Origin of the sequence: Trichormus variabilis 0441 (genome assembly GCF_009856605.1) — a bacterium.
Classification (GTDB): Bacteria; Cyanobacteriota; Cyanobacteriia; order Cyanobacteriales; family Nostocaceae; genus Trichormus; species Trichormus variabilis.
This window is the reverse complement of sequence record NZ_CP047243.1, coordinates 57672-115342: the sequence shown is the minus strand read 5'-3', so window position 1 is coordinate 115342 and position 57671 is coordinate 57672. Positions and strand designations below refer to the sequence as shown.

Here is a 57671-nt window from a genome sequence, read left to right as displayed (position 1 = left end):
CTAGTACTGGACAAGATGGCAGTGTTAAGATTTGGGGTGTATCCCCACAATAAATCTACGAGCTTAGTAACCTTGTTCACCACCCACCGGATACCGCCACATCATCTCCTGCAATCCCATAGCTTCCCCATCCGGCGTGTATTGAGCCTTTTGTTGAGGTGAAGGCCAATTAAGAGATACAGCCGTTCACAAGCTAAAATTTGCTAGAATTTACATTTGAAAGTGTAAAAAAAGGGGTTATGACCACAGCAGTCAGAAAATTTACCCTTAATGAGTACCTGTCCTATGATGATGGCACAGATACCAAGTACGAACTTGTGGATGGAGAATTGGTTGAAATGCCACCAGAAAGCGATAGGAATAATTTAATTTCTCTTTATCTCCTGTCGCAGTTTCTCAAGTTTATCCCCATTCAACTCATCCGCCATAAAGATACAGAACTGGTAGTCATTGGCAATCGAACTCGTGTGCGACTCCCTGATTTGATGATATTGACACAAGAATTATTTGAGGCGATCGCGGGAAGACGAGCAACTATCACTCCAGATATGCCTTCCCCCGCAATGGTAGTTGAGGTTGTCTCACCAGGAAAGGTAAATGAAGATAGAGATTACCGTTATAAGCGTTCTGAATACGCTGCCAGGGGGATTCCTGAGTATTGGATTGTTGATGCCGAAAAAGCCCGAATTACTTTATTGACTTTGGTTGATGGACTATATGAAGAGTCAGTGTTTCAGGGAACAGACATGATTAGGTCAGCAACTTTTCCAATGCTGGATTTAACGGCATCACAGATTTTAACTGCTGGACTGGTTCTTTAATTACCTCTGCTGTCATGACTGGCGAAAGTAGCAGATCAGCTTAAGTGTTTCTGAGAGATTGGTTGCGACAATGCTCCGTCCGACCGGAGATCATCGCAGTTGTTGGAATTAGAAAGTTTACAGTAGAAGGTTAGGAGATTTTTCTAGTTTTCTACTGGTGGATTTAGAGCGCTTGAATTTGCGATTGAGGGTTGATGCTGTGCCTATCGTACCAAGAGCTAAAAGACCAAGTAGGGAAGAGGGTTCGGGAATAGGTTCTTCATGTTGTTGTAAGAAGTTAACTGGAAATTCATTATCTCCAGGATTACCTATTCCTTCGATATTAGCAATTAGATATGAAGCACCTGGAATATCAAAGGGTAAATCAATAGTAACTGTTTCTCCTGGTTGTAAACTCCATCCTAAGTCATTATTATTAAACACATTGATTTCGCTGAGTATACTCTGTGAAAATAATTCAGGCTCAATCAAATTAGGGCTTAAGCCAAGAGTAATTTTATCTATAAATAAATTAACATTTCCATCGTTGCTAAAAGTATAAGTTGTTATATCATCAAGAATATCTCTATTAAGGCTCCTTGTATTACTTACTTTATTTTCTACTACAAATCCTGCTAGACCTAATTCAGATTGCAACGGGTTATTTTTTCCTCCCGCCCCAGTTAAAAAAACTTTTTCAGTCAACCATTTAATTGCGTTTTTCTTTTTAGAGTTAACCAAAATATCGACAAAAATAGGTTCTGAAGGATCGAAGCAAAGGAATTTGCCATTCTTTATGAAAAAAATATCTTGATCAAATGAGCTTAACCCCTCATTAACTATTGCTATAGGGTCTAGTCCCTTAATGTTGATATTTCCTCCGAGTATTTTTTCAAAAAGACCTGGTATCCTAAAACCGATATTAACATCACAAGCTTGTTGATTAGATAGGTTTTTAATCACATTACCAGAAGTTCTGACATCTATAGCTAATGCGCTTTGAGTCTGGCATCCTATCCAACTAAAAATGGCTATACCAAGTGTAGCTGCAAGACAATTGTTAATATTTTTCAGATTTTTCATTTTTATCTAATTAAATGAGTTCTGCGTAGTGGGTCAGGCGATACAGTATGCGATCGCTTTCAAGTTTGCATTCATGTAGATATGATCCATTCAGTGACAATGCACTCAAAATGGATTTTTCAAGTAGATAAACTAAGCTATCAGCCTTTTAATTAGTTACTTAAAAAGTGACAGCAAGTTTTATTTAACTGATGCTATAGCCAAAGCTTTAACTGGTGACGTATTACCAACAAGATAATCAAACAGCACCTTTATTGAGTTGCTAAGGAATGATTGATTATATCTTTCTCTGGAGAAAACTATTGCTAATATCGTTTCTCTTATTTCAAAAATAGGGAACCTTTAAAAGATGTTCTTAAGCATCCGCTTGCTGTTTTTCACAGTACAACATCTCATGAAGTTTACGGTTAATTGTCTATATAAAATTAGTAATTTTTACCTAAATTTTAATTATCACAGTAAATAATATGATAATGCACAAAAATGTTTGATTTAAAAGAATTTTTTGTAAATCTTTAAGTAAAGAAATATTAAAAATACTATCGCTAGAAAACAATTTAGATGCGTTTTCGGTAGCACAACTATATTAACAATCTGCGGCAATCATTTACGGTGAGCAGAACGCCATCGCATCCGTTATTGGTTTATTGTTTTACCCTTTGTCCCACTTAATCAACTTACCATTCACAACAAGATAAGCCCACTTCGGACACTTTCGCACCAATCCCTTAATTACAATCTGCAAGGCCGGATCATCAGCCCAACATTCCATCAGCAGATCATCCCCAGGATTTTCGCGCCATTGTTCCGCTATCTTCAATCACCGGACACCGCCGCATCATCTCCGCCAACGCCACCGCCTCACCATCCGGCGTGTACACAGTGTCCCCCGACATCGCAATCACAATCCTGTTTTTCCTTGCCCACTCGAACCAAGCAACTACACCAGACTTAGCCTGCTGTACTTCCGGCTTCCTCCCTTCTTTGCAAGCAGCCACAAACACAGCCTCCGGTGACTTAATCCCTTTCCAAGTCCGCACGGCCTCCTTGAGATAAGCAATCGCCCCCGGCACGTTCTCCCAATACCGCTTGACTGTACGCTGAATATCTCCCCGTTTAACCGAAACTGCGGAGTACAAGGTATTTCCCTCAACTGCTGCAATACGAACTGAACCTCCTGTTAACTTGGCTGTAGTGATTTTTCCATCGGATCAAGCAGCGATCGCATATAGTTCTTTTTGGCTCACTATACGCTAGGGTCGGGTCTTCTGCTAAGAGCGATAACCTTAATTGATCATTCATTTATAAGCTTGTTGGTTTGTGTAGACAGAAAGCCTTAAAGTCTGTTGCCAACTTAAGTACGCCTTATGTGAATTAAAAATGCCCTACCGATAGCAAGGGTTTCAGGCTGTGGTTTAGCCAAGATGTTTAGCTATGTTGACGTATTTACGCCTTTCCAGACTCCAACTCACATAAGACGTTAAGTATAAATTGCTATCCTCCAGTAAGATTTTACTCCCACTGACAAGCCTGTATGCCCATCCCTGACTACCAAGCGATAATGCTACCGTTACTCAAATTTACCACCGACCAGAAGGAACACTCACTACAGGAAACAATTGATGCTTTAGCAGATAACTTCCAATTAACTGAAGATGAACGAAAAGAACTCTTGCCTAGTGGCCGTCAACCAACTTTTAATAATCGTGTAGGGTGGGCACGTACTTATTTAAAAAAAGCTGGATTAGTGGAGTCAACTAAACGAGGTTATTTCCGCATAACTGATAAAGGAATTGATACTATTAAAACTAATCCTGTTGAGATTAATGCTAAATTTTTAAGACAATTTCCAGAATTTCTAGAATTTCAAAACTATACTCAACAATCAGAGGAAAGCGCATCTAATGGTAGTGGGAATGAAATAAATACAACTCGCACACCAGAAGAAGATGTAGAGCTTGCCATTCAAAAGCTGACAAAAGAATTAGCATCAGATTTACTACAGATAATTAAAAATTCTTCTCCTGCTTTCTTTGAAAAACTGGTAGTCGATTTATTAGTTAAAATGGGCTATGGCGGTACTCGCAAGGATGCAGGCAAAACAGTAGGGCGTAGTGGCGATGGTGGAATTGACGGCATCATCAATGAAGACCGTCTTGGCTTAGATGTGATTTACATACAAGCTAAACGCTGGGAAAATTCTGTAGGCCGTCCTGAAATTCAAAAGTTTGCTGGTGCTTTGCAAGGGTTTCGAGCTAAAAAGGGTATGTTTATAACAACATCAACATTTACAAATGAAGCTAAAGACTATGTTTCAAGAATTGACAGCAAGATTGTTCTGATTGATGGTGAAATGCTTACTCAGTTAATGATTGAAAATAATGTTGGTGTTACGCCATTTACTGTATATGAAGCCAAGAAAGTTGATTCAGATTATTTTACAGATAGTTAAAGTAGTTTTTGAAGCAAATGGATGATTTGGCTTTTCTTATTCTTGCATCATTTTGTATTTTGTTATAAATTTATTTAATGATATCTTCAAATTTTCTGCTAATCTGCTTTGTTCAGTTAAATCTTGAACTCTAGCAATTACCTCATCTGCGCTTAAGTCAGACAATAACCATTGAGGAAAAATCATATCATTTTGTGCAATAGTAAGAAAGTTTTCTAACAAACAAATTAGTTTTTGGTCTTCCTTAAGAATTTCTTTTATCCATTGATTTACTTCTTCTACATTAGCTAAATCACGCCAAAAAGCTAGGATATGAAGCAATTTAGGTGCTTTAAGTAAACTTTCTTGTTGTGCAGCATTTCGTACTTTATCCAAAGCAAGCTTCTCGATTTCTTCTAATTGTTGTGTATTTACAACTCTTTGAGCTTCAGGCTTGTCTCTTCTATATTCATATTTTCCATGCTGCGACCCCAGAGATACAACTTGGTGTACTATTGTTGCAATTGCATGACCGTTGAATATGACTTTTTTTAATATTTGTCCTCTTTCTGATTTTTCAATTCTTTGCAAAAGTTGATTTATTAATAATTCTATTTCATATTCATTACCTATGGAAACAAAAGAATTGTTCTCATATTCAATATCCCACAGTTGATCTCCAACTTCAAAAAAAGCCTGTAAAATAGGTTCTACATCATTTAAAGGAATATCTTTATCTACATAATCTCTTAAACGGTCTAGAAAAACATTAATTCTACTTATACCATCAGGACGCATCTGGGCAGATAATTCTACCAGTTTAGCTCCAAATGCCTGACAATTATTTGCTAAAGCTAATATAGCTTGCATTTCAGAAATAGATATATTACCTTCAGGAATTGCTAAACGAAAGTAAACAGGGAAAACATCTGCACTGCATATATGAAGATATCTTCGTTTATTTTGAAAATAATTATCTCCTAAAGTTATATTTATATTACCTGATTTTGGAAAAATTTTTGTTAATATAAATTTGACTGCATTTCTATCTCTTTCATTAATTTGATTAATCCAAGTGTTATGAAATTCCTTTATTTTTTCTTCGTCTATAATCCTTGGTACAGTTAAAAATCTAACCCCAAAAGTGAATAATTCTGGATTATTACGAATAATATTATATACAGTTGGGTAAAACAGCCTAATAGTTTCAATAGCAACGAAATCAACGAAATTAACTTCTCCTTTAACTCCTGGATATGTCACCATCAAGGTATTTGCTAAACGTAATATACTACGAGGTGTAGTAATAAAATGCTCTATTCCTTGCCAATAAATTTCTAACCAATATTTTTGGTCAAATAGTTCTTCTGGAGTACCAGAAATTATTTTGTTTAGTTGGCTATCAAATAATCTGGAAAGCTGTATTCTATCAGGAAGGGGCAGTTCAAAAGAAACCTGAACAATTTTCTCAAGATAAACTTCTCCATTTATTTTCTGTATTTCTTCAAGAGCTTTGATAACAACTTCTTTATCAAAAAGTAAAAGATAAACAACATTAGGAAAATTAGCAACTGCTTTAATTACCCGAAACAGTTGTCTAATCTCTTCAGCAGTCAATCTATCTATATCATCAATAACAACTAAAATACGTTTTTGCTGCTTTTTTAGTGTTTCTTCTATTTCCTGTTTTAATTTATGTATATCCTTTGGACTAATGACTGTTTTTACTGTTGCAGCAAAACCTTTTGTCCATAAACCTGGAACTGTAGAAACTCTCTCTGCAAAACTTTCTATCTGGTTTTTAAATTTTCTCCCAAGGGATTGCCATTTCTCGTATAATACGCCTGATAATTGCTCAAAAAAGCTTTTAGTAAGGTCTTCCTGCCCAGAAAACCACCAAGGATTATACTGCACAATTATTGGTTGTTCCTGCTCAGGCTTTTGCTTGAGGTAGTGTATTATAAAATTTAATAAAGTTGACTTACCTAAACCCCAAGGGGCATAAACTGCTATCACTAATCCATCTGGCGGAGACATTTTGCAGATGCTTTCTGCAAGATTCTTGGCGAATGGAGCATAACCTAATTTGTCATCTTTTGGGTCACTTAGAGGTTTATCTGCCGATAAAATATTTAGAGTATCAGGCTCCAAACTGAAGCTATCTTGCCCTTCAAACATACAGTTATGCTCACATGAAAATTTTCACTGGTTACAGTCTTAAATTTTTATCATGCTATACAGTAATGTTGAAACAAAATTAAGTTTTGCTAAATAATCGTGCAGATGCAAATTGAAACGCTGAGACATCAAAGCTGATATAGAAAATAGTGACGGATCTTTACAGCATTAAAGTAGGAGCATCTGCTAAAGTACACTCTTTATTTTTGATAGCGATCGCTACTCCTCCCACTTTAGCACCACACCATCGACTGCCACCAACCCCCACTGCGGACACTTCACCACCAGTTTCTTGATCACAATCCGCAAAGCTGGATCATCAGCCCAATACTCGCTCAAAAACTCATCCCCAGGATTTTCGCGCAACTGTTCTGCCATCTTCAATCACCGGATACCGCCGCATCATCTCCGCCAAAGCCACTGTCTCACCATCCGCCGTATACACAACTTCCCCCGACATCGCAATTACAATCCTCTGCTTCCTTGCCCACTCGAACCACGCGATCGCCTCCGATTTAACCTGCTGTGCTTCTGGTTTCCGTCCCTCCTTACAAGCTGCAACAAACACAGCCTCCGGTGACTTGATACCTTTCCAAGTCTGCACTGCCTCCTTCAAGTATGCGATCGCCCCTGGCACATTGTCCCAGTACCGCTTGACTGTACGCTGAATCTCCCCATTAAGCCGAAACTGTGGGGTACAAGGTATTTCTCGTAACTGCTGCAATACCTCCTGAACCTCCTGTTGAGTAGGCTGTACTGATTTTTCTTGTGGCTCGGCGTAATCATCATCACTATCATGAAAATTTGACCCAAACGGGGCGGCAGAAAAATGGCCTTCATGAGTATCTGTCTCGCTAGTCGAGTCAACCTGTACTGATTCATCAACGTAGTGAGAGATTTGGGGTAACTCTGGTTCTTGGGTTTGCCCTGCTTCTTCCTGCTCACATTCCAAATTCTCGGCTTCCTCATACTCACTTTTTTCAAGCTCAACAGCACTGTGTTGTTGTGAAGTGAAGTCTTTGAGAGGGAAGTCTTTGTTATGATCTGCCGGCTGTGAGCAGATCGATGTGAGCAATTTGGACACATCGATCTGCTGATTTTGACAAATCCGATTCCACAAGGCTTGTACGTTCTCGACGTTAACGGTGAACCAGTTCGCTTGATACCAAGTTTTCTCACTGTGCCGGCACACATCAATCAACTTGAAATTATCCCGCAAGTTGGCGATCGCTCGTCTAATTGCAGAAGGCTTGAGAAACGGTAGAGTTTCGCCCCAATCCTTGAGCGTCTTCCAAAACCAACGTCTACCGTCACGCTTGATGTGTTTGGAGATTTGGCAAAAATAATGAATCTGCTGAAGTATCATTGCTTCGGTTAAACCAATCTCTGCGGCTAATAGTGGCGGAACCAACAGAGGGGATTCTGGAGTGATTAATTTACTGGTCATATTTTTAACTCAATATCTAAAATGGCATATTTTCTTGGTCTTCTTCGGGCGCTTGTGACCAAAATTCCCTGAGTGCTTGGAGTTTCGCTGCCTGCAACTGCTGTTTTTCTTGGGGCGATACTTCACCAACTAACTGCGCTACTTCATCGCGTTGCCTTTGCTTCATTTGCTCAGTTGTGACAGCAGGTAAAGCCAAGGTTTCATTTTTTGTAGATGGTCGGAAGTTGCGGCGACGGAATAAAAACCGGAAATGACGTTTATCTTGCGGGGGCAACTGGTTCCAGGTTTCGGCATCCCAGCCGGGGGGCATGAAGTCGGCTGACGGGGGCAGCAGGGTTTGGACTTGGGCTTGCAGTTGTGCGATCGCCTCCAATGCAGTTTCTAATTTGCTCTCCAATTCCCGAACTTTGGAATCAAGCACTGTTGATTGTCCTTTCAGCACCCATTCTTCAACCCATTGCTCGACCTGATAGCCGAACTCATCCGAAAGCCAAATGCCAAATCTGACTGCCAGCTTCGGATGTATCCAAGTGCCACCCCCATTCTCAGGTGAACCCCGAAACGATTGATATAACTCAATTACCGGAATCCCGGTGATTGAACTCAGGTGATTTAATGTTTCTGTTGTACGTTCCAATTCCAGCCAATGAGCAACATCACGCCGCTTGCCTGTGGCCAATTTGTAAGCACTACTCAAAGCAGTAGCATTGATATAACCATCGCGTTGTCGTTGCTCTACAGGTGAGCCGTGTAAGGAGCGTGAAATAATTGTGATTGCTGTATCCATAACCAATTCCTCTAATTTTTGACGCATGAAAATATCAGCAGCCATTGATTTATGCCGCATTCGGTTGTTTCGGTTATTCCGTAGTCGTGAGTTCTACAACAGGCGCAACTCGTCTTTGAAATATCGGTCTGTCTTCTTGCCTCTATCGCGCCAATGCTCCCAAGCCACCCAGACCTCATCCCCCATGTCTTCGATGACTTCACCCTTGGCGTTATATAAAGCGCAGTAAATGTCAGCATGGGCAACAATAGAACCCAGCCCAATCACTTCGTCATCAAAAGAACCAGACTCGGTAAGGGCTTCGTGAGAAACCAATGATTCCGTAATCTTGGAGGATTCGGTTTTCTCCAAAGCGGTGATTAACTCCGTCTCTTCTGTTGTCAACTCTGCCCAGTAGTCGGCTTTGATAACTTCGTATTCCTGCGCCACTTCTAAATAGTCCCACCAGCTACACCCAGGCTTGGCAAGCACCGCCCGAATATCACTCACCGCTTGGGGTAACAGTTGTAATTGTTCCGCACGATAGGCGATCGCCTGTGGATTCGGTTCACTACCCAAAATTAACGCCGCAGCTTGTAGGGCTTGGGTATGATTCATGGCACTGGCGAGATTGCCCAAAGCAATACCCATCAGGCGTAAGCACTCTTGGGCATTTTCCTTGGGTGGTTCCTTCGCCAGCGATCGCAGGTCAATGGTTTTGTTTAAAGCTTGCTTAACCCCTTTGTTTAAAGCCTTCGCCGCCTGCTTGGTCAGAGTATTTCCCCACTGCTGGGTGGGATTTTCTTGTACAGCATTCTCCAATTCCTGAATACGCTGTTTGAGTTGTTGGTTATCGTATTCCAACTGTCTCAATGCTTCCATCTCGTCCAATCGTTGCTGTAGCTGGATGTTCTGTTGCTTCTGCTGCTGAAACAGGTTTTGTAAAGCGGTCAGTTGTTCTTGTACTTGCTCTTCTGCCTTGGTTGTAGCTTCGGAGAGTAACCCAATCCTTAACTCCTGTTCTAGCCGTTGTAATTCCTGTTGATGCTGCTGTTTTAGTTGTGCGATTGCCTCAGAGTATTCCGGGGGAAGTGTTCTCTCACTGGGGAAAGAAACGCTGGGTGCATCCAAATCGGCGTTATTTACCAGTTCCTTACTACCGTCAGCAAAAGTTACAATCTGCTGCCAGTGGTTGGGCGGGCCTGCTTCGATTGTTCCTGATTCTCCATGTCTGTGGTGAGTTGGTGATGTAACGGTGACTCTTGCAGATTCAGGAACCATTGGTTCTTGAATTTTAGGAACCATTGGTTCCTGAGATGATGCTTTTTTACGTGGCAGTTGAGGAACTACTTTTCTCGCCGCAGCCGCAAAGTCTGATTCACTGGGGTTCGGGTTTTCTTGCAGAGCGATCGCTACGGCTTCTTTGAGCTTGTCTGGTTCCTTGACTAACCGTAGTAAAGGACGAGCCTGACGTTCATTTTTGATGTGTTCGCCTAATTCGCCAACTGCATCAATTACTTTTTTGGCTCCCAACAGTTGGGTGATTCTTCTGTAGCCACCCCAGGCTGATAACTCAGCTTGGCAGTATTCCTCAAAACTTTTATAGCCAGCTTCACGATGAAGCTGTTGATCTCGCATCTGCAATATTTCCTCAACAGCTTGCCACTCAAAGCGGTCTATGGTGGTGAAGGTTTCTTTGATGCTGCTGTTGAGAAGGCTGTAGTCAGGGGTTGATATTTGTTCGTGGTCTAGTGTCAGCATATTTCTTGCCCACTATTTGGTAAATGCACAAAAACAGTCGCGCACACATAGCCAAAGTGAACATTGATGCTGATCTAGCGGATTACACCAAAAATGTGTCAGCATTATATGTAGCTCACTTTGTTGTCTAGCGATTTGAGCAGGCGATCGCATTGCTTTGGACGGCGGCGATCGCTTTATGCTGCTATGTCCTTCGCTTCTTCTTGGATATTTTGAGAAACTTGGCCTTTTTTTGCTGTAATTTGCTGAGTTTGCTTTGGTTTGTTTTCTTTAGCTATCTCCCCATCTTGATCTGGAATGTAAACAAGTAAATCTCCAGGCTGACAATCCAGGAACTGACAAATTGCATTTAGTCGGTCAGGTGACATCCGAGGCATAACATCAGTTTTTCGTAACCTGTAAACGGAAGTTTCAGTAATACCGATACCTTCCGCTAAGTCTTTGTTTCTCACCCTGTTTTGGGCCATAACTTCATGAAGCTTCCAGCGAATCACTCTTTTATCCATCGTCATTACTCCACAATCCTAATATTCGTAGTGGTAAAACGATTAATCTTCTTTTGGCTCCTACAAAAGTTATTGTACATGAAAATACTATTAAATTACATCCTGCTACTAATAATATACGTGAGATGTTGACAAAAATATGCGCCTCACGTATATTAGTAAATGGAAAGGGTAATACAAAACCAAGTATCCTACACCCTCATGCCAATAGAGTTTGCCAGCACAACCCATCGAACCTTGAAAATTCAAAGATACGCACAATAGACAGAAGTAATTCATCCTTAACTTCTGCAACCATGTTTTCTTGTCTTGGTAGTGCTTGAATACTATTGGTTTTGAGTTTCTTTTTTAATGGCTACGCCAAATTTCCATGAGTGCGTTGTGGCTCCCCCACAACTTTGCCCGTAAAAACCAAAGACGACCGCCCACCCTGAGAAAGTTTGCGATCGCCTTATCCTATTCGGAGATCAATATTATGACTTACATTGCAAATAGACAGCAACCCCTCAGCGTACAAACCCTAGCCCAAGCTGAACTACAGCAATACATCACAGAACAAGCCGAAGCTGTAGCACCAGAAGAACTCACAACAGTCGAGATTAACTCGCATCACTTTGAAGTCTACGCAGGCAAACAACTCATTGCATATATCACCTACGACAACACCGACTTTGTAACCCAACGCTGGGTAGTCATGGTGAACGGTGAAGAAAAGTTTCGCCACTTTGCTATTTCCAAATGCCACCGCTTCATCGACTGGCATCACAAAGACGGTACGCTCAATCCAACAGTCTCAGGCGAAATCCCAGAAGTCCCGACCATTTCCGAAATCTGTTTCTACGATCACGAAGCCCTCGTTGATGGTGAATTAGTAGCCAGTATCAGCTTTGACTCAGAGAATCACGAAGACTTATACTGGCGAGTCCTGGTCAACAACATTGAGATTTTCCGCGACACTACCTCTGCAAAATGCCACAGCTACGTCAAGCAGCAGTATCAGCAAGGCACATTACCCGTGCAACAGCTATTTGTAGAACCCTGTACTACTGGCAATGAAATCATGGCGCAGATTGCCGATGAATGCGAGAAGCACGGGCTGGAACTGTTGGACGACGGGGTTTATCGCGGTGATGTACGATTGGGAGAAGTCGGTTGCACAGATGGCAATTGGTGGGTCATCCGCGCTTCTTCAGTTGGGCAACAGAAGGCTACGTGTGAGTCGGCGATCGCTGGAGTACGGGTACTGTTGCAAGTCGAAGTGGTGGACTGGGACGAACTGTTAGATAAACCATTCGACCAACTCAGTGCTGACGAATGGCTGCTGGTGATGGAGTCTGAGCCAGTCAGCGAATTAGTAGCGGCTTAAGGGAGTTAGTGGGCAGTATTGCCCACTAACTTAAATGAAGCTGAACGGGTTCAATATAACCCTTCGTTTTGGAATCGTCTTTAGCCAATTTCTCTCAAAAGTCTACCAATCGCTTCACCCATCAATTCATCATGCAACCCACCATATCCATCCCAAAACATTGGGACTATCCGCGCTTTGTCTTTGGTCAACGCACCCAGCAAGGAGTCATTCTTGGACTCGAATATTATCCTCCTGACACTCAGTTGGCTTATCAATACGGTCATGGCTGGCGTTATGGGCTTATGCCACATAAGCAGTCTGAAGACATATTCCACTACCAGGAATCGCAACTTAAGCAACTTTCAAAGCAAGAATTACTTGCACAGATTACAGCAGAACTCGAACAACACCAACAACAAATCATGATTCTGCAACAGCAATTAGCAGCTATTAGAGGAGGGAACAATGGCTAGACCAAAGAAGGGCGGTAATGATTTAACTGCTGCCAATCTGTTGTATTCCTTGCGCTGTCGTGGCGGTTCTGCACCCTTGCATACCATCTATTTCTCTAACGTTGCTATCCAATCGTTATTAGAGCAAAAGCTAGCGAAAGTTAAAAATACTGGCTGCGGTTTTGTGTTGGAACTTAACGAAGAAAAATAATCAGCACAAGGAGAAAGTTTTATGCCTGAAGTTAACTTACTCGATTTAGTTAGTGTCACTCAATATCTATTATCCCAAATAGCCAAACATCCAGATTTACTCAAGCTGGAATATTACCCAGATTTAACAGTTGGTGACGCTGAAACTGCACTGTCTTATATCAGGGATGAGCTAGAAAACGAGCAACAGTTATCTACTATTGCCAAGGTTCCTGATTAGAAGAAACTTGCCCGAATTAATCACTGAAAATTCGGGCAATTGCTAGTATTCATGAACTTAACATCTTACTACAGCAATCTGATTATTGCACACTAGAGGTTAAAGATGAAAACTGAAATTAAACTAGGTCTATGTAATCCACCAGAACCTTTTTACTTGTACGTCAAAAATGGGGAAATAAGTGGTGAATCTTACTTGTGGTATCACTACAACATAGAACAAGATAAAACCATTCCTGTACATCAAAAGGGTTTAACGGGTTACTTGTCATAACTGCGAGTAACAGCAAAAGAGTATAGAGGAAAAGATAACGTTAAGCTTGATATTGTCATTGCTGCTGATGAAGTTTACATCATCCGCACTGGCATAGAAACTAACTTTGCGAAGACATTTTTACTCTCAGCATCTCAAGTTTACGACTTCTCAAAACCTCTAATTATTGCTGCTACAGCCGGAGACGAAAACGTCGTGTTTTGCCGATTATATGATGCGGCTACCAAGATTAGAATCCGCCGAGAATGGAACCCTATGGCTGACTGGGCTTCACTCATTACCGAAATTCAATCAAGATTAGGGGGCATATCTTCATCTGTTGGACTAGCACCAGAACAGCCCCCGCATCCCCAGGATTTACGGGTGAAGTATATTCGCACTTTGTTAGATTATCCACTTGATTTAGTCAAAGAGTATTTGCAATTTCAAGATGCAACTAGCCCCAGTCAATTACCTGTTACTAAGGTGGATGCTCTCGTCAAAAATATGTGTCTTGCCTGGGCTGCTAATTATGTGGAGAATCCTCATGAAGCTAAAAGTTTATATCAACAGAAGGTGGTTGATTTGGTTGCTAATGGGGATGATGAATTGACAGCGATTAACCAATGGATGCAGCAGGTGCAAGGGGCTAACGCTGGGATGGCTTAGGGACATTTATAGGAGTCATAAATCAGAGTGTTTATGGCTCCTATTCCTACTTATTAAGTACACACGATTTAACCATGAAAGTCATCGTTACTGTCGTCGAGAAAATTACAAGTGAAGCTCACATTGATATCCCAGACGAGTTGACCCAAGAAGGAATCAAGCAAGAAATAGTTGACAGATACAACTCTGGCCAAATGCAAACTGATTTCAATATTGCTCAAGTCGATTTTATATCCATCAGCGCACAGATTTTAATAACTGAATCCAAAGAATCTGAGGCAACTGTATGACTAAAAATTTCACTCACTCAGAAAAATACAACTGTCATCAAATCGCCAGTGTTCTTTCGCTGAATTTGTCTACTGTACGGTTATGGATCAACCGGGGCTGGCTCAAGGCAAACAAGCGTTTCCCAAAGCATTACGAAATAAGGGTAGTCCATCTAAAAGAGTTTTTAGAGAACCCGCCGCAGCAAATCAGAAAACGCATTGCCAGTCTGGATACAGCAGCTATTGATTATCTTTTGAAGGGGAAAGTGTAATGGAAGCTATCACTGAACTAGAAAAATGCTGGTATCTCTCACCGTCTTGGGGTCAAGAGATTCCCTCGGTTGAAATCAACTTATTTGAAAAAGTCTACTTCAAAACTGATAGAACATTCGGCTACTGCTGTGGAGTGCAGTGGTATGGCGATTGCTGGAATTACATTATTGAGATCAAAAATGACTTCATCTACGCCACAAAAGATCAAATTATTGCCACCGGTAATATACAACCCAGCACTGTGAAAAAACCTTCTTTCGTGTTGGGAGAGCGGGTACTGTTGCAATTTGGCGATCGCGGTACAAAGCAAAGGCTAATTCTGGGGATTGAGTTAATCGAAAAGTCCTGGTTTTATCTGGTGGAGTTGGCATCACCTAGTTTTTCTGCATCATCCACCATGACCAATCGCTTTTCTTTGGTGCGAGAAGAAGACTTGGTGCGGGTGAGGGTCTGATGTTTTCAATGTTCGATAGTCAATAATTAGACGGCTCATCATTCTCGTGCTGCACCATAATTTAACGTTGCTGATTGAGGAGCAAGACCCACAGATTTTTGAACAGTTGATGGCTACGGCTTCCGATTGATTGCTGTGGATGGGGAAATTGCTTGGATTTGGCAAGAAAATAATCATTGAGCCACTCCACGAAATAAAAGTGCATGAAGTTGATCTCTAGTTAACGATTAACTGTACTTAACTAAACATTGCTGGACATTTCATGCTAGTATAAATGTATTAATACAAAAGTAGTAATGACTTACTATGTCCCAGCCAGAAAGCCACAATCAGTGTTTAGAGTAACACTTAAAACACTGCGGCGAGGGGAAGAATCAGGAAAGATTAAGACAATCAGAACCCCAAACGGACAGAGGAGATATGACATTGATTCCGTCCTACCAACTCAAAGAACAGACAAAGCAATCATCCTCTAGGGCAGGGTTTCTCGCCACACTCAACAGTCTGACCTGGAAAGACAAATACAGTTTCTTGTCGCTCGTTACCCCAGTAGTGAAGTCATCCAAGAAGTCGGAAGCGGACTCAACTTCCGAAGAAAAAAGTTACTTGCCATACTGGAACGAGTTCTCGCAGGCGATGTCAGAATGGTTGTGGTCTGCCATAAAGACAGATTATGCAGATTTGGATTTAAACTCATCCAATGGTTGTGCGAAAAATGCAATTGTGAACTCGTGGTTCTCAACCAAGCTCAGTTATCTCCAGAGCGAGAAATGGTTGAGGATATTCTGGCAATCATCCATGTCTTCAGTTGCCGACTGTACGGACTCAGAAAATACAAACAGGAAATCCGTAAAGGTTTGCACGCAATACCGGATGATATTAACACTAGAACAAGAGCAATTGTTAATGAAGTGGGTAAGGCTGAATCGTAAAACCTACAACATGGCAATAGCCTACCTCAATCAAAAGCAGGGATTTGACAGAACAGGGATTGGAGGCACAGGAAAACAAGCATTCAAGACCTTTTTTAAAGCCCACATCCGACCAGACTGGTTAAAAAATGAGCTACCCGCAGCGATTTTGGATCAAGCTGTTATGGAGGCATACTCAGCGTGGAGTACGACACAGCGCCATCCCAAAACTATTAGTAAGGGTAAAGACAAAAAGCCACATCCACAAGCTGGGTTGAAGATTGCCAAGTTTCGCTCTATTCGTGACTCATCGCAGACATTACAGTTTAAGATTGCATCTGATTTAAACAAAGGTCGATTGCTACCGCAGTACTGGGGTGAGCTACCAGCGTTTGAGTGTGTTGATAATGGTGTCAGGTTTTGCCCAATCTCTAATCCTTATACTCCAGAAGTCACATATAAACATAGTCGATTCTACATTTCATTACCAGAGGATGTAGAAGTCGTTGACAATAACAAAGATGCGTTCATTGCTTTTGACCCTGGTGTGCGGACATTCCTCACAGGTTTTGATGGTCAGAAGATGATTGAGTTTGGCAATGGTGACATTCATCGAATTGTCAGATTATGTCAATGGTTAGATAAACTCCGTTCATTCAGGGATTTATCTAAAGGTTTCAAGAACCGTCATCTGCGCTATCGGCTATCCCAAAAGATGAAGCGGGTAACAAGACGGATTCGCAATCTTGTGGATGAAATGCACCGCCAAGTTGCATCTTGGGTGGCCAAGAACTACAGGGTGATTGCCTTACCAACTTACGAAACATCTCAAATGGTTTGTCGCGCCGTGCGTAAAATCAAAAGCAAAACGGCGCGGTCAATGTTGAGCTTTGCTCCATATCGCTTCAGTCAAGTGTTAGAGCATCAATGTGCCAGAAATGGCTCGGTTTTGATCCGGCACACTGAAGAATTCACCAGTAAGACTTGTTCTCGTTGTGGGCATATCCACTATTCATTAGGCGGACAAAAAATCTTTAAATGTTCCAATTGCGGCAATCATCTACCGCGAGATTGGAATGGAGCCTTGGGGAATTTCCTCAAGGCGTTGTGGGATACCACCTTGCTGAACTCAGCAAGCTTTGATTGCGTTCAGATGACAGTCTTTGTCTAGCAATGTCCAATCTTGAAGTATCAGTTCAGCAATCAGTTTACATCTATGCCCGCCACGAGCCAGTTGTTTTTGAAGGACTGAAGGCGGCAGTTGAAGAGTTCTTTGCTCACCCGAACCCAACTGCGGCACTACGGCAGGCTGGCGCTTTCGCTCGTCAAAAGCGAATGAAACTGGTCAAATAGTGAAAAGCAACCGCACAAGAATCGGCGATCGCCCCAGAAGGAAAACTAGGTTTTTACATATTTCACCCAGTGCCAGCAAAATCCCGCATCAATCTTACCTTTCGTCCACACGTTGGATGTAAAAGGTAAGACCCAAAAATCCTAAAACAAGGTTTACTGCATCAGCCTAATGATAGTTTTTTATCAAGTTGTATGAGAGACTATTTATAAAGTAAATCTTTAGGATACAAGACGACGTAGCATAATCCTAGTCATAACAGCATATATGGCTGCTTCGCTCATCTCTGAAAGACGCTCATAATCCTTACTGAGACGATGGTACTGGTTGAACCAACCAAATGTTCTTTCGACTACCCAACGTTTAGGTAAAACCTGAAATTCTTTTTCGGTACGTCTTATGACTTCAACATGAGCTTGGATCATCAGCCAAACCGAAAGAGCTTTCTTTATCACCGTCATAACCGGAATCAACCCATAAAACTTCCACTTTTTCCAGTAATTCCGGGCGTTCCTCTAATAGTTCCATGAGTGCATAGGCAGCCAGTAATCGTTCCGGGGCATTCGCTTCACTCACAACGACTTTTAACAAAAGTCCCAAGCTATCAACCAAAGTCTGCCGCTTTCTTCCTTTTACCTTTTTACATCCATCAAAACCATACACATCCCCTTTTTTTGATCAGTCTTGACCGACTGACTATCTGCGGCTATCGCGCTAGGTTGTGTTGATTTACCTAATTTTGTGCGAACTTGACCACGCAATGTATGGTTTAATTTTTCCCAAACCCCCTGACGCTGCCATTTGCGGTAGTAGTGGTATACAGTCGAGCTTGGTGGAAAGTCCCCTGGAAGCATATTCCATTGACACCCAGTTTTCAAGTGATAGTAGATGGCATTGCATATTTCACGCATATCTGTTGTACGTGGATGCCCTCCTTCTTTAGCTGCTGGAATCAAGGGAGCCAGGATTTCCCACTCCATATCAGTTAAGTCTGTAGGGTAAGACTTTCGCGCCATAACTAACTATGTAAATACACTGTGTATGAAGTATTTTATCCTCGCCATAAATCTTTTCTTCTCGCTTTTAGATTTACTTTATAAATAACCTCTGAGGGTTAATTGCTTGGTTACGTAGACACTGTAATTTCTCAAACCTTTATCTCATAATGCTTTCTGGCTTTAACACCCTAATTGATGAGAATACTTGCCGATGGTTAGATTGTTTAAATCTGCACTACAGGTTATATTAACTCGAACTATTAGTACATGAGTACTGTTAAAGACTAGAGATTGTGAATGATGCTGACAACGGAAAAGATGAGCTAATGCAGGATTTAGTTTCTGTAATTACCTCATTTGTGCAACGCATTTATGGATTGCGAAGAGCAAAGCGTAAAATGGAGAAAATCATAGCAGAACTGCATCGCAATGGAGCAGAAGAATGAGATTAGTAGAGCGTCATATTGTCAAAACAAATCATCAATTTTACAAAGAAATAGATGATTTAGCATGGCGTTCTAAGAATCTGTATAACTACGTCAACTATTTAGTTCGGCAATCATTCATTTTTGACGGTAAGTATCTCAATAATGCAGCCATATTCCATCTAGTAAAACACCATGAATCATACACGGCTTTGCCAAGAAAGGTAAGCAATCAAGTATTGATGGTGTTGCACCGGAATTGGAAATCATTTTTTGAGACACACAAAGCTTACAAGCAAAACCCGTCAAAGTTCAAAGGTTGTCCGAAATTGCCCAAGTACAAAAATAAAGAAAAGGGGCGAAATATCGTAATTTACGAACTTGGTGCAATTTCAAAACCGTTACTAAAACAAGGAGTAATCAAATTATCTCAAACTGAAATCCAATTTCTTACAAAAGCCAGCAACATTCAGCAAGTGCGCCTAATTCCCCAGTGCGGACAGTATGTAGTTGAAGTGGTGTATTTGCAAGACGCAACGCCACAACAATTAAATCCTGATTGGGTAGCTGGTATTGATATCGGATTAGATAATTTAGCGGCGTTAACTTCAAACAAGCCCGGATTCAAACCAGTTCTTGTTAACGGACGACCACTAAAAGCTATCAACCAACAATACAACAAAGCTAAAGCTCGTCTGCAATCTCAACTCAAGGGTAACGCTAAAACATCACGCCGGATTCAAGCATTAACTTGCAAGCGTAACAACCGGATTGATAATTATCTGCACAATGCCAGCCGATGGATTATTAATCACTTAGCTAGTGCGGGTATTGGTACATTGGTGATTGGTAAAAATGACCAATGGAAACAAGAAATTAATCTGGGTACAACAACTAATCAGAACTTCGTGAGTATTCCTCATGCGCGGTTTATTGAGCAGTTAAAATACAAAGCTGAATTAGTTGCTATGACCGTTTTGATTAACGAAGAAAGCTATACATCGGCTTCATCATTCTTGGACTTAGATCCAATCCCAGTTTATCAAGAAGGCGTGAAACATAGTTTTAGTGGCAAGAGAATCAAAAGGGCTTGGTACCAATGTGCTAATGGAAGATTTATCCATGCAGATATTAACGCTAGTCTGAATATAACAAGAAAGGTAGTCCCTGCGGCTTTTAGCTTAGGGATAGCGGGTATTGCAGTTTGCCCTTCTCGGATTACTCCGGGTAAAGTAGCGATTTAGGATATTTGTCCATAAATCTACTAACTGTCAGTCACTAATAATATAGATATACAAACTCAAGTTGCTGACACAACATCAGTATCCAAACTCCCCATTAATGATAATTGCAGGGGTATGGACGGGCAAGACAACCTCACTGATTCATGGTGGGGGCAGGTCAAATCTTACGCAACGCTTGCGATGTCACGGGTAACGCATGGGGTTGATGCAGTCAAACAGTTCCTCTCCACCCTCAATAGTGACGAGCGCTGGGGCGTAATGATGGCGATTGATGAGCAAGAGCCGCAGGTGTTTGAACAGTTGGTGGAGGCGGTTCCCGATTGGGTGACGTGGATGGGGTGAGGTTTGGGTTTGGGGCGATGTATGCGGCAACGTCAAGCTACAGAATCGCTTTTAGCTATTAATTAATTGTTAAAATATATTGAAAGCAGCCCTCAACATAAAATCACTAAAAAGACTCTAATTTTTTCTAGAACAAGGAGCAACAATTACTCTTCATGTTCAACCTGCGTGATTACCAACAAGATTTAGTTTCAAAAACTTTTGCTGCGTGGTCTAGTGGAATTAGAAAGGTATTATTACAACTTAGTACAGGTGGTGGCAAGACAGTCATTTTTGCGGAGATCGCATCTAAGATGACAGCCCAAGGTGAAGGTGTATTAGTAGTGGCTCACAGAGAGGAGTTAATTCTCCAAGCAGCAGAAAAACTGACAGCCGTGACTAAATTGCAGCCAGGAATCATCAAAGCTGGTTACAAATCTACTGACTCGCCCCTTCAGATAGCAAGTATCCAAACTCTGGCTCGTCGTCAAACTTATCCATCTGCACAACTAGTCATTATTGATGAAGCTCATCATTCTTCAGCTAACAGTTACCGTAAATTACTAGACGCTTACCCCCATGCACTAGTTTTAGGGTTGACAGCCACACCAAGAAGAGAAGACGGATATGGATTGCGAGATATTTTTGACCAGTTGATTTGCTCAATTTCCACTAAGGAATTAATTGCCTTGGGATATTTAACAGATTACAAATTGATTGCTGGTTTTAAATATTCTCGACACAAAGTTCCTCAAAAACGTGACTTTACTAGAAAAGAATTGGAGGAAGTTGCTTCTGACTACAAACCATCTGAAGTATTAAAGCAGTGGCAGAATTTTTGTGCTGGTAAAAAGACAGTAATTTTTGCTGTTAACGTTATCCACTCCAAACAAATTGCCGCAGCATTTTGCGCTGATGGCATCACCTGCGAACATCTTGATGGCGAAACGCCAAATGATGAGCGTCAAGCTATTTTAGACCGATTTCGTAGTGGACAAACACAGGTAATTAGCAATTGTGCAATTTTAACTGAGGGCTTTGATTGCCCAGACTCTAGTGCTGCCGTCATTGCTCGACCGACTAGCAGTGTTACCTTGTGGTTACAAATGATTGGTAGAGTATTACGTCCTGCACCGGGAAAAGATTATGCCACTATCTTGGACATGACTGATAACTGGTTTCGGCTAGGTCGTCCCTGCGACAATCGAAAATGGAGCCTTGAGCCAGTTTCTTGCGACCCAGATACTCAAGGAAGCAGGTGTTGCCCTCACTGCCACCATGTGTTCAAACCAATGCCTAGTCTGATTCGCACCAAAGATTGCTTTAGTTACGAAAAAGCCGAATTTGTCATTCAATATGAGGTAGATTGCCCCAATTGTGGCAAATCTTTTAGATGGGTATTAGAAGAATCTTCTACTACAGAAAATTCTGGCGTGCCGATGATTATTTCTGAATCTGATATCCAGTTTAAAGAAGTACCACCCGAAGTTCGTCCATCTTTACTTACACCAATTATTGAAGCTAAAAAGCGCAAGTTTAGAAACCAAGAAAAGAAATTAGTGTTTTATGGTTTTACAGTTAGAGATTGGTTTTTAAACTGCCCAGAACTAACTCTTAGTGAGCTAAATTATGCTGTTGAGCTACTTGATTGCCCAGAGCAAACATTTGAATTAAGTATAGAATCTTTAGTTTACCGTGTTCGCTACGCCAAAGAATGGACAGACATCACCAAAATTATGTCTGAGCGTCCAGAGAGCATAAAAAAATTTATTTGGAGTAGATTATCCAATTACGAAAAAAATAAGTTTAAAAAGATGAAGGCAGATTATGAAAATCTGATTAATGAACTTCAGGACTGGTTAACCGAAGAAAATCTAACATTAGTCGCGGATTATTTGTCAGATTGCCAAGACATCAGCATGATTTCTTCTTTGTGTGAAATTTATCATAAATTAGTTATTAAAGCAGCCATTGACCGTGTATCTCAAGATAAACGCGACCAAATCAGTCAGTGGGTTGCACAATTAGAGAGGCGAACAGAATTTAAAGACTTATATTTCCACTGATATCAAAGGACATTTTGTTGTTTAACAAAATGTAGGGGTTCATCTAATTAATTCAACACAGACACTTCTGACAATTTGTAGAAACTCTCGTAAAACAGGTGTCATATCCTCTTGTCGCCACACTACAGCCGTTTCTACTAATGGTGTTTTTTCATCTAAAGTGCGATAAACTACACCAGCCCTTTGAAGATTTTGCAAAGAAGATGGTACGATCGCAATCCCCATTCCCCCTGACACTAGCCCGATAATTGTCTGCATTTGGATTGCTTCTATCGTCACTTTTGGGCTGAAATTTCCCTGCTGGCAGAGACTCAGGATTTGATCGTAAAGTCCAGGGCCCAAATAGCGGGGGAACATAATAAAATTTTCGTCTTTTAGCTCGCGCACGGAAATATTTTCTTGTCTAGCTAAGAAATGAGTTACGAGCATTGCTACAATTAGTCCTTCTTGATGAATACATTCTTGATTGAAAGTGTTGTCTTCTAAAGGTGGATGGGCAAAACCTACATGGATGCGGCGATCAAATAGCGCTTGTTCTTGCTGAGTTGTCGTTAATTCCTGCAACACTAACTCCACCTCTAGAAACTGCTCTCGAAATTGCCGCAAAATCACAGGCAGCAAATCGTAAGTTACCAAACTGGTGAAACCTACTCGTAGTTGTCCCTTCTCACCCCTACCTGTCCGTTGAGTCAGATCAATTGCCTTGGACAGTTGAGCGAACAATTGATAAGCTTCTTGCAAAAATACTTGTCCGGCTTCCGTTAGCTGCACCTGTCGTTTAGTTTTGCGTTGAAAAAGTTCTACCCCTAGCTCTGCTTCTAGCTGCTGAATTTGCTGGCTTAAGGGTGGTTGAGCGATGTGAAGTCGCTCTGCGGCTTTACTAAAGTGTAGTTCCTCAGCTACAGCAATGAAGTAGCGCAGGTGTCGTAGTTCCATAGTTTTGATATTTTATAAGTCTCAAATATTCATAAATATATATTGGACATATCAAAATTTGCTACATATCATACTCATACACGCAAGTGTCCTTTGAATCATAATATGAGAAAAATTTTGAACCATAAATCGAGAAAGAGTTAACGCAATTTTGGGCTTTCTCACCAATCACAACATCAAACTTTGAATCAAATTATGAGATAGAGTTAAAATTCTGAAGCATAATTAAAGAGTGAGTTGAAAAAACACAAAGAGACAAAACTTGGACAAAAAATCTCAGAAAAAATTGCTCTAACTTAAACTTTCAATTCAAAATATGGTTCAAAATTCCAAGATATACTTCACTTAAAACTATGACTCTGTAGTTTTTTCTGGCGGACTGAAAGCCTGAAACAGCCTCCTGGCAAGGAGAAAAACCTCATGACAGACGACGAATTTGATTATTGGTGTAAGCAACAGCAACTAACGGCATCCTGCAAAGACTTAATCGCCGCAATTCGCGCTGCGCCACCTTCTCGCAGAGTACAAGGACGCGCCAAGAACGTTAGTGGAGTTTACCCTAGCCGTAAAATGGGTCAAACCATTCAATTTGAGAGCCACACAGTAGAACTGTGGGCGATTTATCAAATGGAACATGACCCCCAGGTGTTAGAGTACTATGATCAACCACCGCCATTTAAAATTCAGTACCAAAACCAAAACGGGCGAAAAATAGGTCATTATCATACCCCAGACTTCTTCGTACTGCGTTCAAGTGGTGCAGCCTGGGAAGAATGGAAAACCGAAACCGAATTAAAACGACTAGCCCAAAAATACCCTTCACGCTACCAAAAAACCGAAACTGGTCATTGGCATTGCCCACCAGGAGAAGCTTATGCCGCATCATTTGGACTCAAATACCATGTTCGTACCGATACCGAACTAAATCCCATATTCACTCAAAACCTAATGTTTTTAGAAGATTACTTTAGGTTCAGTGCCAATATCCCCCACTCCATTACAGAACAAATCTCTTCAGCAGTTCAAGCCACTCCAGGAACAACCATAGCCACTACACTTGCAACCATACCTGGAGTGCGTGCCAACGATATCTACGCCATGATTGCCACAGAGCAACTCTACGTAGACTTGTATGCAGTTCCCCTAGTGGAGCATTGGCGAGTTCAATTATGGGCAGACCAACAAACTCATACTGCTCATACACATTTAGCCATAGGGACAACTGGGCATCATCAACAAATCATCTCGCCCACAACACTTTTGCCCAATACCTTATTAGTCTGGGACGCACAACTTTGGACTTTAGTTAACTTGGGCGAGAAGACAACCACACTTTTACCTGAAGTCGGGCAACCAATGCAACTGCCCACAGCATTTTTTCTGCAATTATTTGATAGCGGCACTATCAAAATTCATACTTCAGAAACACACACAACCATCAATGAAAAAGTGCGTGAATTGATGGATGCCGCCTCGCCTACGGATCTAGAAAGAGCTAATCACAGATTTCATCTAGTACAAGCATATTTCCAGCACCGCACAGACATATATAAGGACATACCTCAAAGCACCTTGTCTCGATGGGTCAAACAGTTTCGGGAAGCAGAAGCCACTTTTGGTTGCGGTTATGTTGGTTTGCTCCCACGTACCGCTAGTAGAGGAAATCGCCTACCCAAAGCACCAACAGATGCAAGCAAATTATTAGATCAATTTATTACCGAACACTTTGAGACACCAAGACAAGCCCCAGCCGCTTCCGTTTATCGCGCCTATACAAGAGCCTGCTGTGCTGCCAACATCCCACCACTGAGTCAGCGCACATTTTATACTCGCCTAAAAAAGCGTCCCATCCATGAGCAGACTTTAAAACGTCAGGGGGCAAAAGCCGCATACGCAACAGAACCGATTGTTTTAGAACTAGCTAAAACTACACCCAGGCATGGAGACAGACCCTTTGCTATCTGCCATCTTGACCACACCCAACTCGATATCGAATTACGTTCCCAAGTAACTGGTCGGAACTTAGGACGACCTTGGCTGACATTACTGATTGATGCCTACTCCCGACGCATCTTAGCAGTTTATCTTACCTTTGACCCACCTTCTTACAGGTCTTGCATGATGGCACTACGGTTGTGTGTCCAGCGTGAGGGTCGTTTTCCCCAATCCGTAGTTGTAGATGGCGGCAAGGAATTTCATAGCGTTTACTTTGATACCTTATTAGCACGTTACCACTGCATTAAAAAGACAAGACCCGGTGGTAAACCTCGTTTTGGCTCAGTAGTTGAGAGATTATTCGGCACAACCAATACTGAATTTATCTTTAACTTACTGGGCAACACCCAAGCCAGTAAGCAGCCGCGTCAACTTACTTCCTCTGTTGACCCCAAACAACTTGCCGTTTGGACATTGGCAGATTTATATACCTACCTGTGTGAGTGGGCATACACCATTTATGACACGAGCATACATGATTCCTTGGGTGAGACACCATTACAAGTTTATACCGACGCTATTGCTGCCACTGGGGAGAGGGAACACCGACGCATTGCATACAACGAAGACTTCCTCATGGCAACACGCCCTAGTACACCCAAAGGCAACGCTAAAGTCCAGCCTGGACAGGGAATAAAAGTCAATTATCTTTATTACTGGAACGATGCTTTCCGCAATCCGGTTGTCGAAAAGACCAAAGTCAGTGTGCGCTATGACCCTTTTGATATGGGTGTAGCTTATGCGTACTTAGAGGGAAGATGGGTCAAATGTATCTCCCAGTATTACAGCACCTTTGCCGGACGCACGGAGAAAGAAGTGCTATTAGCTGCCCAAGAAATTAGACAACAAGATAAGCGTAATGCTGTGAGTACAAATATCTCTGCCAAACGCCTTGCCGACTTCATCGCGGCGGTGCAAGAACATGAAACCTTGCTCATGCAACGGTTACGGGATTTGGAAGCGGTTGGGGTACTAGAGAATGTAACACCCAATACTGAAGGTGTATCCCAGTTCCCAAGAGTCAGCACTCTTGAGCCGACTATGGAAGCACACAGTCAAAATGACGAACAATTGCCACCACTGCAAAACAACGTTGAACTGTTGGATCTCACACAACTGCCGATACTAGGGGAATACCGTTAATGGACAAATTTTTAACCGACAATCTTAACGGCGAAATACAGTCGAAACTTACTCAGTTTAAGGAGTATGCAGTTTTACATCCCCAGTTAGCACGGGTAGATATGTTGTTGATGCGTGCGATTCGAGAACCCGCCGGATTTGCTCATGTGTTGGTTTATGGGCCAAGCGGTGTGGGCAAGACAACGATGATTCGGCAGATTGCTAAACGGTTAAATGAAAATGTAGCCGAACAGTTACCGGGTATATCCAATTCCTTAAGCTATCGTAACGGCTCTGGGCCCCCAATGCCGTTATTGCTGTTAGAAACACGACCACCGGATGGTGGAGTATTTAATCGGGCAGATTATTACCGCACTGCACTGAAACTTTTGGGAGAACCATTCTATGAGCGGCGGATGCTGATAGATATTGACGCGGAACAAACTTGGGAGAAGAAAGGGCGTGGGCGGACTAAAACAGCCCAGTTTAATGATTCGCCTGAACTGCGTCACGCATTAGAAGAAGCGATGACCAAACGTGGAGTGCGGGCGGTGATTTTGGATGAAGCACAGCACTTAATGAAGATTGGGACTGGCGCAAGTGCTGGTAAGCTTTTAGACCAGTTGGACTGGATTAAGTCCATGACCAATGTTACGGGAGTGCTACACATTCTGATTGGGACTTACGAACTGCTCAATTTCCGCAATTTAAGTGGTCAAGCATCCCGGCGGGGACTGGATATCCATTTTCCACGTTATTTGTATCAGAATGAACAAGACCGTCAGGATTTTCAAGCCGCATTATTGGCACTCCTAATGCAAGTACCTATGAATGTTGATGTCAAGGAGTTGATGCAGCATTGGCTTTACTTTTATGAGCGTTCCATTGGTTGTGTTGGGGTACTCAAGGACTGGCTTATCCGGGCTGTGGCAGCAGCGTTGCATGATGGTCACGATACTCTGAGTTTAGAACGACTGCATGAACATACGCTCACACTAGCCCAATGTGAACGTATGGCTTTGGATACCACTGAGGGTGAACAAAAACTCTCTTACATGGAAAGTCGCCGTGAACATTTGTGGCATTTGCTACAGATAGGTATGGGTTCGACCTCTGTACCAAAAGCTGCTGTGGATTTATCTAAGGGGGATAATGATGTAGTTGCATCGCCCCCAAAATCTGACAAACCAACGTCAAGAGCGAAACGAACTCGTAAAAAGCCTGTCAGGAATAGCGATGATGAAGCGACTTTTACAACACCAGATGAAACGTCTATAGAGCCAGCACCAAAGAAAAAACAAACTCGTAAGAAAACAAAACTTGCTGATTCTTCAATTAGTGAAGCACCACTAAAGACAAATATTATCGGCACTCCCACATTAGAAGAGAAGACACTAGATGAAAAAGCAACTCAACAGGAAATGCCTAAAACCCCTCAAAAGTCTTCCCGACGTGTTGGGCAACGCAAACCAAAACGAGATACTGTAGGACTTGAGTGAACATCAAAAAACTTAGTAGTAAACAGTTTTTATTCAAGGCATTAGTTTTTCAATAATCTTCGCATTAATCTTCAAGGGAATTATTAATTAATGAGTTTATCTACTTTACCTATAGAATTTGAATTAGCAGCCGCCAAAATCTTATCTACTCATTATCTACACTCTCGCTTTAAATTGACAGCAGAAATTGAAAAAGGACTTTTAATAGTTAATTTTCAAGGCTATTTTACCGAAACTTTTGATCCAAAAAACCGTCCTTATGCTAATCCTATTAGTGAATTTTATCGAAATAATAAGGTTGATTTTCGGCTATTTTGGGGGAGTGAACATCTAGCATTATCGGGCTGGTGGAGAAATGCTATTCTATCACTTGAGTATAATCCAATACGGCAAGAATGGTTGAACGAAGACGGTGAACAAATTTCTCGTCCCTATCCAGATGGTGATAAGTTCGAGGCAATCGCTGCTTCTTTATATCCTATTTTACAACGGTATTTTCCAATTTGAAGATTACGTCTAAAAAGGAAAGTAGAGTTAAAATGTTACTTACTAAAGTTTATTAAAAAATCTTTCATATTTAGCAATATTTTATTGAATAAAACAACTAAACTCAGTCAAAAATTAATACCAATTTGATTTGAAAAAATTATTCACTAATTGTTGGTAGAGACAGACTTCCGTAAGCATTAGGCGAATCAAAATGAACAGCAGCACCACCTTGGGGAAAGTGTTTCCGAGCTAAATAATAGCGGATTACTTGATGAATATCGTAAGCGTGACGAGCTACTTCTGGGATATTTTCATCTCTGATTCCAGAGTTTGATTGTTTTGATGTAACTTTGATAATAGACTTGAGTGATTTTAAGGTATCAACTAATTCTTGATATTGCTCATCTGGCAACTCAGAAAATAACAAAGCTACTTCTTCAAGTTGTCCCATGTAAATTCGAGATAGAAGTTCGCAAGCTTTTGAAATTATGTTTAATTGTTCATCATTAAGTTCTAGATTTACCATGTTTGTCCCTTTTGTTGAACACCTACTACTGCTCAAACCAGTTGAAGTTAGAACTTGCCCCGTGTTTTCGTCGGTCAGCCTCAGCACACGCTTTGCTATAAACCTCATCCCAACCACGAAGAAAATCTTTTTCATAAGATTCTAAATCCCCATACGGTACAGCCATTTCTCGTTCTAAAGCTTGTAATAATTCTTCAAAGGTCTGAAAATACCCAGGTTCGATTGAGATTGCTTCAAAGAAACTCAACCAATTATTTTTAAATTCTTGACGCAATAGTTGCAATGCTTCAACATTCATCTTCTCCAAAGATGGAGTCAGTGGCAATCTCGCCATTTTTAACTCTTGAATAAATGCCTCAATATGCTGTTTTGCTTTTTTGTATTCAGGTGCTTGCTCCTCTAGCTGCAACGATGCCAAGTAGCGAACGCAAACTTGTTGATAATTCTCAACGGTCGGTACAACTGGTGATAACGCAGCTTCCACTCGTTCTATTAGTTCAGTTGCTCCATTGCTGTCTGGGTTTGTATTGCCAAAAAATTTTTGACGGTAAACGGCACTAAGCCTTTCTACAACAGGTTTGATCCCAAGAGCAATCCTGACGTGGGTAGTTTCGTAGGGGGCTTTGTGGCCTCGCCCACCTTTGGCTATTGGGTCAGTCATAAACTTGTTAACAGCTTACACTCGCTAAAATATAAACTTGTTAACATCTTTTGGGATCAACCTGTTAACAATTTTTAATTTTCCCTGGATTTGAAACTAAACCGTTTAGTTTGTCACTAGTATCAGCCTACGCTATATCTACCCGTATTTACAAGCGTACCTGCGGAATATGGGATATTACGCCAAAGAAGTTGTTTTTCTACTTTGAAACTGATTTTTGAAGTATAAAATGGTTAATGCTTTTTGAAGCATATCATAAGCTAAAAGTTTATTTTATGATTCAAATCACAGCAAGTCAGAGGATGATGTAACGATGTCGGAGAATTTAAGAAGCCAAATTGTGACCCAAGGGGTGCAGCGATCGCCTAATCGAGCTATGCTGCGTGCAGTTGGTTTTAAAGATGAAGATTTTAATAAAGCCATTGTGGGTATAGCCAATGGTTACAGCACTATCACGCCCTGCAATATGGGGATAAATCAACTGGCGCTCAGAGCAGAAGTTGGCATAAAGTCTGCCGGAGCAATGCCACAAATGTTTGGCACAATTACCATCAGCGACGGCATTTCGATGGGAACTGAAGGGATGAAATATTCCCTAGTGTCGCGGGAAGTCATTGCTGATTCCATTGAAACCGCCTGTACTGGACAAAGTATGGATGGTGTACTAGCCATTGGCGGTTGTGATAAAAATATGCCAGGAGCAATGCTAGCGATCGCGCGGATGAATATCCCTGCAATATTCGTTTACGGTGGCACAATTAAACCTGGTCACTATAACGGACGCGATTTAACTGTTGTCAGTTCTTTTGAAGCTGTTGGTCAATACAGTGCTGGAAAAATTGACGACAAGGAATTATTAGAAGTCGAAAGTCATGCTTGTCCTGGTGCAGGTTCCTGCGGGGGAATGTTCACGGCTAACACCATGTCGGGAGCATTTGAAGCACTGGGGATGAGTTTACCTTATTCTTCGACAATGGCAGCCGAAGATGCCGAAAAAGCCGACAGCACGGAAAAATCAGCATTTGTATTAGTCGAAGCCATTCGTAAACAAATCTTACCCAGCCAAATTATCACCTGCAAATCTATAGAGAATGCCATCTCTGTGATTATGGCGGTGGGTGGTTCGACCAATGCAGTGTTGCATTTTTTAGCGATCGCCCACGCTGCTAATGTAGAGTTAACTCTGGATGACTTTGAAACTATCCGCGCTCGTGTTCCCGTTTTGTGTGATTTAAAACCTAGTGGTAAGTATGTCGCTACCGATTTGCACGAAGCTGGTGGCATTCCCCAAGTCATGAAGATGCTACTCGTGCATGACTTGTTACATGGTGATTGCCTGACCATCACTGGTCAAACAATTGCAGAGATATTAGCAGACATACCCGAAGAACCATCTGTTAATCAAGATGTAATTCGGACTTGGAATAACCCGATGTATCCCCAAGGACACTTAGCCATCCTCAGAGGTAATCTGGCAACAGAAGGTGCTGTCGCTAAAATTACTGGCGTGAAAAAACCAGTAATTACCGGAACTGCAAGGGTGTTTGAGTCGGAAGAAGCTTCTTTAGATGCAATTTTGGCGGGGAAAATTCAAGCTGGTGATATTTTGGTTATCCGCTACGAAGGGCCCAAGGGTGGCCCTGGAATGCGAGAAATGTTGGCTCCCACTTCGGCAATTATTGGTGCTGGCTTGGGTGATGCGGTGGGATTAATTACCGATGGGCGCTTTTCTGGCGGTACTTACGGTATGGTAGTTGGTCATGTTGCTCCAGAAGCAGCCGTGGGTGGTGCAATCGCTCTTGTAGAAGAAGGCGATAGTATTACCATTGATGCACCTGCACGTCTCTTGCAGTTGAACATATCTGATCATGAATTAGCTCGTCGTCATGCTAATTGGCAACCTCCTGTACCACGTTACACTAAAGGCGTGTTGGCGAAATATGCCAAATTGGTATCTTCTAGCAGTCTTGGGGCTGTGACAGATTTGGATTTGTTTAATTGATATATAGGAGACATCCCCAGAAATTAGGTTTTCACCAAGACAAGATAAAGGTTTCAGCTTCTTTTTCGGAGATGTCTAGGGTAATTGATACAGAGTTTTAAGATTGCAGAAAATGTAGTTAGCCTGAAATACAATACATTTGTACTATTTTATCTCTGCAACAATTATGGCAGTTAAACCTATTCCATCCGGTTATCATACTGTTACACCGTATCTTTTTGTCGAAGGCGCAGCAACCTTAATCGAGTTTCTCAAACAGGGTTTTGCAGCCAAGGAAATTCGTCGTACTTTACATCCAGAAGGCAGCATCATGAATGCTGAAGTCAAAATTGGCGACTCAGTAATAATGGTGAGTGAAGCAAGGTGTGAATTTAAGCCAATGCCAAGCTCCATTTACCTCTATGTGGAGAATACTGACACAACTTATGACAATGCTCTCAAAGCGGGTGCTATCTCAATGATGCAGCCAAATGATGAATTTTGGGGTGATCGCCATGCGGCTGTGAAAGACCCAAACGGAAATTATTGGTGGATTGCGACTCATCAAGAGGATGTTTCATCCGAAGAGATTGAACAACGAATTAAAGTCTTGTTTGGCAGCAAAGAAGAAGTCTAATTCAGCATCCCAACCATAATTTTTGACATCATCCCCTCGCTACACCCGCAAGGGTTAGCGGGGAAGTATTTACTGGGCTTGGAGAGATACGATAATTTTAACAATTCTAAAAGTATTTTTTGCGTATTTAGCCGGAGATGCCGTTTATTTATAAATCCTGTATTCAACCTCATCAAGAAGATTACCGCTCTTGTTAATCTGTTGAAACTCCCGAACTACTTTGCCGCCAATACTTTCTGCTATTTTCCGACTGGGGATATTTCTTTTATCAACAGAGTAGGAAAGATAATTGTATTCCAAATTTTTATCTACCCAGTTTTTTAGTATATCAATTGCCTCTCTACCAAAACCATGACTATGAGCGGATTTCTTAAGCCAAATTCCTAACTCCGGTGTATGAGTATCTATAGCACCAACCTCGCAAATTCCTAAAAATTCTAAATTATCTTTCTTAAGAATTACTAATACTAGGTCAGTGTGATTTTCTCGTTGTATAATCATATCTCTGATTATCTTTTCAGTTTCACTAAGACTAGATGCTGGCTTTGGATACATAAAGGTGGTAATTTCCCTGGTAAATTCTCGAAATACATTTTCTGTATATTCCCAGGAAATCACTTGTAGAATCAGTCTTTTAGACTCTAAACTTACTTGTTCTAAATTACTTGCCATTGGTATTGTGTTGACAATCTTAACGAAATATCATCAATGAATTTTGTGCTTACATTACATTCGACTCTGGATAAATTTGAGGCACAATTATTTTTATCTATCCAGAGTGATGAAAGAACGTTAAGCTACTTCCAATTCCAGCCAGAATGGTTTGGAGCTTACTTTGATTGCCACCTTTTTCCCTGTTTTTTGCTGATTGCGCCACTGCTCGATGGTCTCTTCATTCACAAGCGAAAGTTATACTGCCTAGTTGCTTGAGGGCAGCATCATAAGCGTTCCAATTTTTAACTTTGTACTAGGCTTTCGTCTTCATATGCAGGGCGCTTGCGGCGAGCGAACATCGGCGATAGGTAAAATTTACCATTTTGCTTATTCACGCAACAACGCCCAATATTTCTGAATTAAACATCAATATTTATCTGTTCTATCTGTCTGGCAGCTTTGTCCCAAAGCTTGGCAGAATTTTCATCTTGCCAGTGAGTTCTCAAATTTTCGGCTTTTTTATGACAAATTCGTTCTAACATCTCTAAAACTGCTGCCAATGTTAATTGGTCAACAACTGACTCTAAATAATCCATGTATTGTTTGGTCATAGTCACCTTCTTTAATTACTTGTAATTACGCCCATCAATTGGATGTTTGAATTGTTGATTCTGCTATTTTATTTTTACATTAGCTTAACCAAAAGATTTGTACATTCCTGCTTTGAAATTCTTTATACACAGAGCTTAGAGTTTTGAAATCATTGGCTCCTTTATTGTTAAATCCTTAGTCTCAACGCCACTTGCTACAAGGGAGGAAACCTCCACAACGCAGTGGCTCAATAAGATTGCGAGCCAGAATTTTCCATTCCATATCATTCAAACACTGTGAAGTGAACTATGGCGATCATAAGAAGGCGATCACCATAGTTCACTTAACTTAACAAGGCACTTGCTACAATCGAATAATGATGATTCAAGCTATAGGGGCAAAGAATATGTCTAATGTTGTCAAAGGTAGTTGTCTATGTAAAGCGGTAAACATATCCACAACAAATATGAGTAATATCGTGGGAGCTTGTCATGGTGGTATGTGTAGAAAGTGGGGTGGAGGAGCAATGTTCGCCATTGAGTGTGGCAGTAATGTTAGTTTTGAGGGTACAGAAAATATCGGCGTTTATCAATCTTCCGAATGGGCGGAACGTGGATTCTGTCAGAAGTGTGGCAGCCATCTATTTTACAGATTGAAACAAAATAATCAATACTTCATACCTGCTGGACTCTTCGATAACACAGAAGGTCTAATTTTTGAACATCAGGTTTTTATCGACGAAAAGCCCGAATATTACTCTTTTGCTAATGAAACTAGGAACCTGACAGGAGCAGAGTTGTTTGCACAGTTTACACCGACATCAGAAAATTAAGACTCTTCGATTACTTTTATAGTGCGAAGTTCATCCAGGTAAACAACCCACCACCAATTATTGCTAAGAGCAATATGGTGGGGGCTTTTAAAGCCCAAAGTTTACCCGACTAAGTGTTAAATCACTACGATTTTTAGGTCATCCTACCTGCAAATGCGTAGCCAGTTTGTAGCTCTAGGGTCAACAGTTAAACAGGTCTAATGGGTTAAGCCAGTGCTGTTGACATAAAAAGCCTTTAAATCATTGTCCAGGCTAACATTACCCAAGAAATTGGAGGCGCATTATGTGCAAAGTGTTTGTAATTAATAAGGAAAAAAGACCATTAAATCCAATTCATCCAGCACAGGCAAGACAATTATTAAGGAGTGGAAAAGCAGCAGTATTTAAACGGTTTCCATTCACAATTATTGTGAAAGAGTCAAATGTTAACACTAATGTATCTCCGCTCAGGTTAAAGCTAGACCCTGGAGCTAAAACCACAGGTATAGCAATCATAAACGACGCTAATGATGAGGTGGTATTTGCTGCCGAATTAAAGCATAGAGGCTTTGCTATTCGGGATGCAATAACATCTAGAAGGCAATTACGTAGGAGTAGAAGGAATAGAAAAACTAGATATCGTCAACCTAGATTTCTCAATAGAACTAAGCCCGAAGGATGGTTAGCACCAAGCTTACAAAGTAGGGTTGAGAATATCAAAACTTGGGTTAGTAAATTACGAAAAGTTGCACCGATTACAGCCATTAGTCAGGAATTAGTAAAGTTTGACATGCAGCTAATTCGCCGTCCTGATATTCAAGGGAAAGAATACCAACAGGGTACGTTAGCTGGCTTTGAAACTCGTCAGTACCTACTTGAAAAATGGAATAGAGAATGTGCTTACTGTGGAATTAAAGATGTTCCACTACAAATTGAACACATCCACCCCAAAAGTAAGGGCGGGTCAAACTCAATTACAAACCTTACCCTAAGTTGTGAGAAATGTAACCTGAGAAAAGGTAATCAAGATATCAGAGATTACCTTGAAAAAGATAAACCTCGATTAGAGAAAATCTTGGCATTAACTAAAAAGCCATTAGCAGATGCAGCCGCAGTTAATGCAACTCGATTTGCATTATTATATGCTTTAAAATCTACTGGCTTACCAATAGAAACTGGTTCTGGCGGACTAACTAAATTCAATAGAACTCAACAGGCATTAAATAAATCCCACTGGCTGGACGCTTGTTGCGTTGGTGCATCAACACCAATACTTAAAATCAAAGGTATCAAACCATTATTAATTACCGCTAATGGTCATGGTACAAGACAATCATGTCGTACCGATAAATATGGGTTACCTGTTCGCCATTGCTCTAGAACTAAATTCCATTTTGGATTTCAGACTGGAGATATTGTTAAAGCCGTTGTTACTAAAGGTAAAAAAGTTGGTACTTATGTTGGTAGAATTGCTACTCGTGCCACAGGTAGTTTTAATATATCAACTGCAAAAGGACTAATCCAAGGTATCTCTCATAAATACTGTAAAACTATTCATAAAAAGGATGGTTACGCTTATGGCATATAGGGTATTTGTGAATTGCACGGGCTGCCCATTCACTGTTTTTGCTAACACAAAAATGGGTTCATGGGACGTTTCTCAATTCACCTCCCATTCCTTTCACCGCTTTCCTTGCCAGGATAAGCGGTGAAAGGAATGGGAGGTTTTGATGATTTTTTCAACCATTCCAATGCTTCGTTATAAAATTTAAACTGGCGTTCACTGGCGCGAAACTCTTTAGTATGAACCATTCTTCTTCCCTGAACCCAGTGCGTACCATGATATTTATGTAACAATTCGTGATATAAGATAAATTCAACTACAAACTCAGGTATTTTAGTATCATCAAGAGTCAAGCTGATCACTACCCTATCTCTAGCTGACTCATAATGTCCTAATTTACGGTAAGTATTAATTCGACTCCATGCTAGACGTGGTTTAGCAAGACTGGCAGAAAAATATTCATAATTGACTTTATCAAATAACTCATCAAGATTATAAGACTTACCTTGTGGATTTTCCGCCATTACATCAGCAATTAAATCAAGCTCTAATAAAACATTAGTGTATTCTTCTGTACTAGCAAATGAGCGAATAAGTTGGGTATTATTTTTACTCTTACCAAGAAGAGTAGATTCTACTAACGCTTGCAATACTTCATTTGGTGCATTTATAAAGCCTTCACTAATCATGATACTAGCTGCACTAGTAGACATTTTACTTTTATATAGCCCGGATAAATTAGTTAGTGCAATCGTTAATTGCCGTGGTTCTTGATCATGTATACTCAAAATATGTTTAGCGGTTTCTAACAGATAACCAGTATTTTTCAGATGCAGTTGTAGATAATGTTTATCTGTCAAAAACTTTATCCACGAGTATATTTTACGAGAGTGATAAGTCAGAGATGCTGGCGTTGCTTTTTGTTGAGCAAATATTTTTTCAATTACTAGTGCTTTTGTGATTAGAGTTTGATGTAGTGGTTGTATTTGTTTTAAACCAAAATTAGAATCTGATGCTAAATATAAAATCTCTTGTAGTATTGCATTTTGTTGTATTTTGATGTTTTTAAGAGAAATACATTCAATATTCATTTTTAGGTTAATTATCAGCGTATGTCTAGTAATAACAGTTATATTTTACATCTTTTCATCAAACAGAGGCAGGGTTTAGCCATGAAGGAAGTTGAAGAAATCAACTTGAAAATCGGTCATGGTATTGAAGAAGATGTCAATGCTAATCCCATTAGTCCCAGACAAGTCTTAATTGTTAAGTATGAAGATATTGTAGACTTCGGAATTCCACCAGGAAAATTCCGAGAAAATATTGTTGTTTCAGAGATAAAATCTAATGATTTCATTCCTGGTTCTGTAATAAGTTTTGATAGTGGGGCCGCTATTCGCTTAACTTTTTATTGTGAACCGTGTAAACGTATAGCGCATTTAGTTGATACTTTAAAAAGTCTCCACGCTAAAAGAGGAATTTTAGGTGTAGTTATTAATTCAGGCTTTATTCGTGTGGGAAATGATTTTCAAATTCAAACTGGTAAATTTCCAGCCTTATCTGAAAATCCTTATGAACGCTTTCTTGAATTTATCGTAAAAATACCCGCAGGTAAAGTAGTTACATACAAACATATACTTGAAGCAATTGGAGTAGATAAAAGCTATATTAGAGCTATCCCTACATATCTTAAAAAGGCATCAGACGATAATTATCCAATACATAGAATATTAGATTCTCAAGGCTATTTGACAAAATATTCTCCTAATCAAAAGAATAAGTTAGAATCAGAAGGTATTATTATAAATAATTTATATTCATCTAATAGTTTCATTAAATACTTTGTAGATTATAGTAAATATTTATATCAAGATGAGAAATATTATCTAATTTAAAAGGCGTTGTTGCGTAAATAGACAAAATGGTAAATTTTACCTATCGCCTATGTTCGCTCGCCGCAAGCGCCCAGAGATGAAGACGAAAGCACAGTATAAAGTTAAGAATTGGAAAGCCTATGATGCTTCCCTAAAGTGCTGAATCCTTATTCAAACTTCTCCATTCAGGAGCTTCGTCATTAGAAAACGCTCGTGTTTTTGATAGCCAACTCGATGATAAAGGCGTTGGGCTTTTGGGTTTTCAAAATCTACCTCTAGATGAAGGGCTTGAACTCCTAAACTATGGCAAATTTTCTCTGCAAACATCAAAGTCTGCGTACCAATACCTTGTCCTCGATGCTTTGGACGAAGATAAAATTCATCTATAAAAGCATCTCGACCTCGGTATTCAAGGCTGTAACCTAGCGTCAAAACAATATAGCCAATGACCTCATTGTCTTGCTTAATCAACCATATTTGTCCAAAAAAGTCATTGCTCAAAAACTGTACAAGTACATGGCGATCGCTAGTTTTGTCAAATGGTAACTTTTCAGTTTCATGAAACTCTTCAACTAGTTCCAAAACAAGATTTAGATCGCAAAATGCGGCTTTTTGATAGTTAATATTCATAATATACCTTTAGATTTCTAGAATCAAAATATCAAGCTACACCATTCAATCTTGCTATTTTTTGTCTTTAAAATAAAGCGATGTACAACAGTATTTCTTTCACTAACTGACACACAGAGAAAATATCGGTTTCAAGAAGTGAGATACTGCCCAATCGATGGCTGTTGACGACGCAGAGCAGTCATTGCTTTTTGCTGGATTTGGCGCACTCGCTCTCGGCTAAGATTTAGCTTTTCGCTAATTTGGGCTAAACTTTGCTCTTGATTATCCAACAAACCAAAGCGTAAAATTAATACTTCGCGTTGCATCGGTTTGAGTGATGCTAACAAATCACTTAGGTCTTGGCGCAACATTTCGTGAGTAGTATTTTCATTTGGCGAAACACCCTCCGAGGCTAAAAGTTCGCTCAATTCTGTTTCCTGGTTATCCCCTACCTTTAAATCTAGAGAAATCGTCCCACTGGCAACCTTGAGGTATTCTCGAATTTGGCTGGGTTCTAACTCTAATTTTTGGGCAATTTCTGCCACACTAGGACGGCGACCTAGCGTTTGAAAAAATTCTCGCTGTACCTTCTTAATTTGATTGAGTTTTTCGTTAACGTGAATCGGTAGCCTGACTGTGCGAGATTTTTCGGCGATCGCTCTGGTAATTGCTTGCGTTACCCACCAATATGCGTAGGTTGACAACTTGTAACCACGATTAGGGTCAAACTTTTCTATCCCCCTTTGCAAGCCAATCGCACCTTCTTGAACTAAATCTAAGAACTCTAAGTTACGGCGCTGATATTTTTTGGCGATAGAAACTACCAGCCTCAAATTTGCGGTGATCATCTTTTGCTTGGCTCGTTGACCAAGCTCAAGTATTTGATTGACTTGGGCTTGGGTTGTGTTGAGGAAATTCGCTAATTCTGCCGTTGTTGGTTCTCGATGTAATTGTTGACTAAGCTGCTGCTGTTGCTCTTGGATGGCAATCATTTGCTGTACTTGCCTGCCATAAGTTATTTCCTGATCAGAAGTTAACAAAGGAAACTGACCAATTTCTTGCAAATAGATGCGTATCAAATCAGAACTTAGGCTGGACATACAATTTTAAGTTTTTCTCGGCAACCAGATGAACTTAAAAGTATATAGCAAATAACCGAAAAATTTTCCCTTGCACGATATTTGAAAAGATATCTTGAAGCAGTTTGCACTAACTCAATAGATGTTTCGCCAAGCTTTGACTGTTTGTGTACCAATTTCGCTGTCAATACTTTGACCTCCTTCTAATACCAGTCTGATGTTTAAGTTTTCTTCAGGAGCATTTTTTAAAGCTGTTGCTAATTCTCTAGTAATAGCAAACTGATTGTTTACTCCCTCTAATTGAAAAATCTGCTGTCTCACTTTCAGCAATAATCTATCCACTTTCTTGCTAGTGCTAAATTGTACATAATCAGGTCTAAAATATCTGCGCCCTACAGTGTAAAAAGACGAGGTTGCTTGATACGAATTTATAGTTGTTAATACCCGAATACTTTGGGGTGTCCACAAGCTAATCACTTGCTTTGAACCCTCACGAGCTGAACCTCCTATTGAGTTGCGGTCAAAAAATCCAAACAACTCTCCTTCAAAAAGGTCTGTAATTCTCACTGGTTTCGACCAAGGCACATCCATATCTGGGGATAGCCCTGCTGATTTAACTACTGGCCAGTTATTTGTTACTTGGGCAAGGGTAACTATCTTCTCCTTCGCTAGGGCAGCAGAAAATTGGGGCGTGATGACAGCCAACCCCACGCCTAAAATTACAGATCGAATTAGTTTTTGTAAATTAATCATTGCTGATAAATACTATCTTTTTTAAGCATAATTGAACAAGTTTTTCCTTATCATCCCCCGGAAGATTTTTTAAAAAAAAGTTAATGCTGAATTTCAATACTTATGCTGGCAATCTCAATCTTTGACTGTCTACTTCCCTGTAGAAAGTAACTTAACATCCCAAGTGTAAACACCTTTTTCCCCTGGCACTCTGGAGAATATGCCTGTACGATGACCTCGTGACAATTCATTAAGTACACTGGTTTTTACTTCCTTGATTTCATCCGGGTCTAGTTCTCCATACAGTGCTTCCATCACTTGAGCCACATTAAACACTTTCCCTGGGTTTTGTTGCAGCATAGTAGTCAGCGCATCAATTACAAACTTGCCCTCAAATTCCCCCACCATTGGCACAGTATTCGCTTTGGATTGAAGAGACGGTTTTTTCTTGTTTTCTGGCTGGGAAGAACTACTTTTACGATTCGACTTAAGCAATTTTAAATTTATGGTGTAATAACCCGACTTCCCTGGAACCAAAAACCATCTGCCGCTATTTTTCCCCTGAGTTAGTGTTGATTGGACTCTACCTCTAACTATCTTCCAAATACTTGGCTCTAACTCCGCATACAGCGCACGCGCCACAAAATCCACATGACATATATTGCCTTGATGTTTTTGGAGTAGCTTTTCTACTGCTTCTATGCGGCTGAGTCCAAAGTATTCCTCCAGCATAGGAATCTCTCCCAAAGAACGCTGTTTGTCCTGAGTTTGCTGTGCGTTCTCTTGTTCGCTAGATATTGATTGTGGCTGTTGATGTTCGTTTTCGGTGGCTGTTGATGAACTCTCGGTTTCTATAATGTCTGTGGCTGCCTCGGAGACATCCTCAGTTTCTACAATGTTATTGTTATTGTCTGAGGATAAGTCCTCTTGGACAACTGTAGCTGATTCATCAATAACTAACTCTTCATTATCTTCCTGGCTTACAGATGATATGTCAGTTTCTATCGTGTCTGCGACTGGCTGTTGTATATCATTAGTTTCTTCTTGCTCTCCCTGTGTTTCTAAAGTGTCTTCCCCAGAATCTAAAGATGAGTTTTCTTGAGTCGGGTTAGATTTTACTGCGGTGGTTTCAGCTTCACTAATCGCATTGCTATTGTATGAGGATGTGGTTTCCACAGCAATAACATCTAACTGTGGGATCTCTAGCTGGACATTAATCTCTTCCTGTGATAGAGATAAATACTCTGTTTCTACGTTTTGGGTTAAGTTAGTCTCAGTTTCTAAATTGTTCTGGTTGCCATTTAAAGCGTCCTTCCTTTTTTCATTCGCCGTGACCGCAGCAGCCACCTGCTCTGGTTTTAAGCGATTCATCTGTTCGCTTGACTTTGCAGGCCAGTTTGCTAATAACGCTTCTACATGATTGAGGTTATCCTTAGCTTGTGTGTATAACCTTTCATACTCTTCTACGAGGGGTGCGTAATAATCACGTAATGCTAACAGTGTGGAGAGTATGTTTTGCGGCGGAGTTTTTAATTGCATCTAAGTATCATTCTAGTTAGTTATTTTATAACAAACTCCAAAAAAATCGGCTATGTTATTTAAACATCCGAATTGAATAACTGTGTTTCCAAAATATATCTGCCTTCTATCTATCGACCTATCACTTTTAGAATATCTATTGAAGAACTTCTGCTCTTTCAATAATAAACCATTCATGATACACAATCGCTATGAAAAACTCCTCATTCTTCAAGCGATCGCATACTGCCATAAAACCAGAGAAAAAGGGGTCATCTTCATAGGTAGTATCCGAGAGAAACAAAGTAACAGAATTTTTTCCTTCGCTCCAAATTGCACGCAATACACGTATATTTGGATGATGTGATTTATCTACAGGTAATAATACTGGACACCCTTCAATTTCGATAAATTCTGACTCCTCATATTTCAAAACAGATTCCCAATCTTCTGGGCCTTCGTGCTTTTCAATAATCCTATCCCATCTAACCGACTTAATTCTTTCTAGAGTTTCTAATGATAAATCAGATAATTTCATACAAACTCCAAGTTTTTAGGGTTAATGTGTTCCATATTTTGATTTTATAAAATCTGCGCTTGTTCTAAATCTGTTGCTGCCATAATTAATTTTGTTCTAAAGACTACTGCTGAATTTCTGTCTCTTGAACCTTAGACTTTGCCAAAACTGCCTGAGCCTGATTATTCGCTTGCTCAAAAGCTTGTAATACCTGTGGTGTAACTTGATTAATTTGCACTCTCCCAGATTCCAGCCTGAAAACTACTTCACCATCTTTTTGGGCAATCACTAAATCTTTGCGATCTCCGTTGTAAGCCAAATCGTAAACTTTGCCCCGAACCATAGTAAAACCATCTTGGGCAGGCTGTCCCCAAACCATGCCAATCCTTTGCGCCATTTCGGTGAGCCGACTGATGTTCTCCAAGTCCAAGTTATCTTGCTGCATCGCGGCGTAAGCTTGAACAGATAAGGGCTGACCCGCTTTAAAGGCATTGCCTATTTCCACGATGCGATTTTTGTATTCATCAGGCTTTCCTAAGTTATGAGCATTGTTGTACCAATTGCGTAGGTCTTCAATTGTCACGGGGGGAGTAGGAGAGGTAGGGGGAGCGGAGGAAGCAGGGGAGGCAGGGGAGGAAATGTTAGTATTACCTGTAATTACAACTTCGTTTGTTGATGGTGCAAATATTGGTGTGGATGCGGGTGGATTTGGCGAAGTCTGTTGTTCAACTTGAGGAAACGGCTGTGACGGCTGTAAAGACTCAGGACGGTTCGGCAGCGATCGCACTACATCCTGATACTCTTGAAGTGATTCAATCACTGCGCCAAATTTCTTAGTCATCGCCGTACTAACTTCTTCAGGGATAGTTGAATTAACCAAGTTAAATACCGCCAGTCCCTTTTTCGTTTCTAGGGGAAAATCCTCTGGGGGCATCTGAGTGAGTGCAATATTCTTCTGGGTCAACCACTTGGTTACAGCCTCCACCTTGTGATTATCAACTGCCATCTGTGTGATGCCAAGCATTTTATCTTCCCGGCTGGCAAATAGAATCGTCGGGCGCTCTTTGATTTTTTGCAATATCGGTGCAGTCTTTTCTAAGAGAAGTTGCTGTTCTTGGTTGAGTGCTTGAGTGCCAAAAGCCTGAGATTCCTTTGTCCAACTTTTGGGATACTTAATACTCTCTGGGTCTACTTTCAGTACAGTGGTCGAGAAATTACTTTGGAGGGTTGCTTGCACCTGTGTCAACTTTCCCGGTTGTAAAGCGCCTAGTTCTTTAAGAGCTTCCTTGTCTTTTTTGAAAAACAACACACCCAACGGCTGACCATTGAGAAACACTGCATCTTTGACCTGAGTTTGTGATACTTCTAACGTCAGCTTGCGATAGTTTTCATCATTAAATGTTTGCCCTTTGTAGTCATACTGTCCAATATTATTGATTCTTAGTAGATTTCCGTTTGGCGATTCAGCCAGCACAAATCCCAGATTTTCTTTGTCAGAAATTGTTTTTAACTTGAGGTTGAAGGGTTGACCATCTTTAACAAGATTAAATGGTTGCAGCTGTTTGATTGAATCAGCATCTAATTCCCCTAGAGTTTTACCGTCTAGTTTGATTTTCACCGTTTGACTAGGTACTGATTTTGTGCCAATCTCTAATTTCACCGACTCAGCATTGAAGGTTTGACCTGCATAAGCGAACTTGCCAATTTCTCTGATAGTGAAATTTACCTCCGGCTTTCCTGGAACTGCAATCGTGGCATTGGCTGTGTATGTTTCACCAGGGATAATATTAGCCAGAGCTTGAGTACCAATTGGTAGCTGTCCGGTTCTTGGTTCGAGCGATGCGTATTCCTTGTACTCGCCATTAGTATCCTGTACGAATACTAATCTTGAAGCGTGGCGCTCATGTCCTCTTGGATGGTGAGATGCCCTGATTTCAATCGGGTATTTCTCGTCGGGATGCCAAACTTTATCTTTGAAATTGTTCGCCTCGCTGCCCAATGTCCCTAATGTCATTTCATCAAATTGCAATTGTCTCAGTCGGGAAACAATTTCTTCTCCAAATGCAGCAAACACAAAGTTGGGTATTTTCTTTTGGATTGCAGTTTGAGACTGTTTATTTTCCTCCTCTCCATCATTTTTACGTTCCAGTTCATCCTGTCTTGCCGCACCAACACTCCATGCGGCGGCGGCGGCTCCTAATCTCTGCTCTGATGGTATACTTTCTCGGAACTTCTGGGCGTACTGGTTTGCCTTATCAAACATCAGCTTTGTCTGAATTATTAATGATGCCCACGCTAATACTATCGCTCATGTGTATGGCGATTTCTTCAAATGGCGGTTGTATCCCATCTGGTAAATAAAATGATTGTTTCTTCAGTTTTACTGTAGGAGCATAGGCGTTTTCTCTCTGGTTTCTATATTCTGCTTCTGCCGTAAAGTTGGGGTAATTACTTGCTAGTGTTACTCCGATACAGTCACCGTCAAAATCTCTACCCTGGCGTTCTGATTCGGTTTCTAATGGGGCTATTTCGTCAGCTTCAAGTCTTGCTAATATGCGTTTATGGTCTTCATCGTTGACTACGATAATACCCTCTAGTGGTTCACCATCAGGTGTTAAATAATCATCCACCAGCTTATTGACAGAGACACACAAGCCATTCGAGTTTAGGAATGGTGAACGGAAGTTTAGAACTTTTTCCCCTTCATTTAACCAAGGTACACAAATTTCTCCGTTTTTCAATTCTTTAGACGGAATAATCATCGCTCGGTCAAATGTGATAGCTCTGCCAATTGCAATATCGCACCACTCATTTTGGACAAATCGACTTAGTTCTTTTCTTACTTTTTCTGTTTCTATAAGTTGATTATGTCCACCAATTAAGTCAGCTTTAATAATTCTGTACATTAACAAATCTTCTTTTGGAGATTCGTCAAGCTCATCACTTATTTCAAATTCTTCTGAATCTTCATTTTTAGTTAAAAACTCTAATTTTTTAGCGACTTTTCCATCAGCAACCTGTTCAGTAATTTGCTGCTGTAGCAAGACTTTTTGCTTTTCAGTAAAAGCCTTGCGTTTTTCATACTTTTCACAATACAGTTGAGCTACTTTCCTGGGGTCGGACTGCATCTGGGCTAATTTTTGAGCCTGCATCTCTAATTCTTCAGCGAAGTCCTTAATACCTTGAGGAAACGATGCTAAAAGTTGAGATATGGCAGTTTTACCTTGTTGAGATTGTGACTTTTCTCCTAACCAGATTTTCTGTCTATAGAGTCCTGGTTTAATTTGTGGCTTGCTAGATCCGCCTGGACAATCCTTGTCTGTTCCTTTGAAGCTGGATAGGGGGAGAATTATATCGATTTTGGGTTTATTGCTAGAATCTGCATATCTTAGCTTATCTAATTTAGACGGTCTTAATGTTCCCTTGCCGAATCTATATTTGTTATCTTCTCCATCACGTTCAGTCCATCCAAACCGATGTTGAATAACGCGATAACTTTTGTCCGACTGTTCTTCTCGTTTAGTCAATCTGTCATAAAGTTCGGTTGTGATTTGTCCATAGCAATCACCTACCATCTTGTACGCTAAATCATTTGATAATATTTTTCCGTTTTCTCCAGTAGAATCATCAACAACCAAGATATTTAATTCTTCATGGATTGAATTTTTACAAGCACCTAGAAAAATGGAACCATAAGCACCTCTGTCTTTTCTATCTGGACAAAGTTTTTCAATTTCAGGTAAACATTCTGGAGAACCATACAATAGCCTTGTTTTGGAAGACAGTAACAGAATATTCCCATCTGGATGATTTCTTAAATCTTCTGCTTTACAATACTCATCTATATGTCCAAAAGAAAATTCTTTACCTGGAAAGTAAAATTCTAGTAGAGTGTTATCTAATTTTTCAGTTAAAATTGAACCAGGATTGTTTTTATCTCCGTCAGTATGAATCCACTGATTTAGCCTAGTATCAAAATGCCTAATTTCGAGAGTCATAACTTTATTTAAAACTAAGTTTTTAGGAGTTAAATATGTCGATAATTATCAATATGTCCAGAACCAAACGCTGGATCAACATGAATGGCAAAGAGTTCAATTCAGATGGAACCTTAAAACCTGAAGCTAGATTACAAATGTTATCTGAGGGCATGAGTGAAGGAGCAATTGATGACTATGCTCAAAGATTGAAAGAAGAATTTCAGGAATGGAAAAACTTAGACGAAACTGACCCAGAGGAATGGATTGAATACACCGCCTACGATTTCTTCACTGAAGAGGAAAAACGGCAGTTTAACCCTGATGGCTCTCTCAAACCCCAATACAGAGAATCTGAACTGGCTCGTGGAACTAGCGAAGATTGGCTCAAGGAAATGGAACGCCGGAAGAAGTTGGAGGTTGACAGTTATAATCAACTATCTGCTAAATATGCTGACAAAGGTATCAATTTCGGTGCGTGGCAAATGCGATCGCGCGTTAATGCCAGTCGCACATATCTAGAACGCCGCGAACAGATGGAAATCGACTTGCGTAACTGTGAAGAACCAAGTAGTTTGCCTTTTGACCCTAATACGCCTTGGTAGATACAACAAAATATTTTAGACAAGCTGAAAGTGTTTTTTTCCAAATACTTTCAGCTTTTGTATGTCCCATGTATTGCTAAGGAGCCTGCCGTTGGATTGCAGGCGGGGTTGCTTGCGGGATTTGTGAACGCACAACGGACTTATTGGAAGCGGCGACAACAAACGCAAACATCCCCAAGATTGCAAAAGATAAAATAAACACTTGTTGTACAGATGCAAATACTGATTTTTCTTTTTCCTTTTGGACAGCAATGCGATTGAGTTTGTCCTGAAGCGCTGAAAAATACAAGTAGTCTAATACTTTCTCACACAAGGTTGGGTCTTCGCCAAGTTGTACTTTTTGGCACAGGAGAGTCTCTAACTTCTCTCGCCGGCGATCGCTTGTACGTAAATCGCGCTCATCCCACAGTTTTGCTTGGGTTGTATTTAAAGGTCTATCAATATTTAATAAAGTCATAACTATCGCCTCATTTAATTGTTGAGTTACTTGAGGAAACAGGTGTAGTAGAGAAATCAACTACACCAATTTCTGGAAAATCTACTTAACTCAAGAAGTTTAAATATTTTTTTTAAAAAGAACTAGCTACTTTCGTACTGAAAAAAAGAGTACGAAAGTAACTAGTAAAATCGGAAAACATATGCTATATTTCCCACTCCAGATCAGGCTCTTGAGATGGAGATAAAGCCTGAGCCTTAGACGATGGTTGGGGTGTATCTGGCTCCAGTGGATTAGTCCCATCTTGAAATATTTCCTGTACCAAAGTGCGCCCATCGCCGTCAATGTCGCTGCTCAAAAAATATTCCAAAACCTGCGGTGGCGCTCCATCAATTGCCGCTTGTGCTAGTAGAGATTTGACAAATTGGGGTGATGCCTCACTAGCAGCCAACACTTTCAACGTCTGTTCGGCATCAGAGACGGTCATTTTGGAGATATCTTTTACCCCCGCTTCCTCCCACACATCGCCGAAATATTGCTGATACTGCGCGTTGAACTGTTGTTCTTGCGCGAACCGGGTTAATTCTTGTACCTGTAATTGTGTATTTTCAGCCATATTAATTCGCTAATTTCAGTTCTTCACGCTTGTTCTTGCTTGAACTAACCATTTTGAGTAACTGTTGATTCAAGTAGCTTTGGGCTGAAACATAGAGACTATCCCAAATCACCGGATTGCGGCAGATTTTGCTACCTACTGTATTACCGGAGAATTTTTCGGATACCAAATACTTGCGGTAGTAGTTATTCCATAGATGTTGAAGGAAGTCCTCAGCAAAATCATCAAAGGGAATCAACCAGTTGTAGTTCTCATCTAAAAACACCCGATAAGCAGCAACAATGGGCATGGCAATATCCGCCGGCGCACTAAATCCAAATGAGTAGCGGCTGTCGGGTAAAAGGGTATTCTTTCTTGCATCAATTGATGCTAGGTCTACCCCCTTTTTCTTGGGATTGGTGATGTAGGCTTCTATAGTTTTAAAAAATCTCTGCTCAATCCATAATGCTTTAGGCAGTAGTGGCAACAATCTTGATAGCCTTTCTCTTTCCGCATCAGTTAAAGAGGGGTTATTGCTGACAGGTGGATGTTTCCCTTTACTCTTATTTGTATTAGGGTTGTATTTGTTTCTGTCCAAACAGTTCATCAACTTAATTAAATGATTGACATTGCACTGTGGACTTTTGGGCGCACCGCTTTGGTTCTGATAGTAGGCTATGCGGAATTTTGTGTCTTCCTCGCGCTCAAGTTGGGCTAAAAACTGTTTGATGAATTGGTAGTCGCCCCTAGCATTCACTTTGGAACGCGCATCTACTGGGGCCGATGTGTTTGATGCCAAAGCAATGTCTTTCGCCTCGTCCTCACTCAATCCAATGTGGATTGTGACTTTCACCCTAGCTAGAGTTAGGTCATATTTAAACTTTCTTGCTTGCTCAAAAGCTGAAACACTATGTCCACCATTAATCACCCCATCGTTCCCGCCTTCGTTTGCTTGCAGTATTTCTAGCTCTAGCTCAGTCCTGTTTTTCGGCTTTACTTTATTGACACATAGTACAATTCCGTTATTTCTTTGAAAGAATTTTTCAGGTTCGGTGGTGAGTGAATCAAATATTTGTTTGTAGGTTGAGCTTTTGAGGTTTGGTTCGCGGATATTTGGCTCTAGTGGTAGGTCGGTTGGAAAACTATCTACATGGGCTGTAGCAATGATGCAATTGGAATTTGCATTGATATATTGGTCAACTTTCAACGTCCAATTTTTTGGCATATTTTCCTTAATTGACAACAGAAACTCTTGGTTTACTAATGATAAAATAGCAATAATTATGATGATAATAAAACATTATCTCTAATTAGCTACTTATTAAGTATTCTATATTCTATTACCAGAATATATTAGATATTTTCTAGCAAACTTGCTAAATATTGTGAAGTAATTTCATTATTGATAAATACATTAATCAGCTAAAACGTTGAGTAATATTTGTATTGAGAAAAGTCAATTTTGTAATCATTTTGCAGTACACTAGTTCTACTAAACGGTGAAAATCGTCTACTGGCAAAAGTCAAAACACACCAATTACTTCTGGAATATTCCAGAAGTTTTTTGTTGCTAACCTCTAAAAAATAGAATCACGAATAATATCCATATCATCACCACAATTAAATAAATTAAACTCCAATTATTTTGAGTTACATCGGTATAAAATACTCTCTCATACCCATCAAGAATACTTTGAATCAACAGATTAGCTTTTAATAAATCATTATTCAGTGATGATGTTCTTTTTATCTTACCTAAACCCAGAAATTCGCACTTGCTAAAAACATTTTTGTTGTAGCAGTTGCATTTAGCTATCAAGGCAGCAGGTAATTCTACTTGGCTTGGCTGAAACTATTACAGGCAGAGGATTTGGCGATGCTCAACAGAATCTCTGTCGAGCATCAAGGTGATCAAGAGCGTCTACACCCTATGAGTGGAGGTGAGATGATTAACTGGTGGAGAATAAGAATCTGGGACTAATTTCTGCTTGCGTTCATAGCCAAAACTCTCATCAAGCATTCTCACATAGTTAATATGGGTAGCCCAAACATCAGCCAGTCGCTCACCCAAGCCAACAGTATCTAATGGTTTAGGAATGATTACTCCCCCATTCCAAACAATAGGAATGCTTTCTTTTTGAAAATACTGTGTCAGTTCTTGACGCACAAACTCACCAGTACCACCACAAATAAGAACTTCATCTAATGGTACATGGTTTTTCACCCACCGCAACAATGCCCGACAGTAGTCATCCCGAATCACTCCTAAAACTGATTTAAACAAGTTTAAGTCTGAACTAATCTCTGTTGCTGTATTTTTGCGCGACAAATTTTGTAGTGCAGTTAAATTACCTTTACTTGCTTCCACTAAAGCCGCCGCTATACGTGGATCATCTTTCGATAGTCCTACACTGGTACGTTCGACAAACTTTTCTAACACCCAATTCATCCCCAAGTCTGTCGATTCCTTTTTGACTGCTTTTCCTTTTTCTGACAAGGTAAAACTGGCATTACGATGACCTAACATCAATACGCCTATATTTTTTTGTAAAAACGCTGTAGATAAAGACCGACTACGATAAGCAATAATTCCCGTCCCTTCTGCAAAAAGCTGAAAGCTACTGACCTTCAGTCTCATCTTTCCTGTCGGGGTCATCACTCCCTGCTTTAATGTTTGAACAAATTTTTTAATCAAATCCTGTAAATTCTTGTCTTCCCCCGGCGGTAATAAAATCTGAACAAGAATTTCTTCAAAGTTGACTTTTAATTGACACTTAGCTAACCACAACAGACTGTATATCTTTGGTAGAGCATAGTTTGATTTTAAATCTTTTAATGCTGCTGTACCTGCAAACTCTGTTCTGGCAATACTTCCTAAAGCATAATATTCCTCTGCTGTCCCTACCCAACTACTATCTTGTGGTAAAACATCTGCATTCAAATGTCTCACTGAAGCTACCCCCACATCTGCCACTTCTGGACTCATCCGCAAAACTATTGGAACCCCCTCCGGGTAAATCTGCGCCACTGCCTTAGTTGAACTGCCTCCCAAGTCCGTTGTTAGTAGTAACTTGGTATATGTTTTTGCTTGTTTAGCTGTTTCTTGGTCTGTCTTTGTCATAGATTTTTACTAGCTTGATTAATTAGTTTGATTGATTAAATCCCATTAAATCGTTAGCAATTTTCAGGTCATGGCTTAATGGCAATTGGAGTAATCCCAAATCCTCTTCTTCAAATTCTGCAAAGTCCTCATCTTGCAAGCCCTTTTGCTCGTCTTCATTTTGCAGTAATGGCTTATTTTCCTGAACCACAACTGGCACTTGTGTTGAGTTTGAGTTAGGCACAACTTCATCTACAAAAGAGGGTTCTGTTTGTGTTACTACTTTTGCCGCTACACTAACACTCTTCTCCACTGTTGGAACTTGCTTCTCCCTCAACTTGGGTATGCCACTAATGGTTCTAATGGTTATGAGTTTTCCTTCTAGTGACCCCATAACCAACCAACTTGCCTTAATTAACTCTTGTTCACTTATCGTCCCTACTAGTGCTTCCACTAACCAATAGTTAGTTACCGCTTCCATTACTAATTCATTAACTGGTTTCTTTGATGGATGGTTCATCAAATACTCAATCACTATCCCATCCCAAGAATCAGCTTGCCGCCTCACTCTCGGTAGTTCAATATTTTTTTTGCTTGATATATTCATGTTGTCCTAAGTACTTTAAAGTGCCGAAGTTTACGGTTTTACCACGCAAACAACTTTAGGGGTGTTTCAGGGGTTAACCGGGGGTGTTTCAGGGGTTAACCGGGGGTTCTTCAGGGGTGTTTCGGGGGTGTTTCGGGAGCAAAATTGGAAACGCTTTCCCAAAACTTCCAAAATTACTTCGGGGGTGTTTCGGGGGTGTTTCGGGGGTGTTTCGGGGGTGTTTCGGGGGTGTTTGAGGTATTTCGCTCTCACAAGGTTTTTGCGACCGGAGCAAAACTATGAAAGCCTTGCTGGGCAAAGGTTTGGCTTCGTTAAGTATGAGATTTTCCAGAAAAATTTCTTTTAAGCCGCTAAAATAGTCGTACTTACTACGGCTATCTTCACTTTTTCGCATTTGAGCGATTTAGCTATTTTGGCGACTAGTCGCAATTACCCAAATTTTGGGGAAATCAGCGTCATAAAAAAATCATACCAAGTTTATTCAAGAAGTAAAGCCATGAGCTATGCGATCGCCCGATTAAAAAAATTAAAGCGGGGGAATATATCAGGGAGTGCATCTCACACTGCAAGAGAACGTGAAACTCCTAATGCAGATCCCACCCAAAAAAATATTAGGTTCATTGGTAGCCTCGAAGAGGATGAACGACTAGAGGATTTAGTTTTAGCCAAGATAGAGGAGCATGAGCAGAAGCGAAAGATTCGCACTGATGCGGTCTACTGCGTAGAGTTACTGTTGAGTGCATCGCCTAGTTATTTCCGCCCAGACTGCCCAACTAATGCTGGGTACTATGAAGGGCAAAAGTTGGATGACTGGGTAGAAGCGACTCACCAATGGTTGGCGGATGAATATGGCGATCGCATTGTTAGAGCCGAGTTACACCTGGATGAAGCCACACCCCACATTCACGCTTACTTTGTGCCGATTGATGATGCCGGGCAATTGCGCTGTAATCATTTCTTCGATGGCAGGCAAAAAATTCATGAGTTTCAAGATTCTTACTACAACACGATGCGCCTAATTGGGTTGGAGCGTGGGATTAGGGGAAGTAAAGCCCAGCACCAGGACATCAAGGATTTTTACCGCATAGTGGAGGAGGGGCGAGACTTAGAAGTTGATGAACTGAGTGCAGCGCAATTAAAGGCTAAAGCGGCTGACCGAGACAGAGCGACTGCGCGTAAACAGGAAATGGAAGCTACGGCAAAGGCGTTAGCTTTTGAGAATGAACAATTAAGGCAACGAATTGAGCAATCAGAGCAAGAAAATCAACAATTACAAAAACTAACCGAATGGTCAACTGATTTAGCTTTGGATGATGTTGCTTGGGAGTTGGGGCTAAACCGTGAGCATGAGCAATGGCGGGGTCATGGACATATCATTACTATCGATGGCTCTGGATTTACTGACATTAGCAATGGTTCAGTATTGTCGGGTCATGGAGCGCTCAATTTGGTGAAACACGTTAATAAATGTGACCAAGTTCAAGCTATCACATGGTTGAGGGAGCGATTTGGTGAGGTTGGGGCGCAACGTGCAGCGATCGCCTCTACTAGAAGAATGACAAGTGAGATTATCCAGACCCAGCCAGTCCCTCAATTCACATTACCTATTGAGGATAAAACTAGCTGGCAGCAAGTAGAACATTACCTCAAACATAAACGGGGCATCCCCTCTGATACTGAATAGGGAAAGGTAGTATCATTTGAAGCAGAGGGAAAAAGGCTAGAAAAATGGTACGTCCCAGGATAAAACTAACAGAGCATCTATCAACAGAAGAAATAGAACAAAGTTATCGCCGATGTGAAGATGCACAAGAGAAAACCCGATGGTTAGTGATTAAATTGCTCAATCAACAACCACAGTTGTCAGCGCAAAAGGTAGCAGAGATTGTGGGATTCTCAGGGGACTGGGTGAGAAAAATCGTGCGGCGATACAACAAGCTAGGAGCAAACGGAATCATCAATCAACAGAAACTGAAACCAGGAGGAAAAAAACTTGCACTCACAAACGAGCAACAACAGTGGTTGCGCCAAAGGTTAGCTTCACCACCAGAAGATGGGGGGTTATGGAGTGCGCCAAAAGTAGGGGAATTGATCCGAGTACAGTTTGGAATTACACTCCATGTCACTACAGCTTGGGATTACCTCAAAAGGCTAGGATTTAGTCTGCAACAACCACGACCTCTGCATACTGAGGCGGCAACTTTTGTTCAAAGACAGATGTTTAAAACTGAGTTAACGGAGTTTGTGCGATTGTTACGTTTCCTCCATCCGCACAAATCAGTTGAAGTTTGGGCAGAAGATGAAGCTCGATTAGGCCTCAAACCCATCGTCCGTCGAGTTTGGACACCAGTAGGTCATCGTCCCAATGCTGTGCATCGCACTCGTTACCAATGGCTTTATACTTATGGATTTGTCCATCCAGCTACTGGCGAGAGTTTTTTCTTGATTTTACCCAGAGTCAACATTGCTGTCATGCAAATGGCTTTAGATGCTTTTGCCGCTGAAGTCAATCCTCATCATCACAAAATCATTGTTTTGCTTGTTGATCAAGCTGGTTGGCATACCAGTAAACAATTAATGTTGCCAGCTGGTATCATTCTGTTTCCTCTGCCTGCTTATACACCTCAACTCCAACCGACTGAGTGTGTTTGGTCGCTTCTACGTGAAGCTGTTGCTAATCAGATGTTTTCTACTCTCGATGAACTAGAAACTGTGTTAATTTCTCGTTGTCAATGGTTAATGTCTCACCCTCAAATTGTTCATGGCAAGGTTGGGTTTGATTGGATTTGCCAAATTTGACCTCAGTTATTCAATTAATACTTCCTTTCCCAATTTAGTATGATTGTGTACAAATGTTGCACCAGCAGGGACTAGTTTACGCTGACTCAAAAGCAAATGCCGTATTTGTGATGCGGGATCAACATGGAACTTCTAAAGGTGCATTTTTACAGGGAACGCTCAATGATATCTCAGGCTATTATGTGGGAACCCATCGCAGGGATAGTTGGTTTTATTTTCACCTGGGGGGCAAGGCGAATGATGAGAACTCAAGAGCGGTGCTGTGTCAGTCTCCCGTTGAAACTATTTCACTAGCTATGTTGGAATACCTCACCAAAGGAATACCCGAATCTAAAACCGTATTCATAGCTATTGATGACCCCAAAAACCTACCCCAACAGCGATTGCAGAATATTCCTCATGTACAAGTGGCCTTTAATCAACTAACTGCGGCAAGGGCTGTTAAAGCAATACTGCCACAAGCGACTCAAATCAAGTGTGAAAAGGATTGGAATCTCCAATTAGTTAATTTTTCTCGTCAATTACAACAACGCCAATATCACGGACAAGAATTGGAGCTTTAGCTGCACAAATGTCAAGTTACTTTCGTGCTATTTTTTTGGGTACGAAAGTAACTAGTAAAGAATTTTCGCTGTTTCTATTATCAGGGTGAACTCAATTAAACACTCTGATGAATAATCAGTTAATCAAGCAAATATTTGGATTAATTAAGCTTAACAATCAGCTGATTGCTGTCGAATCTCCATTGCAAGAGCGGCGGCAACTGCTGACCAATCTTGCTTCAGTTTGCCAACACCAGGACATTAACTGTTACCTGTGGACGCTGGAAGATGATGCGCTACACCAGTTAGAGACTCATGAGCAGGGATTAACTTTACAAACAGTTGACCAGTATCAGGCGATGCCTGCGGCGGGCTGCGCCTACGCCAAAAACCGACGCGAACATTACTTTGAAATTTTGAGGTTTTGGAAAACCACCCATTTAGAAGGAATCCTGATACTGGAGGGCATATTCCCCTGGCTGGGAGAGTCCAACACAAACCCCGATTTCTTCTTAACTGCCGAGTGGATCAAGTCAGCCCTGATTAACCTGAAGCTTTCCAATTGCAATACCCGAAAGACAGCAATACTTTTAGGCCCAAACGCTAGTCTTTCATCTGACATTGCACCGGAAATTCCCATCATTGTGCAACAACTGCCAACTATTGAGGAAATTAAAACTTACTTACCCCAAGTATTACCTGATGACAATCAATCATCCATTCATGAGACTGCGATCGCCTCAGTAGGGATGTACTTAGCAGATATTGACTATGGAATTAAACAGGCTTTAGCTGATGAAGTTACACCGTTGGAGTTAATAGAAAAATTGTCCGCTTACAAAATAGAACTGTTTAAGCGGATTTATAATATTCAGTTCCTTCAGCCCCCAAGCACCCCTATCGGTGGTTTAGAACTAATGCAGCAAGCGTTTAAAACGTATAAACGCCTGTTAACAACACTAGCTAAAGCCTATAATCTGCGTTTACCCAAGGGGGTTTTACTAATCGGCCCACCGGGGACTGGAAAATCGTACTCGGCTAAAGCTTGTTCGGCACAGTTAGGACTACCTCTAATTATCTTGGAGTGGGGGAATTTCCGCAGTTACGGCAATCTGGCTGAGTACAGGCTTAAAAACTTACTCGCACTCGTAGACCGAATTAACCGTGTAATCCTGTATTTGGACGACTTCGACAAAGGATTTGCTGGGGATGATGATTTATCTAGGCGACTGGCTGGTATGCTTTTGACCTGGATGCAAGAGCGCACTAGTGAGGTTTTAATTATCGCTTCGGCTAACAATATTGAATGGCTACCACCAGAGTTAACCAGAAGTGGGCGCTTTGACGAGATTTTCCAGGTGGATCTCCCAAACTATGGAGAACGGCACGAAATATTCAAAATTCACTTAGCCCGTTTTGATGCTCGGTTCCGCAATGGGGGCGATGGGTACACCGAACCTGAATGGAAAAGGTTGCTCAAAGCCACACAACGCTGTGTGGGTGCTGAGATTGGCGCAATTGTAGAACGTGCCGCCATCTCTACTTTTTGCCAAATGTTTAACGATGATGTCACACCACTTAATGAACTGCCACCGCTCTTAATTACACTGTCAGCATTGGTAACTGCAAGGCAGAACATGAATCCTCTGGCCATCCGTGAGGCTGACCGGGTTGAAAGTATGCGGAACAAAGCCGCTTTGCAAGGTCAAGCATCTAGTCCGGTTGATTCATCTATATATAGTCTCGGTAATATCGATATTTTTGGGGAGCTATGAAAACTTTAAAATTCCCTCAACAAGAGAATTTGTATATTACTGCTTTCAATTTACTGAACATACTAGGCCCTCTAGCTGGAGTATCAATTATCATTGGCACTGCGGCGATGATTTATGCCGAAACTCGTCCTCAGAATTTACCCCTCACTCACATCCTCACCCACAACAACCAGACATTTAAGCTAGAAGTCGCTTCTACACCGGAACAATTAGAGAAGGGGCTAAAATTTCGTTCCTTTTTACCACGCGATCGCGGAATGTTGTTCAACCTGGGGAGCGAAATCTATAATGTGCCTTTCTGGATGTACAAGGTAAATTTTCCCCTAGACATTTTCTACCTGAAGGACAATGTAGTGTCAACTGCTGTTTACAATGCCAAACCTTGTCATAAAACCCCTTGCCCCATTTATAAAGGTCGGGTGGCCAATCAGGTGCTTGAGCTTGCCCCTGGCGCTGCCGATATCAAGGTAGGAGATAAGCTCAAGATCCAACCGTTATCAGTTTCAGCTAAGAATGATATCGGTTTCGATAGCAAACAGCAGTTGGTAATTAAGTAAATTTTCCAAGTATTGCCCTATGTCATTAGATATTTTAGCCATTAGATATTTTAGAAGATGAATATATTTGGCGTAATCGGGTAATTGAGAATTGGGCAACAAGGTCTGAGGGATTAATCAATAGACCCTACACCCTCTTCATTGCGTTTTTTTCCATTCATCAACTGTTAAGCAAGTTTTACCAGTCGGGATAGATCCTGTAGCTGTTGATATGCCAAAGTTAGTCAGGGCGTAATTCTCTATTTCTGCGTCCCTGAAGGCTTGTTCCACTACTTTCTGTTTCTCTTGTTTTGGAACAACCTCTACTTTCACATTTTCTAGTGAAGGAGTAGAAGCGCTTTTTTCAATCATAAAATTTTTAACATTGTAAAACCTCTCTTCTCGCGGTTTACCAATATTTAAGCATCCTCTTGATTTTACAAATAATCCTGTAGTCCAAGCACCT

Annotated in this window: 58 protein-coding genes and 2 pseudogenes (2 of these 60 cut by a window edge); 33 read left to right on the top strand and 27 right to left on the bottom strand. The window is 40.8% G+C overall.

The genetic code is table 11. The features are described from left to right. Both GSQ19_RS26915 and GSQ19_RS26910 read left to right on the top strand, forming a co-directional pair. Positions 1-53, top strand: partial view of a WD40 repeat domain-containing protein gene (locus tag GSQ19_RS26915; RefSeq protein ID WP_011316390.1) — the end only. It extends 976 nt beyond the left edge of the window; 53 of the gene's 1029 nt are visible here — the last part of the coding sequence; its start codon lies off the left edge, out of view; it ends in the stop codon at positions 51-53. A 186-nt stretch (positions 54-239) separates the two neighbouring features. Further along, positions 240-821 carry a Uma2 family endonuclease gene (locus GSQ19_RS26910; protein ID WP_011316389.1) on the top strand — a complete coding sequence of 194 codons (582 nt, stop codon included), beginning with the start codon at positions 240-242 and terminating at the stop codon, positions 819-821. 117 nt (positions 822-938) lie between these two features. Here GSQ19_RS26910 and GSQ19_RS26905 read toward each other — a convergent pair whose 3' ends face one another. Both GSQ19_RS26905 and GSQ19_RS30145 read right to left on the bottom strand, forming a co-directional pair. After that, positions 939-1883, bottom strand: coding sequence for a PEP-CTERM sorting domain-containing protein (locus GSQ19_RS26905; RefSeq protein ID WP_011316388.1), 945 nt, complete (start codon positions 1881-1883; stop codon positions 939-941). A 779-nt stretch (positions 1884-2662) separates the two neighbouring features. Then, positions 2663-3022, bottom strand: coding sequence for a hypothetical protein (locus tag GSQ19_RS30145; protein ID WP_011316387.1), 360 nt, complete (start codon positions 3020-3022; stop codon positions 2663-2665). A gap of 395 nt (positions 3023-3417) precedes the next feature. On the opposite strand from GSQ19_RS30145, the gene GSQ19_RS26895 reads away from it, so the two are divergent. Next, entirely contained in the window at positions 3418-4335 is a 918-nt protein-coding gene (locus tag GSQ19_RS26895) for a restriction endonuclease (protein ID WP_011316386.1), read from the top strand. 36 nt (positions 4336-4371) lie between these two features. Here GSQ19_RS26895 and GSQ19_RS26890 read toward each other — a convergent pair whose 3' ends face one another. The 5 genes from GSQ19_RS26890 to GSQ19_RS26870 all read right to left on the bottom strand — a co-directional run bounded on the left by GSQ19_RS26890 (position 4372) and on the right by GSQ19_RS26870 (position 10972). After that, on the bottom strand, positions 4372-6492 hold the full coding sequence (locus GSQ19_RS26890; RefSeq protein ID WP_011316385.1) for a KAP family NTPase: 2121 nt from the start codon (positions 6490-6492) through the stop codon (positions 4372-4374). 343 nt (positions 6493-6835) lie between these two features. Continuing rightward, the gene (locus tag GSQ19_RS26885; protein ID WP_011316384.1) at positions 6836-7939 is read right to left on the bottom strand and encodes a CBS domain-containing protein; all 1104 of its coding nucleotides are present in this window, start codon (positions 7937-7939) and stop codon (positions 6836-6838) included. A 16-nt stretch (positions 7940-7955) separates the two neighbouring features. Next, complete coding sequence (locus tag GSQ19_RS26880) at positions 7956-8786, bottom strand: KilA-N domain-containing protein (protein WP_011316383.1); 831 nt, start codon at positions 8784-8786, stop codon at positions 7956-7958. A 33-nt stretch (positions 8787-8819) separates the two neighbouring features. Then, the gene (locus GSQ19_RS26875; protein WP_011316382.1) at positions 8820-10466 is read right to left on the bottom strand and encodes a hypothetical protein; all 1647 of its coding nucleotides are present in this window, start codon (positions 10464-10466) and stop codon (positions 8820-8822) included. Between the two features lie 176 nt (positions 10467-10642). After that, on the bottom strand, positions 10643-10972 hold the full coding sequence (locus GSQ19_RS26870; RefSeq protein ID WP_104010077.1) for a helix-turn-helix domain-containing protein: 330 nt from the start codon (positions 10970-10972) through the stop codon (positions 10643-10645). A 370-nt stretch (positions 10973-11342) separates the two neighbouring features. Between GSQ19_RS26870 and GSQ19_RS26865 the strand changes: the two genes are divergently transcribed. From GSQ19_RS26865 to GSQ19_RS26815, 12 genes and pseudogenes are all read left to right on the top strand, one after another. Then, the gene (locus GSQ19_RS26865; protein ID WP_011316380.1) at positions 11343-12338 is read left to right on the top strand and encodes a hypothetical protein; all 996 of its coding nucleotides are present in this window, start codon (positions 11343-11345) and stop codon (positions 12336-12338) included. Positions 12339-12469: 131 nt separating this feature from the next. Then, positions 12470-12793, top strand: coding sequence for a hypothetical protein (locus GSQ19_RS26860; protein WP_011316379.1), 324 nt, complete (start codon positions 12470-12472; stop codon positions 12791-12793). Continuing rightward, on the top strand, positions 12786-12983 hold the full coding sequence (locus GSQ19_RS26855; protein ID WP_041457304.1) for a hypothetical protein: 198 nt from the start codon (positions 12786-12788) through the stop codon (positions 12981-12983). The genes GSQ19_RS26860 and GSQ19_RS26855 overlap by 8 nt, the downstream gene beginning before the upstream one ends. 21 nt (positions 12984-13004) lie before the next feature. Then, the gene (locus GSQ19_RS26850; RefSeq protein ID WP_011316378.1) at positions 13005-13202 is read left to right on the top strand and encodes a hypothetical protein; all 198 of its coding nucleotides are present in this window, start codon (positions 13005-13007) and stop codon (positions 13200-13202) included. Between the two features lie 105 nt (positions 13203-13307). Then, positions 13308-13475 carry a hypothetical protein gene (locus GSQ19_RS30140; RefSeq protein ID WP_011316377.1) on the top strand — a complete coding sequence of 56 codons (168 nt, stop codon included), beginning with the start codon at positions 13308-13310 and terminating at the stop codon, positions 13473-13475. 195 nt (positions 13476-13670) lie between these two features. Then, positions 13671-14123, top strand: coding sequence for a hypothetical protein (locus tag GSQ19_RS30135; RefSeq protein ID WP_011316376.1), 453 nt, complete (start codon positions 13671-13673; stop codon positions 14121-14123). A 74-nt stretch (positions 14124-14197) separates the two neighbouring features. Then, entirely contained in the window at positions 14198-14413 is a 216-nt protein-coding gene (locus GSQ19_RS26840; RefSeq protein WP_011316375.1) for a hypothetical protein, read from the top strand. Further along, positions 14410-14664, top strand: coding sequence for a MerR family transcriptional regulator (locus tag GSQ19_RS26835; protein WP_011316374.1), 255 nt, complete (start codon positions 14410-14412; stop codon positions 14662-14664). Before GSQ19_RS26840 ends, GSQ19_RS26835 begins: the two co-directional genes overlap by 4 nt. Then, positions 14664-15119: a DUF1392 domain-containing protein gene (locus tag GSQ19_RS26830; protein ID WP_011316373.1), complete on the top strand. Its 456-nt coding sequence runs from the start codon at positions 14664-14666 to the stop codon at positions 15117-15119. The genes GSQ19_RS26835 and GSQ19_RS26830 overlap by 1 nt, the downstream gene beginning before the upstream one ends. 296 nt (positions 15120-15415) lie before the next feature. Further along, a pseudogene (locus GSQ19_RS26825) lies at positions 15416-16051 on the top strand (IS607 family transposase). After that, entirely contained in the window at positions 15993-17201 is a 1209-nt protein-coding gene (locus GSQ19_RS26820; protein WP_041457303.1) for an RNA-guided endonuclease InsQ/TnpB family protein, read from the top strand. The pseudogene GSQ19_RS26825 and the gene GSQ19_RS26820 overlap by 59 nt, the downstream one beginning before the upstream one ends. A 2-nt stretch (positions 17202-17203) precedes the next feature. Further along, a complete protein-coding gene (locus GSQ19_RS26815; protein ID WP_011316371.1) occupies positions 17204-17383 on the top strand; it encodes a hypothetical protein in 180 nt (59 codons plus the stop codon). Positions 17384-17602: 219 nt separating this feature from the next. On the opposite strand, the pseudogene GSQ19_RS26810 reads toward GSQ19_RS26815, so the two are convergent. Beyond that, positions 17603-18397: pseudogene (locus GSQ19_RS26810) on the bottom strand (IS5 family transposase). A 275-nt stretch (positions 18398-18672) separates the two neighbouring features. Between GSQ19_RS26810 and GSQ19_RS26805 the strand changes: the two are divergent. The 4 genes from GSQ19_RS26805 (at position 18673) to GSQ19_RS26790 (ending at position 22435) form a co-directional block, all read left to right on the top strand. Next, positions 18673-18825 (top strand): transposase, encoded by a 153-nt coding sequence (locus GSQ19_RS26805; RefSeq protein WP_011316369.1) that lies wholly within the window; start codon positions 18673-18675, stop codon positions 18823-18825. Beyond that, positions 18822-20048, top strand: a complete 1227-nt coding sequence (locus GSQ19_RS26800) for an RNA-guided endonuclease InsQ/TnpB family protein (RefSeq protein WP_011316368.1) — start codon at positions 18822-18824, stop codon at positions 20046-20048. The genes GSQ19_RS26805 and GSQ19_RS26800 overlap by 4 nt, the downstream gene beginning before the upstream one ends. A gap of 180 nt (positions 20049-20228) precedes the next feature. Then, a complete protein-coding gene (locus GSQ19_RS26795; RefSeq protein ID WP_224311721.1) occupies positions 20229-20390 on the top strand; it encodes a hypothetical protein in 162 nt (53 codons plus the stop codon). Between the two features lie 155 nt (positions 20391-20545). Continuing rightward, positions 20546-22435: a DEAD/DEAH box helicase gene (locus tag GSQ19_RS26790; RefSeq protein ID WP_011316366.1), complete on the top strand. Its 1890-nt coding sequence runs from the start codon at positions 20546-20548 to the stop codon at positions 22433-22435. A gap of 39 nt (positions 22436-22474) precedes the next feature. Here the strand turns inward: GSQ19_RS26790 and GSQ19_RS26785 are convergent, their stop codons facing one another. Then, the gene (locus GSQ19_RS26785) at positions 22475-23371 is read right to left on the bottom strand and encodes a LysR family transcriptional regulator (RefSeq protein WP_011316365.1); all 897 of its coding nucleotides are present in this window, start codon (positions 23369-23371) and stop codon (positions 22475-22477) included. 420 nt (positions 23372-23791) lie between these two features. Between GSQ19_RS26785 and GSQ19_RS26780 the strand changes: the two genes are divergently transcribed. The 3 genes from GSQ19_RS26780 (at position 23792) to GSQ19_RS26770 (ending at position 28494) form a co-directional block, all read left to right on the top strand. Next, a complete protein-coding gene (locus tag GSQ19_RS26780; RefSeq protein ID WP_011316364.1) occupies positions 23792-26509 on the top strand; it encodes a TnsA endonuclease N-terminal domain-containing protein in 2718 nt (905 codons plus the stop codon). Continuing rightward, positions 26509-27987 (top strand): ATP-binding protein, encoded by a 1479-nt coding sequence (locus tag GSQ19_RS26775; RefSeq protein WP_011316363.1) that lies wholly within the window; start codon positions 26509-26511, stop codon positions 27985-27987. Before GSQ19_RS26780 ends, GSQ19_RS26775 begins: the two co-directional genes overlap by 1 nt. Positions 27988-28077: 90 nt before the next feature. Beyond that, the gene (locus GSQ19_RS26770; RefSeq protein ID WP_011316362.1) at positions 28078-28494 is read left to right on the top strand and encodes a hypothetical protein; all 417 of its coding nucleotides are present in this window, start codon (positions 28078-28080) and stop codon (positions 28492-28494) included. A gap of 139 nt (positions 28495-28633) precedes the next feature. On the opposite strand, the gene GSQ19_RS26765 is transcribed toward GSQ19_RS26770, so the two are convergent. After that, a complete protein-coding gene (locus tag GSQ19_RS26765; RefSeq protein WP_041456053.1) occupies positions 28634-29002 on the bottom strand; it encodes a hypothetical protein in 369 nt (122 codons plus the stop codon). 25 nt (positions 29003-29027) lie between these two features. Beyond that, positions 29028-29663, bottom strand: a complete 636-nt coding sequence (locus GSQ19_RS30130) for a hypothetical protein (protein WP_011316360.1) — start codon at positions 29661-29663, stop codon at positions 29028-29030. 313 nt (positions 29664-29976) lie between these two features. Here GSQ19_RS30130 and ilvD point away from each other — a divergent pair, with 313 nt between their 5' ends. Together ilvD and GSQ19_RS26750 are read left to right on the top strand one after the other, a co-directional pair. Next, on the top strand, positions 29977-31665 hold the full coding sequence (gene ilvD / locus GSQ19_RS26755) for a dihydroxy-acid dehydratase (RefSeq protein WP_011316359.1): 1689 nt from the start codon (positions 29977-29979) through the stop codon (positions 31663-31665). A 166-nt stretch (positions 31666-31831) separates the two neighbouring features. Then, complete coding sequence (locus GSQ19_RS26750; RefSeq protein WP_011316358.1) at positions 31832-32281, top strand: VOC family protein; 450 nt, start codon at positions 31832-31834, stop codon at positions 32279-32281. A 144-nt stretch (positions 32282-32425) separates the two neighbouring features. Here GSQ19_RS26750 and GSQ19_RS26745 read toward each other — a convergent pair whose 3' ends face one another. Next, positions 32426-32953, bottom strand: coding sequence for a GNAT family N-acetyltransferase (locus tag GSQ19_RS26745; protein WP_011316357.1), 528 nt, complete (start codon positions 32951-32953; stop codon positions 32426-32428). A gap of 401 nt (positions 32954-33354) precedes the next feature. Continuing rightward, positions 33355-33546: a hypothetical protein gene (locus tag GSQ19_RS26740; RefSeq protein WP_011316356.1), complete on the bottom strand. Its 192-nt coding sequence runs from the start codon at positions 33544-33546 to the stop codon at positions 33355-33357. Positions 33547-33932: 386 nt separating this feature from the next. On the opposite strand from GSQ19_RS26740, the gene GSQ19_RS26735 reads away from it, so the two are divergent. After that, positions 33933-34358 (top strand): GFA family protein, encoded by a 426-nt coding sequence (locus GSQ19_RS26735; RefSeq protein ID WP_041457333.1) that lies wholly within the window; start codon positions 33933-33935, stop codon positions 34356-34358. A gap of 283 nt (positions 34359-34641) precedes the next feature. Next, positions 34642-35925: an RNA-guided endonuclease IscB gene (gene iscB, locus GSQ19_RS26730; RefSeq protein WP_011316354.1), complete on the top strand. Its 1284-nt coding sequence runs from the start codon at positions 34642-34644 to the stop codon at positions 35923-35925. A 77-nt stretch (positions 35926-36002) separates the two neighbouring features. Here the strand turns inward: iscB and GSQ19_RS26725 are convergent, their stop codons facing one another. Then, on the bottom strand, positions 36003-36992 hold the full coding sequence (locus GSQ19_RS26725; RefSeq protein WP_011316353.1) for a hypothetical protein: 990 nt from the start codon (positions 36990-36992) through the stop codon (positions 36003-36005). Positions 36993-37073: 81 nt separating this feature from the next. On the opposite strand from GSQ19_RS26725, the gene GSQ19_RS26720 reads away from it, so the two are divergent. Beyond that, the gene (locus tag GSQ19_RS26720; protein WP_011316352.1) at positions 37074-37796 is read left to right on the top strand and encodes an MGMT family protein; all 723 of its coding nucleotides are present in this window, start codon (positions 37074-37076) and stop codon (positions 37794-37796) included. A 150-nt stretch (positions 37797-37946) separates the two neighbouring features. Here GSQ19_RS26720 and GSQ19_RS26715 read toward each other — a convergent pair whose 3' ends face one another. The 7 genes from GSQ19_RS26715 to GSQ19_RS30465 all read right to left on the bottom strand — a co-directional run bounded on the left by GSQ19_RS26715 (position 37947) and on the right by GSQ19_RS30465 (position 46231). Further along, positions 37947-38405, bottom strand: coding sequence for a GNAT family N-acetyltransferase (locus GSQ19_RS26715; protein ID WP_011316351.1), 459 nt, complete (start codon positions 38403-38405; stop codon positions 37947-37949). 131 nt (positions 38406-38536) lie between these two features. Then, on the bottom strand, positions 38537-39487 hold the full coding sequence (locus GSQ19_RS26710) for an RpoD/SigA family RNA polymerase sigma factor (protein WP_011316350.1): 951 nt from the start codon (positions 39485-39487) through the stop codon (positions 38537-38539). Between the two features lie 114 nt (positions 39488-39601). Beyond that, positions 39602-40219: a hypothetical protein gene (locus GSQ19_RS26705; RefSeq protein WP_011316349.1), complete on the bottom strand. Its 618-nt coding sequence runs from the start codon at positions 40217-40219 to the stop codon at positions 39602-39604. Positions 40220-40348: 129 nt separating this feature from the next. After that, positions 40349-41737 carry a hypothetical protein gene (locus GSQ19_RS26700; protein WP_011316348.1) on the bottom strand — a complete coding sequence of 463 codons (1389 nt, stop codon included), beginning with the start codon at positions 41735-41737 and terminating at the stop codon, positions 40349-40351. Positions 41738-41873: 136 nt separating this feature from the next. Next, the gene (locus GSQ19_RS26695; RefSeq protein WP_011316347.1) at positions 41874-42254 is read right to left on the bottom strand and encodes a hypothetical protein; all 381 of its coding nucleotides are present in this window, start codon (positions 42252-42254) and stop codon (positions 41874-41876) included. A gap of 103 nt (positions 42255-42357) precedes the next feature. After that, positions 42358-44496, bottom strand: a complete 2139-nt coding sequence (locus tag GSQ19_RS30470; RefSeq protein ID WP_011316346.1) for a hypothetical protein — start codon at positions 44494-44496, stop codon at positions 42358-42360. Next, the gene (locus GSQ19_RS30465) at positions 44489-46231 is read right to left on the bottom strand and encodes a hypothetical protein (protein ID WP_011316345.1); all 1743 of its coding nucleotides are present in this window, start codon (positions 46229-46231) and stop codon (positions 44489-44491) included. Before GSQ19_RS30465 ends, GSQ19_RS30470 begins: the two co-directional genes overlap by 8 nt. 35 nt (positions 46232-46266) lie before the next feature. Here GSQ19_RS30465 and GSQ19_RS26685 point away from each other — a divergent pair, with 35 nt between their 5' ends. Further along, positions 46267-46815, top strand: coding sequence for a hypothetical protein (locus GSQ19_RS26685; protein WP_011316344.1), 549 nt, complete (start codon positions 46267-46269; stop codon positions 46813-46815). A 76-nt stretch (positions 46816-46891) separates the two neighbouring features. Here the strand turns inward: GSQ19_RS26685 and GSQ19_RS26680 are convergent, their stop codons facing one another. The 5 genes from GSQ19_RS26680 to GSQ19_RS26660 form a co-directional block, all read right to left on the bottom strand. Continuing rightward, entirely contained in the window at positions 46892-47272 is a 381-nt protein-coding gene (locus GSQ19_RS26680; protein WP_011316343.1) for a hypothetical protein, read from the bottom strand. Between the two features lie 184 nt (positions 47273-47456). Continuing rightward, on the bottom strand, positions 47457-47867 hold the full coding sequence (locus tag GSQ19_RS26675; RefSeq protein WP_011316342.1) for a hypothetical protein: 411 nt from the start codon (positions 47865-47867) through the stop codon (positions 47457-47459). Position 47868: 1 nt separating this feature from the next. After that, on the bottom strand, positions 47869-49071 hold the full coding sequence (locus GSQ19_RS26670) for an AIPR family protein (protein WP_011316341.1): 1203 nt from the start codon (positions 49069-49071) through the stop codon (positions 47869-47871). Positions 49072-49767: 696 nt separating this feature from the next. Next, on the bottom strand, positions 49768-50967 hold the full coding sequence (locus tag GSQ19_RS26665) for a ParM/StbA family protein (RefSeq protein ID WP_011316339.1): 1200 nt from the start codon (positions 50965-50967) through the stop codon (positions 49768-49770). Positions 50968-50989: 22 nt separating this feature from the next. Further along, on the bottom strand, positions 50990-51553 hold the full coding sequence (locus GSQ19_RS26660; RefSeq protein ID WP_011316338.1) for a hypothetical protein: 564 nt from the start codon (positions 51551-51553) through the stop codon (positions 50990-50992). A 496-nt stretch (positions 51554-52049) separates the two neighbouring features. On the opposite strand from GSQ19_RS26660, the gene mobV reads away from it, so the two are divergent. The 5 genes from mobV to GSQ19_RS26635 all read left to right on the top strand — a co-directional run bounded on the left by mobV (position 52050) and on the right by GSQ19_RS26635 (position 57226). Further along, positions 52050-53237, top strand: a complete 1188-nt coding sequence (gene mobV / locus GSQ19_RS26655; RefSeq protein WP_011316336.1) for a MobV family relaxase — start codon at positions 52050-52052, stop codon at positions 53235-53237. 44 nt (positions 53238-53281) lie between these two features. Beyond that, a complete protein-coding gene (locus GSQ19_RS26650) occupies positions 53282-54352 on the top strand; it encodes an IS630-like element ISAva6 family transposase (protein WP_011316335.1) in 1071 nt (356 codons plus the stop codon). Between the two features lie 53 nt (positions 54353-54405). Further along, on the top strand, positions 54406-54915 hold the full coding sequence (locus GSQ19_RS26645) for a DUF3991 domain-containing protein (protein ID WP_011316334.1): 510 nt from the start codon (positions 54406-54408) through the stop codon (positions 54913-54915). 107 nt (positions 54916-55022) lie between these two features. Further along, on the top strand, positions 55023-56669 hold the full coding sequence (locus GSQ19_RS26640) for an AAA family ATPase (RefSeq protein ID WP_011316333.1): 1647 nt from the start codon (positions 55023-55025) through the stop codon (positions 56667-56669). Further along, positions 56666-57226, top strand: a complete 561-nt coding sequence (locus GSQ19_RS26635; RefSeq protein ID WP_011316332.1) for a DUF192 domain-containing protein — start codon at positions 56666-56668, stop codon at positions 57224-57226. Before GSQ19_RS26640 ends, GSQ19_RS26635 begins: the two co-directional genes overlap by 4 nt. Positions 57227-57364: 138 nt before the next feature. Here GSQ19_RS26635 and GSQ19_RS26630 read toward each other — a convergent pair whose 3' ends face one another. Further along, positions 57365-57671: the 3' end of a hypothetical protein gene (locus GSQ19_RS26630; RefSeq protein ID WP_011316331.1), read on the bottom strand. It continues 350 nt past the right edge of the window; only the last 307 of its 657 coding nucleotides appear in the window; its start codon lies beyond the right edge, outside the window — the gene reads right to left on this strand; it ends in the stop codon at positions 57365-57367.

Excerpts from the sequence above, each read along its gene's own strand:
- GSQ19_RS26910 (WP_011316389.1), top strand. The coding sequence starts at position 240 with ATGACCACAGCAGTCAGAAAATTTACCCTTAATGAGTACCTGTCCTAT.
- GSQ19_RS26905 (WP_011316388.1), bottom strand. The coding sequence starts at position 1,883 with ATGAAAAATCTGAAAAATATTAACAATTGTCTTGCAGCTACACTTGGT.
- GSQ19_RS26895 (WP_011316386.1), top strand. The coding sequence starts at position 3,418 with ATGCCCATCCCTGACTACCAAGCGATAATGCTACCGTTACTCAAATTT.
- GSQ19_RS26890 (WP_011316385.1), bottom strand. The coding sequence starts at position 6,492 with ATGTTTGAAGGGCAAGATAGCTTCAGTTTGGAGCCTGATACTCTAAAT.
- GSQ19_RS26885 (WP_011316384.1), bottom strand. The coding sequence starts at position 7,939 with ATGACCAGTAAATTAATCACTCCAGAATCCCCTCTGTTGGTTCCGCCA.
- GSQ19_RS26880 (WP_011316383.1), bottom strand. The coding sequence starts at position 8,786 with ATGCGGCATAAATCAATGGCTGCTGATATTTTCATGCGTCAAAAATTA.
- GSQ19_RS26875 (WP_011316382.1), bottom strand. The coding sequence starts at position 10,466 with ATGCTGACACTAGACCACGAACAAATATCAACCCCTGACTACAGCCTT.
- GSQ19_RS26870 (WP_104010077.1), bottom strand. The coding sequence starts at position 10,972 with ATGGATAAAAGAGTGATTCGCTGGAAGCTTCATGAAGTTATGGCCCAA.
- GSQ19_RS26865 (WP_011316380.1), top strand. The coding sequence starts at position 11,343 with ATGAGTGCGTTGTGGCTCCCCCACAACTTTGCCCGTAAAAACCAAAGA.
- GSQ19_RS26860 (WP_011316379.1), top strand. The coding sequence starts at position 12,470 with ATGCAACCCACCATATCCATCCCAAAACATTGGGACTATCCGCGCTTT.
- GSQ19_RS26855 (WP_041457304.1), top strand. The coding sequence starts at position 12,786 with ATGGCTAGACCAAAGAAGGGCGGTAATGATTTAACTGCTGCCAATCTG.
- GSQ19_RS26850 (WP_011316378.1), top strand. The coding sequence starts at position 13,005 with ATGCCTGAAGTTAACTTACTCGATTTAGTTAGTGTCACTCAATATCTA.
- GSQ19_RS30140 (WP_011316377.1), top strand. The coding sequence starts at position 13,308 with ATGAAAACTGAAATTAAACTAGGTCTATGTAATCCACCAGAACCTTTT.
- GSQ19_RS26840 (WP_011316375.1), top strand. The coding sequence starts at position 14,198 with ATGAAAGTCATCGTTACTGTCGTCGAGAAAATTACAAGTGAAGCTCAC.
- GSQ19_RS26835 (WP_011316374.1), top strand. The coding sequence starts at position 14,410 with ATGACTAAAAATTTCACTCACTCAGAAAAATACAACTGTCATCAAATC.
- GSQ19_RS26830 (WP_011316373.1), top strand. The coding sequence starts at position 14,664 with ATGGAAGCTATCACTGAACTAGAAAAATGCTGGTATCTCTCACCGTCT.
- GSQ19_RS26820 (WP_041457303.1), top strand. The coding sequence starts at position 15,993 with ATGATATTAACACTAGAACAAGAGCAATTGTTAATGAAGTGGGTAAGG.
- GSQ19_RS26815 (WP_011316371.1), top strand. The coding sequence starts at position 17,204 with ATGTCCAATCTTGAAGTATCAGTTCAGCAATCAGTTTACATCTATGCC.
- GSQ19_RS26800 (WP_011316368.1), top strand. The coding sequence starts at position 18,822 with ATGAGATTAGTAGAGCGTCATATTGTCAAAACAAATCATCAATTTTAC.
- GSQ19_RS26795 (WP_224311721.1), top strand. The coding sequence starts at position 20,229 with ATGTCACGGGTAACGCATGGGGTTGATGCAGTCAAACAGTTCCTCTCC.
- GSQ19_RS26790 (WP_011316366.1), top strand. The coding sequence starts at position 20,546 with ATGTTCAACCTGCGTGATTACCAACAAGATTTAGTTTCAAAAACTTTT.
- GSQ19_RS26785 (WP_011316365.1), bottom strand. The coding sequence starts at position 23,371 with ATGGAACTACGACACCTGCGCTACTTCATTGCTGTAGCTGAGGAACTA.
- GSQ19_RS26780 (WP_011316364.1), top strand. The coding sequence starts at position 23,792 with ATGACAGACGACGAATTTGATTATTGGTGTAAGCAACAGCAACTAACG.
- GSQ19_RS26775 (WP_011316363.1), top strand. The coding sequence starts at position 26,509 with ATGGACAAATTTTTAACCGACAATCTTAACGGCGAAATACAGTCGAAA.
- GSQ19_RS26770 (WP_011316362.1), top strand. The coding sequence starts at position 28,078 with ATGAGTTTATCTACTTTACCTATAGAATTTGAATTAGCAGCCGCCAAA.
- GSQ19_RS26765 (WP_041456053.1), bottom strand. The coding sequence starts at position 29,002 with ATGGTAAATCTAGAACTTAATGATGAACAATTAAACATAATTTCAAAA.
- GSQ19_RS30130 (WP_011316360.1), bottom strand. The coding sequence starts at position 29,663 with ATGACTGACCCAATAGCCAAAGGTGGGCGAGGCCACAAAGCCCCCTAC.
- ilvD (WP_011316359.1), top strand. The coding sequence starts at position 29,977 with ATGTCGGAGAATTTAAGAAGCCAAATTGTGACCCAAGGGGTGCAGCGA.
- GSQ19_RS26750 (WP_011316358.1), top strand. The coding sequence starts at position 31,832 with ATGGCAGTTAAACCTATTCCATCCGGTTATCATACTGTTACACCGTAT.
- GSQ19_RS26745 (WP_011316357.1), bottom strand. The coding sequence starts at position 32,953 with ATGGCAAGTAATTTAGAACAAGTAAGTTTAGAGTCTAAAAGACTGATT.
- GSQ19_RS26740 (WP_011316356.1), bottom strand. The coding sequence starts at position 33,546 with ATGACCAAACAATACATGGATTATTTAGAGTCAGTTGTTGACCAATTA.
- GSQ19_RS26735 (WP_041457333.1), top strand. The coding sequence starts at position 33,933 with ATGTCTAATGTTGTCAAAGGTAGTTGTCTATGTAAAGCGGTAAACATA.
- iscB (WP_011316354.1), top strand. The coding sequence starts at position 34,642 with ATGTGCAAAGTGTTTGTAATTAATAAGGAAAAAAGACCATTAAATCCA.
- GSQ19_RS26725 (WP_011316353.1), bottom strand. The coding sequence starts at position 36,992 with ATGAATATTGAATGTATTTCTCTTAAAAACATCAAAATACAACAAAAT.
- GSQ19_RS26720 (WP_011316352.1), top strand. The coding sequence starts at position 37,074 with ATGAAGGAAGTTGAAGAAATCAACTTGAAAATCGGTCATGGTATTGAA.
- GSQ19_RS26715 (WP_011316351.1), bottom strand. The coding sequence starts at position 38,405 with ATGAATATTAACTATCAAAAAGCCGCATTTTGCGATCTAAATCTTGTT.
- GSQ19_RS26710 (WP_011316350.1), bottom strand. The coding sequence starts at position 39,487 with ATGTCCAGCCTAAGTTCTGATTTGATACGCATCTATTTGCAAGAAATT.
- GSQ19_RS26705 (WP_011316349.1), bottom strand. The coding sequence starts at position 40,219 with ATGATTAATTTACAAAAACTAATTCGATCTGTAATTTTAGGCGTGGGG.
- GSQ19_RS26700 (WP_011316348.1), bottom strand. The coding sequence starts at position 41,737 with ATGCAATTAAAAACTCCGCCGCAAAACATACTCTCCACACTGTTAGCA.
- GSQ19_RS26695 (WP_011316347.1), bottom strand. The coding sequence starts at position 42,254 with ATGAAATTATCTGATTTATCATTAGAAACTCTAGAAAGAATTAAGTCG.
- GSQ19_RS30470 (WP_011316346.1), bottom strand. The coding sequence starts at position 44,496 with ATGTTTGATAAGGCAAACCAGTACGCCCAGAAGTTCCGAGAAAGTATA.
- GSQ19_RS30465 (WP_011316345.1), bottom strand. The coding sequence starts at position 46,231 with ATGACTCTCGAAATTAGGCATTTTGATACTAGGCTAAATCAGTGGATT.
- GSQ19_RS26685 (WP_011316344.1), top strand. The coding sequence starts at position 46,267 with ATGTCGATAATTATCAATATGTCCAGAACCAAACGCTGGATCAACATG.
- GSQ19_RS26680 (WP_011316343.1), bottom strand. The coding sequence starts at position 47,272 with ATGACTTTATTAAATATTGATAGACCTTTAAATACAACCCAAGCAAAA.
- GSQ19_RS26675 (WP_011316342.1), bottom strand. The coding sequence starts at position 47,867 with ATGGCTGAAAATACACAATTACAGGTACAAGAATTAACCCGGTTCGCG.
- GSQ19_RS26670 (WP_011316341.1), bottom strand. The coding sequence starts at position 49,071 with ATGCCAAAAAATTGGACGTTGAAAGTTGACCAATATATCAATGCAAAT.
- GSQ19_RS26665 (WP_011316339.1), bottom strand. The coding sequence starts at position 50,967 with ATGACAAAGACAGACCAAGAAACAGCTAAACAAGCAAAAACATATACC.
- GSQ19_RS26660 (WP_011316338.1), bottom strand. The coding sequence starts at position 51,553 with ATGAATATATCAAGCAAAAAAAATATTGAACTACCGAGAGTGAGGCGG.
- mobV (WP_011316336.1), top strand. The coding sequence starts at position 52,050 with ATGAGCTATGCGATCGCCCGATTAAAAAAATTAAAGCGGGGGAATATA.
- GSQ19_RS26650 (WP_011316335.1), top strand. The coding sequence starts at position 53,282 with ATGGTACGTCCCAGGATAAAACTAACAGAGCATCTATCAACAGAAGAA.
- GSQ19_RS26645 (WP_011316334.1), top strand. The coding sequence starts at position 54,406 with ATGTTGCACCAGCAGGGACTAGTTTACGCTGACTCAAAAGCAAATGCC.
- GSQ19_RS26640 (WP_011316333.1), top strand. The coding sequence starts at position 55,023 with ATGAATAATCAGTTAATCAAGCAAATATTTGGATTAATTAAGCTTAAC.
- GSQ19_RS26635 (WP_011316332.1), top strand. The coding sequence starts at position 56,666 with ATGAAAACTTTAAAATTCCCTCAACAAGAGAATTTGTATATTACTGCT.